At 66.2% G+C, this 57,072-nt stretch carries 49 protein-coding genes and 2 tRNA genes (2 of these 51 only partly in view); 30 read left to right on the forward strand and 21 right to left on the reverse strand.

What is annotated here, in order from left to right:
- The 5 genes in view from ureC to ureG are tightly spaced (at most 51 nt apart) and all read left to right on the forward strand, a layout consistent with a single transcriptional unit that may run on beyond the window.
- Positions 1–1,079, forward strand: partial view of an urease subunit alpha gene (gene ureC / locus EV687_RS05685; RefSeq protein WP_122226828.1) — the 3' portion only. The gene continues 637 nt to the left of window position 1, outside the view; the window shows 1,079 of its 1,716 coding nt (coding positions 638–1,716); its start codon lies off the left edge, out of view; it ends in the stop codon at positions 1,077–1,079.
- 49 nt (positions 1,080–1,128) lie between these two features.
- The gene (ureE, locus tag EV687_RS05690) at positions 1,129–1,677 is read left to right on the forward strand and encodes an urease accessory protein UreE (RefSeq protein ID WP_242612478.1); all 549 of its coding nucleotides are present in this window, start codon (positions 1,129–1,131) and stop codon (positions 1,675–1,677) included.
- Positions 1,678–1,728: 51 nt separating this feature from the next.
- Positions 1,729–2,289, forward strand: a complete 561-nt coding sequence (locus EV687_RS05695) for a HupE/UreJ family protein (RefSeq protein ID WP_122226830.1) — start codon at positions 1,729–1,731, stop codon at positions 2,287–2,289.
- Positions 2,290–2,319: 30 nt separating this feature from the next.
- Positions 2,320–2,997, forward strand: a complete 678-nt coding sequence (locus tag EV687_RS05700) for an urease accessory protein UreF (protein WP_122226831.1) — start codon at positions 2,320–2,322, stop codon at positions 2,995–2,997.
- Positions 2,998–3,048: 51 nt separating this feature from the next.
- Complete coding sequence (ureG, locus tag EV687_RS05705) at positions 3,049–3,672, forward strand: urease accessory protein UreG (RefSeq protein ID WP_122226832.1); 624 nt, start codon at positions 3,049–3,051, stop codon at positions 3,670–3,672.
- Positions 3,673–3,784: 112 nt separating this feature from the next.
- On the opposite strand, the gene EV687_RS05710 is transcribed toward ureG, so the two are convergent.
- On the reverse strand, positions 3,785–4,537 hold the full coding sequence (locus EV687_RS05710; RefSeq protein WP_122226833.1) for a Crp/Fnr family transcriptional regulator: 753 nt from the start codon (positions 4,535–4,537) through the stop codon (positions 3,785–3,787).
- A gap of 141 nt (positions 4,538–4,678) precedes the next feature.
- Between EV687_RS05710 and EV687_RS05715 the strand changes: the two genes are divergently transcribed.
- The 6 genes from EV687_RS05715 to EV687_RS05740 are packed head-to-tail and all read left to right on the forward strand — an operon-like array spanning position 4,679 to position 13,329.
- Entirely contained in the window at positions 4,679–6,880 is a 2,202-nt protein-coding gene (locus EV687_RS05715; RefSeq protein ID WP_122226834.1) for a TonB-dependent siderophore receptor, read from the forward strand.
- Positions 6,880–7,734, forward strand: coding sequence for an ABC transporter ATP-binding protein (locus EV687_RS05720; protein WP_122226835.1), 855 nt, complete (start codon positions 6,880–6,882; stop codon positions 7,732–7,734). The genes EV687_RS05715 and EV687_RS05720 overlap by 1 nt, the downstream gene beginning before the upstream one ends.
- Position 7,735: 1 nt before the next feature.
- Positions 7,736–8,698: an ABC transporter substrate-binding protein gene (locus EV687_RS05725; RefSeq protein WP_122226836.1), complete on the forward strand. Its 963-nt coding sequence runs from the start codon at positions 7,736–7,738 to the stop codon at positions 8,696–8,698.
- Positions 8,695–10,815: an iron ABC transporter permease gene (locus EV687_RS05730; RefSeq protein ID WP_122226837.1), complete on the forward strand. Its 2,121-nt coding sequence runs from the start codon at positions 8,695–8,697 to the stop codon at positions 10,813–10,815. Before EV687_RS05725 ends, EV687_RS05730 begins: the two co-directional genes overlap by 4 nt.
- Positions 10,812–12,152 carry an NtaA/DmoA family FMN-dependent monooxygenase gene (locus tag EV687_RS05735; RefSeq protein ID WP_122226838.1) on the forward strand — a complete coding sequence of 447 codons (1,341 nt, stop codon included), beginning with the start codon at positions 10,812–10,814 and terminating at the stop codon, positions 12,150–12,152. Before EV687_RS05730 ends, EV687_RS05735 begins: the two co-directional genes overlap by 4 nt.
- 10 nt (positions 12,153–12,162) lie before the next feature.
- Positions 12,163–13,329: an LLM class flavin-dependent oxidoreductase gene (locus tag EV687_RS05740; protein WP_162846561.1), complete on the forward strand. Its 1,167-nt coding sequence runs from the start codon at positions 12,163–12,165 to the stop codon at positions 13,327–13,329.
- 98 nt (positions 13,330–13,427) lie between these two features.
- Here EV687_RS05740 and EV687_RS05745 read toward each other — a convergent pair whose 3' ends face one another.
- Complete coding sequence (locus EV687_RS05745; RefSeq protein ID WP_122226840.1) at positions 13,428–13,931, reverse strand: low molecular weight protein-tyrosine-phosphatase; 504 nt, start codon at positions 13,929–13,931, stop codon at positions 13,428–13,430.
- A gap of 11 nt (positions 13,932–13,942) precedes the next feature.
- On the reverse strand, positions 13,943–14,944 hold the full coding sequence (locus tag EV687_RS05750; RefSeq protein WP_122226841.1) for a Card1-like endonuclease domain-containing protein: 1,002 nt from the start codon (positions 14,942–14,944) through the stop codon (positions 13,943–13,945).
- 403 nt (positions 14,945–15,347) lie between these two features.
- Here EV687_RS05750 and thiM point away from each other — a divergent pair, with 403 nt between their 5' ends.
- The 4 genes from thiM to EV687_RS05770 all read left to right on the forward strand — a co-directional run bounded on the left by thiM (position 15,348) and on the right by EV687_RS05770 (position 21,096).
- Positions 15,348–16,214, forward strand: coding sequence for a hydroxyethylthiazole kinase (thiM, locus tag EV687_RS05755; RefSeq protein WP_122226842.1), 867 nt, complete (start codon positions 15,348–15,350; stop codon positions 16,212–16,214).
- A gap of 160 nt (positions 16,215–16,374) precedes the next feature.
- On the forward strand, positions 16,375–17,073 hold the full coding sequence (gene thiE, locus EV687_RS05760; RefSeq protein WP_122226843.1) for a thiamine phosphate synthase: 699 nt from the start codon (positions 16,375–16,377) through the stop codon (positions 17,071–17,073).
- A gap of 44 nt (positions 17,074–17,117) precedes the next feature.
- Positions 17,118–17,954: a bifunctional hydroxymethylpyrimidine kinase/phosphomethylpyrimidine kinase gene (gene thiD / locus EV687_RS05765; RefSeq protein ID WP_122226844.1), complete on the forward strand. Its 837-nt coding sequence runs from the start codon at positions 17,118–17,120 to the stop codon at positions 17,952–17,954.
- Between the two features lie 142 nt (positions 17,955–18,096).
- Positions 18,097–21,096, forward strand: a complete 3,000-nt coding sequence (locus EV687_RS05770) for a putative bifunctional diguanylate cyclase/phosphodiesterase (protein ID WP_122226845.1) — start codon at positions 18,097–18,099, stop codon at positions 21,094–21,096.
- A 149-nt stretch (positions 21,097–21,245) separates the two neighbouring features.
- On the opposite strand, the gene EV687_RS05775 is transcribed toward EV687_RS05770, so the two are convergent.
- Both EV687_RS05775 and EV687_RS05780 read right to left on the reverse strand, forming a co-directional pair.
- The gene (locus EV687_RS05775) at positions 21,246–22,421 is read right to left on the reverse strand and encodes an acetyl-CoA C-acyltransferase (protein ID WP_122227272.1); all 1,176 of its coding nucleotides are present in this window, start codon (positions 22,419–22,421) and stop codon (positions 21,246–21,248) included.
- A gap of 70 nt (positions 22,422–22,491) precedes the next feature.
- Positions 22,492–24,591 (reverse strand): 3-hydroxyacyl-CoA dehydrogenase NAD-binding domain-containing protein, encoded by a 2,100-nt coding sequence (locus EV687_RS05780; protein WP_122226846.1) that lies wholly within the window; start codon positions 24,589–24,591, stop codon positions 22,492–22,494.
- Positions 24,592–24,777: 186 nt separating this feature from the next.
- Here EV687_RS05780 and EV687_RS05785 point away from each other — a divergent pair, with 186 nt between their 5' ends.
- Positions 24,778–25,902, forward strand: coding sequence for a zinc-binding metallopeptidase family protein (locus EV687_RS05785; protein ID WP_122226847.1), 1,125 nt, complete (start codon positions 24,778–24,780; stop codon positions 25,900–25,902).
- Positions 25,903–26,145: 243 nt separating this feature from the next.
- Here the strand turns inward: EV687_RS05785 and coaD are convergent, their stop codons facing one another.
- Both coaD and EV687_RS05795 read right to left on the reverse strand, forming a co-directional pair.
- A complete protein-coding gene (coaD, locus tag EV687_RS05790; protein WP_122226848.1) occupies positions 26,146–26,649 on the reverse strand; it encodes a pantetheine-phosphate adenylyltransferase in 504 nt (167 codons plus the stop codon).
- Between the two features lie 50 nt (positions 26,650–26,699).
- A complete protein-coding gene (locus EV687_RS05795; RefSeq protein WP_122226849.1) occupies positions 26,700–27,236 on the reverse strand; it encodes a dihydrofolate reductase in 537 nt (178 codons plus the stop codon).
- Positions 27,237–27,351: 115 nt separating this feature from the next.
- Between EV687_RS05795 and EV687_RS05800 the strand changes: the two genes are divergently transcribed.
- The 8 genes from EV687_RS05800 (at position 27,352) to EV687_RS05835 (ending at position 33,524) form a co-directional block, all read left to right on the forward strand.
- On the forward strand, positions 27,352–27,699 hold the full coding sequence (locus tag EV687_RS05800; protein WP_122226850.1) for a rhodanese-like domain-containing protein: 348 nt from the start codon (positions 27,352–27,354) through the stop codon (positions 27,697–27,699).
- Between the two features lie 530 nt (positions 27,700–28,229).
- Positions 28,230–29,492, forward strand: a complete 1,263-nt coding sequence (locus EV687_RS05805) for a class I SAM-dependent methyltransferase (protein ID WP_122226852.1) — start codon at positions 28,230–28,232, stop codon at positions 29,490–29,492.
- A 200-nt stretch (positions 29,493–29,692) separates the two neighbouring features.
- Complete coding sequence (locus EV687_RS05810; RefSeq protein ID WP_122226853.1) at positions 29,693–30,694, forward strand: LysR family transcriptional regulator; 1,002 nt, start codon at positions 29,693–29,695, stop codon at positions 30,692–30,694.
- A 58-nt stretch (positions 30,695–30,752) separates the two neighbouring features.
- Complete coding sequence (gene leuC, locus EV687_RS05815; RefSeq protein WP_122226854.1) at positions 30,753–32,204, forward strand: 3-isopropylmalate dehydratase large subunit; 1,452 nt, start codon at positions 30,753–30,755, stop codon at positions 32,202–32,204.
- A gap of 43 nt (positions 32,205–32,247) precedes the next feature.
- On the forward strand, positions 32,248–32,379 hold the full coding sequence (locus EV687_RS05820) for an entericidin A/B family lipoprotein (protein WP_122226855.1): 132 nt from the start codon (positions 32,248–32,250) through the stop codon (positions 32,377–32,379).
- A gap of 95 nt (positions 32,380–32,474) precedes the next feature.
- Positions 32,475–33,143, forward strand: coding sequence for a 3-isopropylmalate dehydratase small subunit (gene leuD, locus EV687_RS05825; RefSeq protein ID WP_122226857.1), 669 nt, complete (start codon positions 32,475–32,477; stop codon positions 33,141–33,143).
- A 146-nt stretch (positions 33,144–33,289) separates the two neighbouring features.
- Positions 33,290–33,367 (forward strand) — tRNA-Arg (locus tag EV687_RS05830).
- Positions 33,368–33,446: 79 nt separating this feature from the next.
- Positions 33,447–33,524: transfer RNA gene (locus tag EV687_RS05835), tRNA-Arg, on the forward strand.
- Between the two features lie 68 nt (positions 33,525–33,592).
- Here the strand turns inward: EV687_RS05835 and EV687_RS05840 are convergent.
- Positions 33,593–34,204 carry an NAD(P)-dependent oxidoreductase gene (locus EV687_RS05840; protein ID WP_122226859.1) on the reverse strand — a complete coding sequence of 204 codons (612 nt, stop codon included), beginning with the start codon at positions 34,202–34,204 and terminating at the stop codon, positions 33,593–33,595.
- A 212-nt stretch (positions 34,205–34,416) separates the two neighbouring features.
- Here EV687_RS05840 and EV687_RS05845 point away from each other — a divergent pair, with 212 nt between their 5' ends.
- Both EV687_RS05845 and greB read left to right on the forward strand, forming a co-directional pair.
- Complete coding sequence (locus tag EV687_RS05845; RefSeq protein WP_207226400.1) at positions 34,417–34,785, forward strand: winged helix-turn-helix transcriptional regulator; 369 nt, start codon at positions 34,417–34,419, stop codon at positions 34,783–34,785.
- A gap of 117 nt (positions 34,786–34,902) precedes the next feature.
- The gene (gene greB / locus EV687_RS05850) at positions 34,903–35,457 is read left to right on the forward strand and encodes a transcription elongation factor GreB (RefSeq protein ID WP_122226863.1); all 555 of its coding nucleotides are present in this window, start codon (positions 34,903–34,905) and stop codon (positions 35,455–35,457) included.
- Here greB and queG read toward each other — a convergent pair.
- A complete protein-coding gene (gene queG, locus EV687_RS05855; RefSeq protein WP_207226381.1) occupies positions 35,396–36,571 on the reverse strand; it encodes a tRNA epoxyqueuosine(34) reductase QueG in 1,176 nt (391 codons plus the stop codon). The genes greB and queG overlap by 62 nt on opposite strands.
- 79 nt (positions 36,572–36,650) lie before the next feature.
- On the opposite strand from queG, the gene tsaE reads away from it, so the two are divergent.
- Together tsaE and EV687_RS05865 are read left to right on the forward strand one after the other, a co-directional pair.
- Positions 36,651–37,175, forward strand: a complete 525-nt coding sequence (gene tsaE, locus EV687_RS05860) for a tRNA (adenosine(37)-N6)-threonylcarbamoyltransferase complex ATPase subunit type 1 TsaE (RefSeq protein WP_242612479.1) — start codon at positions 36,651–36,653, stop codon at positions 37,173–37,175.
- Positions 37,176–37,198: 23 nt separating this feature from the next.
- Positions 37,199–38,758, forward strand: coding sequence for an N-acetylmuramoyl-L-alanine amidase (locus EV687_RS05865; protein ID WP_122226867.1), 1,560 nt, complete (start codon positions 37,199–37,201; stop codon positions 38,756–38,758).
- 94 nt (positions 38,759–38,852) lie between these two features.
- Here the strand turns inward: EV687_RS05865 and EV687_RS05870 are convergent, their stop codons facing one another.
- From EV687_RS05870 to putA, 6 genes are all read right to left on the reverse strand, one after another.
- Positions 38,853–39,581: an ABC transporter ATP-binding protein gene (locus EV687_RS05870; RefSeq protein ID WP_162846562.1), complete on the reverse strand. Its 729-nt coding sequence runs from the start codon at positions 39,579–39,581 to the stop codon at positions 38,853–38,855.
- Complete coding sequence (locus EV687_RS05875) at positions 39,578–40,465, reverse strand: ABC transporter ATP-binding protein (protein WP_122226871.1); 888 nt, start codon at positions 40,463–40,465, stop codon at positions 39,578–39,580. The genes EV687_RS05870 and EV687_RS05875 overlap by 4 nt, the downstream gene beginning before the upstream one ends.
- Positions 40,466–40,467: 2 nt before the next feature.
- Positions 40,468–41,577, reverse strand: a complete 1,110-nt coding sequence (locus tag EV687_RS05880) for an ABC transporter permease subunit (protein ID WP_122226873.1) — start codon at positions 41,575–41,577, stop codon at positions 40,468–40,470.
- Positions 41,574–42,503: a branched-chain amino acid ABC transporter permease gene (locus EV687_RS05885; protein ID WP_122226875.1), complete on the reverse strand. Its 930-nt coding sequence runs from the start codon at positions 42,501–42,503 to the stop codon at positions 41,574–41,576. The genes EV687_RS05880 and EV687_RS05885 overlap by 4 nt, the downstream gene beginning before the upstream one ends.
- Before the next feature lie 161 nt (positions 42,504–42,664).
- On the reverse strand, positions 42,665–43,822 hold the full coding sequence (locus EV687_RS05890; RefSeq protein ID WP_423201064.1) for a branched-chain amino acid ABC transporter substrate-binding protein: 1,158 nt from the start codon (positions 43,820–43,822) through the stop codon (positions 42,665–42,667).
- 164 nt (positions 43,823–43,986) lie between these two features.
- Positions 43,987–47,886 carry a trifunctional transcriptional regulator/proline dehydrogenase/L-glutamate gamma-semialdehyde dehydrogenase gene (gene putA / locus EV687_RS05895; RefSeq protein ID WP_122226877.1) on the reverse strand — a complete coding sequence of 1,300 codons (3,900 nt, stop codon included), beginning with the start codon at positions 47,884–47,886 and terminating at the stop codon, positions 43,987–43,989.
- A 419-nt stretch (positions 47,887–48,305) separates the two neighbouring features.
- On the opposite strand from putA, the gene EV687_RS05900 reads away from it, so the two are divergent.
- The gene (locus tag EV687_RS05900; RefSeq protein WP_122227281.1) at positions 48,306–49,403 is read left to right on the forward strand and encodes a 6-phosphofructokinase; all 1,098 of its coding nucleotides are present in this window, start codon (positions 48,306–48,308) and stop codon (positions 49,401–49,403) included.
- On the forward strand, positions 49,400–49,873 hold the full coding sequence (gene ybaK, locus EV687_RS05905; RefSeq protein ID WP_122226879.1) for a Cys-tRNA(Pro) deacylase: 474 nt from the start codon (positions 49,400–49,402) through the stop codon (positions 49,871–49,873). The genes EV687_RS05900 and ybaK overlap by 4 nt, the downstream gene beginning before the upstream one ends.
- Positions 49,874–49,935: 62 nt before the next feature.
- On the opposite strand, the gene EV687_RS05910 is transcribed toward ybaK, so the two are convergent.
- The 6 genes from EV687_RS05910 to EV687_RS05935 form a co-directional block, all read right to left on the reverse strand.
- Positions 49,936–51,108, reverse strand: a complete 1,173-nt coding sequence (locus EV687_RS05910; protein ID WP_130466462.1) for a YncE family protein — start codon at positions 51,106–51,108, stop codon at positions 49,936–49,938.
- Between the two features lie 20 nt (positions 51,109–51,128).
- A complete protein-coding gene (locus EV687_RS05915) occupies positions 51,129–53,528 on the reverse strand; it encodes a TonB-dependent siderophore receptor (RefSeq protein ID WP_122226883.1) in 2,400 nt (799 codons plus the stop codon).
- A gap of 400 nt (positions 53,529–53,928) precedes the next feature.
- Positions 53,929–54,918 (reverse strand): FecR domain-containing protein, encoded by a 990-nt coding sequence (locus EV687_RS05920; RefSeq protein ID WP_122226886.1) that lies wholly within the window; start codon positions 54,916–54,918, stop codon positions 53,929–53,931.
- A 10-nt stretch (positions 54,919–54,928) separates the two neighbouring features.
- Complete coding sequence (locus EV687_RS05925) at positions 54,929–55,435, reverse strand: sigma-70 family RNA polymerase sigma factor (RefSeq protein WP_122226888.1); 507 nt, start codon at positions 55,433–55,435, stop codon at positions 54,929–54,931.
- A gap of 190 nt (positions 55,436–55,625) precedes the next feature.
- Positions 55,626–56,132, reverse strand: coding sequence for a disulfide bond formation protein B (locus EV687_RS05930; RefSeq protein ID WP_122227284.1), 507 nt, complete (start codon positions 56,130–56,132; stop codon positions 55,626–55,628).
- A gap of 5 nt (positions 56,133–56,137) precedes the next feature.
- On the reverse strand, positions 56,138–57,072 hold the 3' portion of the coding sequence (locus tag EV687_RS05935) for a sulfate/molybdate ABC transporter ATP-binding protein (RefSeq protein ID WP_122226890.1). 184 nt of this gene lie beyond the right edge of the window; the window shows 935 of its 1,119 coding nt (coding positions 185–1,119); its start codon lies beyond the right edge, outside the window; its stop codon occupies positions 56,138–56,140.

The raw sequence follows: 57,072 nt of genomic DNA on the forward strand, positions 1-57,072 counted from the left end.
TAATCGGCCTCAAGCTGCACGAGGACTGGGGCTCGACCCCGGCGGCCATCGACAACTGCCTGCGCGTCGCCGACGCCATGGACGTGCAGGTCGCCATCCACACCGACACGCTCAACGAAGGCGGCTTTCTGGAGGACACGCTGTCGGCCATCGGCGGACGCAGCATCCACACCTTCCACACCGAGGGCGCCGGTGGCGGTCACGCGCCGGACATCATCGCCGCCTGCGCGCAGCCCAACATCCTGCCGTCATCGACCAACCCGACGCTGCCCTACACCGTCAACACGGTGGACGAGCACCTGGACATGCTGATGGTCTGCCACCATCTCGACCCGGCGATCGCCGAGGACGTGGCGTTTGCCGAAAGCCGCATCCGCCGCGAGACGATTGCCGCCGAAGACATCCTGCACGACATCGGCGCCTTCAGCATGACCTCGTCGGACTCGCAGGCCATGGGCCGCGTCGGCGAGGTGGTGCTGCGCACCTGGCAGGTCGCGCACAAGATGAAGCTGCAGCGCGGTGCGCTGCCCGAGGACACCGCCAGCGGCGACGGCGGCGCCGACAACTTCCGCGTCAAGCGCTACATCGCCAAATACACCATCAACCCGGCCATCACGCACGGCGTGGCGCACGAGGTCGGCTCCATCGAGGTCGGCAAGCTGGCCGACCTGGTCCTCTGGCAGCCGGCTTTCTTCGGCGTCAAGCCGGCGCTGGTCGTCAAGGGCGGCATGATTGCCACGGCCCCCATGGGCGACCCCAATGCGTCGATCCCCACGCCGCAGCCGGTGCACTACCGGCCGATGTTCGGCGCACTCGGCGGCGCGCGCCACGCCACGCGCATGAGCTTTCTCTCGCAGGCCGCTGCCGACCTGGGCGTGCCCCAGCAGCTCGGCCTGCGCAGCCTGATCGGCGTCGCCCATGGCTGCCGCAGCGTCAAGAAGGCCGACATGGTGCACAACGGCGCCCTGCCCGACATCCAGGTCGACTCGCAAACCTACGAAGTACGCGCCAACGGCGAGTTGCTGACCTGCGAGCCCGCCACCGAACTGCCGATGGCGCAGCGCTACTTCCTGTTCTGACAATCCGATCGAGCCATTTATGAGCCAAAGTGATTCCTTAAGTGATTCCTTGCCTGTTTTCACCAAACGCCTGCGCATTGCCAAGGCTGCTGCCCACGCCTTGAAAGCCACGGCCACGGCATCGCTGCCGCTGGAGATGCGCATCAAAAGCCGTGCGCGCATTGCGCTCGATGGCGGCGGCGAAGCGGGCTTTACCCTCAATCGGGGTGAAATTCTGCGCGATGGTGATTTCATCGCCACCGATGACAGCCGCCAGATTCTGCGCATCGTTGCCGCACCGGAAGCTGTCTCCACCGTGCGCTGTGCCGATGCGCTGCTGCTGACTCGCTGCGCCTACCACCTGGGCAACCGCCACGTCCCGCTGCAAATCGGCGAGGGCTTTGTGCGCTACCAGCACGACCATGTGCTCGACGACATGGTGCGCCAGATGGGGCTGGAAGTCGTGGCCGAAGAAGCACCATTCGAACCCGAAGCCGGTGCCTACCAGTCTTCGCCCCACAGCCATGGACCTGGCCATGGGCACGGGCATTCGGACACCCACGACCACGGTCACGGCCATGAGCACGGCCATGGGCACGGCGAGTGCCATCATCATTGACATCGCAACACCCGACACCCATTGAATCCACGCCACCCGGAGTCTTTTCCCATGAAACGCCTTGCCCAACTGCTCGTCCCCGCCACGCTGGCCCTGCTTGCCGCCCCCGTATTGGCCCACAGCGGCCATGACCACCACCACGCCCTGCAGGACGGCCTGCTGCACCCCGCCACCGGGCTGGACCACCTGCTGATGCTGCTGGGCACCGGCATCCTCGCGGCCCTCAGCGGCCGGCGCCTCGCGCTGCCGCTGGCCACCCTCGCCGCCATGCTGGTCGGTGCCATCGCCGGCCGCCAACTGGGCGCCTTCATCGGCATGGAAACCCTCATTGCCGGCTCGCTCGTGGTCGCCGGCATTGCCCTGCTGCTGCCGCGCCGCCAAAGCGTGCTCGCCGCCTTGATGCCGCTGCTGGCGCTGGCGCACGGCTGGGCCCATGGCGTCGAGGCCGCGCCTGCCGGCTTCTGGCCATTCACCCTCGGTTTCGTCGCCGCCAGTGCCGCGCTGCTGGCGGCCGGCTATGGCGCCGGCCTGCTGCTGCGCCGCCACCAGCGCGTGCGCCAGTTCGCCGGCGGCGGCCTGCTCGCCTTCGCCGCGGCCGCGCTGGCCGGATGAACGCCCTTCGGTCCCTTTCGTCCCGATACGATGACAGTCCCGTCCCTGCACCAATTGCGCATGCTGCAACTGGCCAGCGCCACGCTGCCGGTGGGTGGCTTCACCTATTCGCAGGGCTTGGAGTGGGCCGTCGAAGCCGGCTGGGTCGATGATGAAGCCAGCTTCCGGCAGTGGCAGTACGAGCAGATCCACGAAACCCTCGCGCACCTGGACTGGCCGGTGCTGCAGCGCCTGTACCAGGCCTGCGCAACCGGTGCCGCCGAGGACTTTGCGCGCTGGGGCGAATTCCTGCTGGCCAATCGCGAGACGCAGGAGCTGCGCACCGAGGAACGCCAGCGTGGCGCCGCCTTGGCCCGCATGCTGGACGGCTGGCAGCTGTGCCAGGCGCCGGCCTGGCGTAGCGCCGCCGCGCTCACGCAGGCCAGCGGCATGGCCTGGCTGGGCTGGCACTGGCAGATGCCGCCGCGCGAACTGGCGCTGGCCTATGGCTTTGGCTGGCTAGAAGGCGCCGTGATGGCCGGCGTCAAGCTCGTGCCCTTCGGCCAGCAGGCCGCCCAGACCCTGCTGGCCGAGCTCAGCGCCACCCTTGCCGAGGCGCTGGAAGCCGCGCTCGCGCTGGGTGACGACGAACTCGGTGGCGGCCTGCCGCTGGTGGCCATCGCCTCGGCACGGCACGAAACCCAGTACACGCGGCTGTTCCGCTCCTGAACGCCGCCCTCCCTATCAACGGCTTCCAAGAACGCTGAAAGAAAGCACACCATGCAAAACTACCAACAACCCCTGCGCGTCGGCGTCGGCGGCCCGGTCGGCTCCGGCAAGACCGCACTGCTCGAGGCGCTGTGCAAGGCCATGCGCGACGACTACGAAATCGCCGTGGTCACCAACGACATCTACACCAAGGAAGACCAGCGCATCCTCACCGAGGCCGGCGCGCTGGCGCCCGAGCGCATCGTCGGCGTCGAGACCGGTGGCTGCCCGCACACGGCCATCCGCGAGGATGCCTCGATGAACCTGGCCGCCGTCGAAGACCTGGCGCGGAAGTTCGGCAACCTCGATGTGGTGTTCGTCGAGAGCGGCGGCGACAATCTCAGCGCCACCTTCAGTCCCGAACTGGCCGATCTGACGGTCTACGTCATCGACGTTGCCGAGGGCGAGAAAATCCCCCGCAAAGGCGGCCCCGGCATCACCAAGTCGGATTTTCTGGTCATCAACAAGATCGACCTCGCTCCCTACGTCGGCGCCAGCCTCGAAGTGATGGAAAAAGACACCCACCGCATGCGCCCCGAGCGCCCCTGGGCCTTCACCAACCTCAAGACCGGCCACGGCCTGCAGACATTGATCGATTTCATCGTGGAAAAGGGCATGCTGCGCGTTGCCGCCTGAAAGCCTGAAACCGAGCGGGGCCACAAGCGCCCCAAGGTCCCGGTGAACACACGGACACTGCCTGCATCCCGAGCCGAACAAACCCGCATCATCAGGCCTGTGCCGGCGCTCCTCATGGCCCGTCGTTTCTCGGATGCGGCGCCAGGTTGCTCAGGGCCTCTTTGTCGAGAATGCGCAGATTACCCTTGCAGTGGGTGATGTATCCCTTGCTACGCCATTTGGCCAGAATGCGGCTGAAGGTTTCCGCACGAATGCCCAGCTTGACGGCAATTTGCGTGCGCGAGAGCGGCAGGCGCAAGCGCTGTGGCGTCTGCCACTGCGCGTGCTGAAGAATGTAGTCAGCCACGCGCTCTTCGGCAGAACTGGACGTCAGCCAGTCGATCTGATTGGCTTGGTGGGCCACCAGGCGTGAGGCGTGCTCCAGCATCCGGTAGCACACCTGGCTATTGCCGGCGCACAAGCTGCGCATCGCCTCGCCTTCCACCAACACGCCCATTCCGTCGGTGGCGGCCCGCACTTCCATCAGGTGACGGCCATTGGGGGTGAACAAGGCCAACAGCGAAACCATATTGCCCTGATGGGCTTGGCTGAAAACTTTTTCCTCCCCATCGTCGGTCAGACGGACGCGGTTGACCACTCCGGAGCCGATCAGCAGGATATCGTCGACCTGCTGACCATTGGAAAAAATCGCCTGTCCTTGATGAAAATCAATGACTTGACAGTGTGCAGCCAAAGCGTCCAGCTCTTGTGCCGAAGCACCGGCCAGCCATGGATGCGTACGTAGAAGCGCCAATGCTCGCAAATGGGAATTGGAAGCAGTGACAAATGTCATTTGATATTGAGTCTTATTTTTAAAGAATGACATTCTAGCGTCGCATCAGAAAGCCAGGCACCGGTGCGAGGTAGAGCCCGGTTTTCCCTGGCAAGGCTGCCGCTGGCGGCAGCGCATGCCGACGCTCATGGCCTTCCGTTTGTTTTGCTGGACTGTTTTTCTTCTCACCACACCATGCCACCGTTGTTCCGCCACACCCTCATCGCCTTCACCACAGCCAGCATTTGGCCTGCCGTACAGGCGCAAACGTCCCTTCCCGCTGCGGCCTCCGGCCATGCGGCCATCGAGTTGCCCGAAATCGTGGTGACGGCACAGGAGCCCGGTGCCACCGACGATGTGCCGGGCTATGTGGCCAGGAAAAGCACCGCCGGCTCCAAGACCGATGCATCGCTGCTGGAGATTCCGCAAACCATCAATGTCATCACCGCGCAGGAAATCGCCGAACGCGGCAATGCCCGCCTGTCGGAGACCTTGCGCTACACGCCCGGCGTGGTGACCGAAGTGCAAACCAGCAGCAGCTACTTCGACCGGCTGCGCATCCGTGGCTTCTACAGCATCAACAACATCTACCTGAACAACATGCAGATGAGCGGCACCGGCACACTGGCGGTGGCTCAGGTCGATCCCACGCACCTCTCGCGCGTTGAAGTCATCAAGGGCCCCGCCTCGGCGCTTTACGGACAGACCGGTACCGGCGGCCTGGTGGACATGCAGCTCAAGCGCCCGCAGGCAGAGGCGCCGCACCGCATTGGCCTGGGACTGGGCAACAAGGGACAGCGGGAGCTGAACCTTGACTGGGGCGGGCAACTGGCGGGGCAGGACACACTGCTGTTCCGGGTGACCGGCGTGGCGCGGCGCTCCGAGATGGATGCCGCATCCGTGACTCCCAAGCGCTATTCGGTGGTGCCCTCCGTGCTGTGGGCACCCAATGGCGTCACGAAGGTGTATAGCTACGTCGGCCTGCAGCGGGACGAGGGTGGCAGCTCCGCATCCTACCTGCCATTGGTCGGCACCCTCAAGCCATCGCCATGGGGCTACCTCTCGCGCGACTTCCAGGCCGGGGATCCCTCGGTCAATGACTTCACGCGCCGCCAGGCATTCGCCGGCACGGAGCTCACCCACGACCTGAACGATCAACTGCAGTACCAAGGCAACTTCCGCTACGCCTGGGTCGATGCGGACGTCGATTTCCTCTCCCCCGGCGCTTTCACGGGCGCCAGTCAAACGGTTTCCAGAACGTTCTATCAGCAAGCGGCGACGTCGCGCGCGGCCAGCGCCGACAACCATCTGCGCTACCGCTTTGGCACTGGTCTCGTCCGCCATGAAGTGGTGGCGGGCCTCGATTGGCGCCGCTTCAGTTCGGACAACCAGACCTCCACCGCCGCCACCAGTCCTGTCTTCAATCTGTTCGCCCCGACCTACGGCAAGCTGACGCTGGGCACGCTGGCATTGCGCACCAACAGCAGCAGTACGCTGACACAAACCGGCATTTATGTGCAGGACCAGGCCAGCATAGGCCCGTGGCGTATCATGGCAGGCCTGCGGCGCGACTGGTCGCGCTCAAGCACCGACAACCTGGTCACCGGGGCCAGCACCACCCAGAAAGACATCGCCACCTCGGGACGCGTTGGCCTGACCTACCTGATGGATGGCGGCGTGGCCCCGTACGTGAGCTACTCGCGCTCGTTCGAGCCGGCCTCTGGCACGGACTACTTCGGCACGGCATTCAAACCCACGGTGGGCACACAATGGGAAGTGGGCGTGAAGTACGCCCCCACGCAGTGGCGCGGCTTCCTGACGGCGTCGGTGTATGACCTCAAACGCAGCAACGTCAGCACCTCGGACCTGGATCACACCTGCGATGCGGCACCCCAACTGGCCGACTGCGGCAGCTATTCGGTCCAGTCCGGGGAGGTCAGCGTCAAGGGCCTGGAGCTCGAAGGCAAGGTCGACCTGAACAGGAACTGGTCCGCCACGGCCGGGTATGCCTGGATGAAGGCGCGCTACAGCCGGGACAACGCCGGTCTGCAGGGCAAAACACCCAGCAACACCCCCAGCCAGATGGCATCGCTCTGGTTGAGCCACCGCTGGAACAGTGGCGCACTGGCCGGGCTTTCTGCCTCTGCCGGTGTGCGCCGGGTGGGCGCCATGTGGGCAGAGGACGCCAACACCAACCGCATTCCGGCCTATGCCCTGTGGGATGCCATGTTCTCCTACGACCTGGGCGCCGCCTCATCCTCCATGCGGGGCTGGAATGTGCGCCTCAACATCAGCAACCTTGCCGACAAGCAGGCCGTTGGCGGCTGCTGGAGCGCCAATTACTGCGATTATGTCCAGGGCCGCCGCGTCAGCGCGAGCGTGAACATGGAGTTCTGATGCCGGCCCACTCGCCCCTGCCCGAGCGCGGGACCGCCGCCGCCGCACTCGAAGTCCAGGACCTGCACGTCGCCTACCACCATCGCCTCGTGCTGGAGCGGCTGCATGCCCGGATTCCAGCCGGGCAGATCACGGTGCTGATCGGGCCGAATGGCTCGGGCAAATCCACGTTGCTCAAAGCGCTGGCGCGCCTGTTGCCATCGGTCAGCGGGCAGATTCTGCTCGAAGGCCAAAGACTGGATGCCTTCTCGCGCAAGGCCCTGGCGCGCCAGCTCTCGCTGCTGCCGCAGGGGGCTGTCGTGCCCGAAGGCGCCACCGTCGCGGAACTGGTCGCCCATGGCCGCTTTCCGCACCGCCGCCTGCTGCGCAAACCCAGCCCGGCAGACCAGGCTGCCATCGCGCAGGCCATTGCCGTCACCGGCCTGCAAGACTGGCGCGACACGCCCGTGGAAGAGCTCTCGGGCGGCCAGCGCCAGCGCGTCTGGGTGGCCATGACGGTGGCGCAGGACAGCCCGGTCATGCTGCTGGACGAACCCACGACCTACCTCGACATCAACTACCAGATGGAGCTGCTGGCACTGCTGCAGCAACTCAATCGCCAGTGGCAGAGAACCCTGGTGCTGGTCCTGCACGACATCAATCTGGCCGCACGCGTCGCCGACCACATGATCGCCCTCAAGGACGGCGCCATCGTCGCGCAAGGAGCGCCCGAACACGTGGTGACCGCGCCCATGCTGCGGCAGATCTTCGGCATCGAAGCCCAGCTGTTCACCGATCCCGGCACCGGCAAACCGTGGTTCATCCCCTGCGCCAGCACGCCGCAGCCCGGCACCACCGCCAGCCCACAGGCCTGACATGCTCAACACCCCCCACACCCGCCGGCGCATCCAGGCCGCGACGCTGTGCTGGCTTGGCACGCTGACGCTGCGCCTGGCCGTTGCGCAATCGCCCATCTGCCAGGACGACGCATTCGGGCGAACCTGCCTGGCCGCCCCGGCGCAGCGCGTGGCCGCGCTGGAAAACCGGCACATCGAGAACCTGCTGGCCGTCGGCCTGCAGCCCATTGCCGTCAGCGGCAAGGCCGCCTACGCCCGGGCCTACGCCGCCATCTCGCCCACGCTGGGGGCCGAGGTAGTGGATCTCGGCCTGGCCGCCAACCCGAACCTGGAGCGCATGCTGACCCTGCAGCCCGATCTGATCGTCGGCAACGCCCGCACCGTGCAGAAGTATCACGCCGTGCTGCGCACGATCGCACCGGTGCTGGCCTTCGAGGTCTACCCCGCCGAAGGCGGCTCCCAGTTCGACAACATGGTGGACATGTTCAAGGCGGATGCGCTGGCGGTGGGCCGCCTGCCACAGGCGCTGGCATTCATGGCGCGTCTGGAAGCGCAGCTGCAGGACGCACGCCAGGCACTGGCCCAGGCAGGCTGGGGCGGGCAGACCGTGGTGCTGGCCAACATCAATGCCGGCATTACCGGCGCCGATGTCATGCTGTTCAACAGCAACTCCACGCCAGCCGAGCTGCTGCGCCGCATGGGCCTGCAGTATGGCTATGACGATGCGCGCCACCGCCAGAAGGCCTTCAACGTCACCACGGTCGAAGCCCTGGTGCCGCTGCAGCATGTGCATCTGCTGTACATGCCATTCAATGCCGCGGGGGTGGACAAGCTGATGCAGTCCTCCGTGTGGCGCAGGCTCGACTTCGTCGAGCAGAGCCATGTGCATGCCCTGCCCTACCGGCAGATGTATGCAGGACCGATGACGGCGCAGGCGTTCATTGAAGACGTGCTGGCGGTATTGCTGCGGGAGCCACGATGAACATGGCACCCCACCTTGCCGGCGGCAATGGCAATGGAAACGGCCGTGGCGCCGCCGCGAGCCACGACACGGCTGCGTCGAACGCTGCAACACGGCATGAATGGCTGGTCGTGGGCGCCTGCGCGATCGCGCTGGTGCTGGTGGCGCTGCTCAACCTCATGCAGGGCGAAGCGCCCATTGCCCTGCCACGCCTGCTCTCGGCGCTGTGGCAGGGCAGCTCCGAGCCGGTAGTGCGCGAAGTGCTGCTGCAGTTCCGTCTGCCCAGAGTCGCCGCGGGCCTGCTGAGCGCCAGCGCGCTGGCCATCTGCGGCGCGCTGCTGCAGACCATGCTGCGCAACCCCATGCTGTCGCCCAGCATCCTCGGCATCAGCGCGGGCAGCCACCTCACGGTCGTGATCGCGACCTTGCTGGCACCCGCCGCACTGCACCATTGGCCGGTGCCCATCACCATGGCAGGCGGCCTGCTGGCGGTGGCCATGGTCTACGCCCTTGCGGGGGCGCACCGCGCCACGCCCTTGCGGGTTGTGCTGGCGGGCCTGATCGTCTCGATGAGCCTGGGCTCGTTCGCGGCGATGCTGCAGATCCTGTATGAAAACGAAACCCGCTATGTGCTCAGCTGGGGCGCCGGCATGCTGCGACAGAACAACTGGCAGGCCATCCAGCAAACGGCGCTGCCGATGGTTGCGGCCATGGCCGTCACCATGGCGCTGGCACGGCAGTACGACATTGCCCGCATGGGGCGGGACATGGCGCAGGCACTCGGGCAGCATGTCGTGGCGGTGACGGTGACATCGCTGATCATGGTGCTGGTGCTGACGGGATCCGCCGTCGCCATCACCGGCCCGATCGGCTTCATTGGCCTGATCGCGCCGCACCTGGCCCGCCTGCTCGGGGTGCGCCGCCATATCGCGCTGTTGCCCGCCAGCGCCATGATCGGCGCCGCGCTGCTGCTGGGCGCCGACAGCCTGACCTATCTTTTTGGCAACGTCACCGCAGCGCCACCAGTCGGTGCCGTCACGGCCATCCTCGGTGCGCCATGCCTGCTGTGGTTGATACTGAATAGCCGCGCAGGCCGCGGCATGGCTGCCGCCGGGGCCACACCATTTGGCATGCGCCGGGCCGTGCAGATCCCTTTGCCGGCGCTCTTGTCGGTCCTGGGCCTGGCCTTGCTGCTGGCCATGCTGGCGTCGCTGCGGCTCGATGGCAACGGCCAGCGCCTGGACTTTGACGCGCTGTGGCGGGCATTCGCCGGCACCGGCGACTGGCTGCAGCAGCACATCGTCTGGCAACTGCGCATGCCGCGCTTGTTGCTGGCAGCCACCGCCGGCGCCAGCCTCGCCATCGCAGGCCTGCTGATGCAGGCCGCCGTGCGCAACCCTCTGGCCGATACCTCGCTGCTGGGAATCAATGCCGGTGCCTCGGCGGGGGTGCTGACAATGCTGGTGCTGTGGCCCACGGTGCGGTCGGCCGGCCTGATCATGGGCGCCAGCCTCGCCGGGGCATGGCTGGTCACCGCCATCGTCTTCGTACTGGCGGCACGGCGCCGGTTTGCACCCACGACCCTGATCCTCATTGGTGTGGCGGTCTCGGCCATGGCCTCCGCCTGGGTGCAGACACTGGTTCTGCACAACCGGTTCACCGACTCTCCCCTGGTATGGCTGGTTGGCGGCCTGTATGCGCGCGACTGGCAATCCGTATGGCTGCTGGCACCGGCGCTGCTCGCAATCGGCCTGGCGGCGTGGCTGCTCGGCCCCGCGCTCGACACCCTGGCGCTGGGCGACCATGGCGCCCAGGGCGTCGGGCTGGCCGTGGTGCCGACGCGCTCTGCCGCCGTGGCGCTGAGCGCCATCCTCGCGGCTTTGTGCGTGGCGCAAACCGGGCCCATCGGCTACGTCGGATTGCTGGCTCCGCACATGGCGCGGCTGCTGGTGGGCCAGGCCACCCGCGCACTGGTTCCCACCGCCGCACTTCTGGGGGCCTTGCTGCTGGTGCTTGCGGACTGGCTGGCGCGCTTGATGGCGCAGCCTGCCGAGCTGCCCGCCGGTGCCATCGTCGCGCTGGTGGGAACGCCCTACCTGATCTTCCTCATCTACAAAAGCCAGAAAACCACGGTATGAAACCACCCCGCAGACTCCATTTCAACTCCTGCATTGACTGGCTGGAGCAAGCCTGGCGCGAGCCCTGCGACCAGCCTCCGCTGCTGTTCGACCTCAGCCAGCTGACCGAACGCGCACGCCTGGCAGAACGCGGCTGCATGAATGCGCTGTTCATGGCCGACTTCTACACCTACCGCGCGGGCTTCTCGCTGGAGCCGCTGACGCTGCTCAGCGCGCTGGCTTCCGTCACCCGCCATATCGGCGTGATTGGCTCGGTCTCGACCACCTACAACCAGCCCTACGATCTGGCCCGCCTGTTCGCCTCCCTCGACCACCTGAGCGCAGGCCGTGCCGGCTGGAACATGGTGACCACCGCAGTCGGCTCGGTGGCCGCCAACTACAGCGAGCACCAGCATCTCGAGCATGATCTGCGTTATGAACGCGCCCACGAGGTCATCGAGGTCGTCACCCGGCTGTGGGACAGCTGGGACGACGATGCGCTGTGCACCGCGCAGGACCGCGCGGCAACGGGTGCGGGTGGCGGGTGGCTCGATCCGGACAAGATCCACCCGATCGATTACCACGGGCATTGGTTCGATGTGCCAGGCCCGCTGAATCTGCCCCGCCCGCCCCAGGGCCACCCGGTACGCATGCAGGCAGGCTCGTCACATGCCGGGCGGGATTTCGGAGCGCGCTGGGCCGAGGTGATTTTCACGGCGCAGCCACTGCTGCCCATCGCCCGGGATTTCTACGCCGACGTCAAGCAGCGTGCCGCCCGCTTCGGCCGTGACCCTGAAGGAATTCGCATCTTGCCAGGCCTGATGCCGATCATTGCGCCCACGCGTGCGCAAGCCGAGGACATGGCCGCCGCCCGTGCCCTGCGACGCGGCCGGGGCGAGGCCCGCCTGCGCGAATTCGTGGGGGTGGACCTGAGCGTGCTGCCACCCGACGAGCCCATCCCCCTGGCACTGCTGCCCGAGGCCGGCACCACCAATGGCATGCGAGGCCGCTCCGACCTGATGCTGGACATCGTGCGGCGCTACCGCCTCACCCCCCGCCAACTGCAGGCACAGGAGGCTCACCACGGCTTCGTCGGCACCCCCGAGGAAGTCACCGACCTGATCCATGAATGGTTCGAGGCCCGCGCCTGCGACGGCTTCACCATGATGTGGCCGTCCATCGAGTCCAACCAGCTGTTCGTGGAGCAGGTCGTGCCCGCGCTGCAGCGCCGTGGCATCCACCGCAAAGCCTACGATGCCAGCACGCTGCGCGGCCACTTCGACCTGCCACGTCCCCTCCCTCGGCGCGACCATGCCAACGCCGCCGTCCTTCCCATCACTCCGTTCGCCAAAGCCTGAAAGCACACCGATGAAACAGCTGCACTTGAACCTGGTGTGGGGCGATGCCGGCATGGGGGCCTGGCAGGCCCCCACCGCTATTTCCAGCTACACCAACGGCCCGGCGGCGTGGCGCGAACTCGCGCAAACTGCCGAGCACGCATGCCTGGATGCCATTCTTTGCACCGACCGCAACCACCTGGCCGCCACACGCACAGGTTCGGCGCTGTTCGGTCTCGAACCCTTCACCACCTGCGCGGTCCTGGCCGCGCACACCAACCGCATCGGCTTGATTGCCACCGCAGCCACCCCGACCGCGCAGCCCTACAACATCGCCCGTCGCCTGGCTTCGCTGGACCACATCAGCCAGGGCCGCGCCGGCTGGGACATCCGAGCGGCACTGCCAGCGGAGACCCTCGCGCAATATGGCAAGACAGTGGATCCGCAAACCTGCTGCGATCCCGCCCGCACACTCGAATTCGTGCAAGTCACCCGCCAGTTGTGGGACAGCTGGGGTGATCACGCCTTGCAATGCGACGGCACTGGACAAGCTGCGGTGGACGGCTCCCAGAACCATGCCATCGAACACCAAGGCCGGTGGTTTTCGGTGCAGGGCCCGCTGGATGTGCCACGCCCGCCGCAAGGCCAGCCGCTGCTCAGCCATGCGGTGCGGACCGCGCAGGACGAAACCCTCGCGGCCAGCCACGCCGATCTGGTGTTCGTGCGCCCAAACGATCCCGCACAGGCCGCCGTTTTTCGCCGGAAAATGCGCGCGCGCTGCGCAGCGGCAGGACGCACACCGGATTCGATTCGGGTCATGGGCGCGTTGCGATTCGTGCTGGCCTCCAGCGACGCAGCGGCAGCGGAACGCGCCAACGCACTGGCACCCTATGCCGCAGCAGCACGGCGCCCAAGCGACGCGCCGTCTGCAGATTCTCCCCTGACGTATGTGGGCACGCCCACAGGGCTCGCCGCACGCATGCAAACATGGCTGGAAGCAGAAGCGGTCGATGGCTTCAATCTGATTTGCCCATGGCTGCCCGGCGGCCTGGAACAGTTCGCCCACGAGGTCATTCCGCTGCTCCAGCAACGCGGCATCTTCCGTACGCATTACGCCAACGCCACCCTGCGCAGCCACTTCGGCCTGCCAACCCGCAGGTACGCGGCGCTACCATCGATGGCGTCGTCGACGCCGTAGCGCATCAACACGCGCGGGAAAACCAAGATGGCTGTTTGGCCACCGCCGGGAGATGCACTGCGCGCGCAATATGCCAGCAGCTGAACACCCGCGCCGATTCATGCCTGCAGTTGCGCCAGAAGCGCATCCACCGCCTCGTCAATCAGCTCGAACGCCCGCACGAAATCGGCCGGCCCCCCGTACCACGGGTCTGGCACATCCTGGCCCCGCGGCTGGCCCGGCAGCCAATCCAGCATCAGTCCCACCTCGCCAAGCGACCGGCCCGGAAACCGGCGCCCGGCCTGCTCCCGCAGTCGCGCCATGCTGGCGCAATGCACCCGGGTCATGCCGATCAAATGGTCGAAGGCCAGAAAATCCGCCGTCTTGATCTGGCGTGCCCGATGCGCCAGCGGCGCATGGCCACGCCGCACCAGCTCCCGTGCGCTGCGTGCATCCATCGGACGCCCGGCCTCCTCATCGGAAATGCCGGCACTGTCCACCAGCAGCCACAAACCCATGGCCTGCGCCTTCTGCTGCAGCAGCGCATGGGCGGTTGGAGAGCGGCAGATGTTGCCAGTACACACAAACAGGATGCGTGAGGCAGGCTGCCGAGACTGGATCATGCCTGGCGACTTCACTGCCTTTGCGCCAGACGCTGCAGGTAAGGCACCAACGTCTGCACATTTGTGAACGTCATGCCATACATGCTGCTCAGGCCCTGCGCCTGCGCAGCATCGAGTTGCGCAGCGCAAATGATGAATTGCTCAGCCGGCTGGCCAATGCGTTTTTGCAGCCGGCTGAGCTTGTCGATTTCGTGGCGAAACTCCCCTGTCTTGCATTCGATGCTCACCAGACGCTCTCCCACCAGGGCCACCGCATCCAGTTCCTGCAGGTCTTCGTTGGGAAAGACCACTTTCACGCCCCTGGCACACGAGAAAGACTGCTGGCGGTTCTGGCCAAACACGTCCAGCAGAGCATCGATGGCAAACCATTCCAGCCAGGCGCCCATGAAAAACTGGCGTGCCGGCTGCGCCGGCTGCAGGCCCAGCCGAAGGATCTTTTCATTCTTCTGATAGAAATACTTGGCAAACAGGGCCCCGCCATACCAATTGCGGCACAAGCGGGTGATGGTGGCAGCATCCTTTTGCGCCAATCGCGCCAGTTCGATGTTCAGGCCGGAATGGCTCTTGCGATAACTCCAACCAATGCGCCCGAGAACATCGGCAAGGAGCTCATAGTGCTCGCCAATCTGACGGGCTGCCTCGTCGAAATAGCCATCCATGTTGACGTTGTCGTAGGCGAATTTCGCCAGGATGTTCCGGGCATGAAACCACGACTGCAACGGCGCATGCTGCTCTTGCGTAGGTAGAAAGGCATTGTCCAACGCAACCGGTGCATCCCCTTTCGCGGAAGCAGCTGCCGCCGACACCTCGACTTCGCCTTCCTCCTCCTGCGCCACTTTCAGGGCCTTGATCTCCCGCAGCGCCAACGCATAGCGCTGCAGCAGCTTCTCAACAAAAAACACGGTGCCATACACCGTCACAGGCTTGGCGCAACGGCCGCAGAAGGCCTGCTGTCCTTCAACGGGGAGAACCTCGGCAATGAAGCCGCAACTATTGCAACGATAAATGGACATGGCCTATCCGTCATGGAAGCGCGGCGACCTGGCCAGCCCCTCCGCTTCATTCAATCACGATCAATGGCAGCAAGAAACGCGGGCGCAACAAGCGGCATGCGCCGCACTGCCCATCATCCCCCCCGAGAACTTGTATCCGATTGTAGTGTCTCACCATCGATCCTCTTCACCACAGGTGCAATCATTTCGTGCGAACTCCTGCCGGCAGTCAAGACACGGCTCGGCAAGCGGGCACGAAGCGGCCACAGCATGACCACTCAACCTCCCACATGATAGGATGGCGCCGCGTGGCACGGGGTGCACCGGCCTCTGCGCTGCCTGCAATGGCGGCACGGTCATGGCCTGCGCTGAGAACACACCCGTTGAACCTGATCTAATTCGCACTGGCGTAGGGATTGTCACAATGAGCGACACCATATCCTCCATTCCAACTGGCGTGGATTCATCGAATCCACCGGACTTTCCCGCCTTCACCGCCCGGACGCTGGCGCAATTGCGCCGCCAGACGCCGCTGGTGCAGGCCATCACCAACAGCGTCGTCACCAATTTCACCGCCAACGCCTTGCTGGCGCTGGGAACGGCGCCCGCCATGGTCGACATTCCCGCAGAGGCCGGGGTGTTCGCTCGGCTGGCCTCGGGCCTGCTGATCAATCTGGGCACCCCCACGCCATCTCAGGTCGAGGCCGCGCTCGAAGCCGCGGCAGCAGCCCATGAGACAGGCACGCCCTGGGTGCTCGACCCGGTGGCCGTGGGCGTGCTGCCCGTGCGCACCGCACTGGCACGGCAACTGCTGGCTTTCGAGCCCGCCGTGGTGCGTGGCAATGCCTCCGAAATCATCGCCGTGGCAGGCGGCGGAGGTGGCGGCCGCGGTGTCGATGCGACCGACAGCGTAGCCCAGGCCGAACAGACGGCGATTGCGCTGGCGCTGCGCACCGGCGGGGTGGTGGCCGTCTCCGGTCCGGTGGACTTCATCACCGATGGCCACACCCAGGTGCGCGTGGCCAATGGCACGCCACTGCTGACCCAGGTCACCGGTGGCGGCTGCGCGCTCGGGGGGGTGATGGCAGCCTGCGCCGCACTGGCGGCCACGCCCGCCGAACGGCTGGCCACCACGGTGGCGGCCGTGGCCATCTATACCATCGCAGCCGAGCGCGCCGCAGCCCAAGCCCGAGGGCCGGGCAGCTTTGCCGTGCGCTTCATCGACGAACTGGCCTCCCTGTCCGCGCATGAGGTGCTGACGCAGGCTCGCATCGAGGTGGCCGCCACCTGATGACCGTGCGGGGACGGCAACCAGCGCGGCATCGCTTGTTGGCTTGTTCCACACCGGCCGGCCTGCCCATTCTGGTTCGCGGTTCGCCAGTTCCTCCATCCATCCATCTGCCATCGCGCCGGCCGCTTGCCGCTTGCCGGTGGCATTCCGGGCCCAGTCCATGAACAAGCGCACATTCGATCTTTCCATCTATCTGGTCACCGATTCCGGCCAGTGCGAAAAGGCTGGCCGCAGCCTCGCACAAACCGTCCAGCAGGCCATAGCCGGTGGCGCAACCATCGTGCAGGTCCGCGAAAAGGACGCCTCGGCGCGCGATTTCCTCGCTGCCGTGCAAGCCGCTGCCGCCGTGGTGCCGCCCCATGTGACGCTGCTGGTCAATGACCGGGTGGACGTGTACCTGGCTGCCCGCGCCGCCGGGGCCAAGGTCGATGGCGTGCACATTGGTCAGTCCGAGCTGCCGGCGCAGCTGGTGCGCCAGCTGGTGGGGCCGGCCGCCATCATCGGCCAGAGCGCCGGCACGCCAGCCACGCTGGAGGCGGCCGGGCACTCCGGCGTGATCGACTACGTCGGCATTGGCCCGCTGCATGCGACCACCAGCAAAAAAAATGCGCCAGCGCCCATCGGCCTGGCTGCGCTGGCGCGGCTGCGCCGGCACACCCGCCTGCCGGCCGTGGCCATTGGCGGCGTCACGGCGGCCGATCTGGCCGGTCTGCGCGCTGCGGGCTTCGATGGCGCAGCCGTGGTCAGTGCCATCTGCGCCGCCGCAGATGCCAAGGCAGCAGCCCGGACGCTGGCCGAGGCCTGGCGTGCAGGCATCCCGGACGCCCCTGGCACGTCCTTGGATACGCCCGCCCATTGAGCCGAACCGCAATCCCCGTTCCGTTACTTGATGAGGCCCCTCCCATGACACAGCCTGCAGCCATCCCCCGCGTGCTGAGCATCGCCGGCACCGACCCCACCGGCGGCGCCGGCATCCATGCCGACCTCAAGAGCATTGGCGCCAATGGGGGCTACAGCATGGCCGTGGTCACCGCGCTGGTGGCGCAGAACACCCAGGGGGTGCGCGCCATCCATATTCCGCCGTTGCCATTCCTGCGTGAACAGCTCGATGCCGTCAGCGATGACGTGCAGATCGATGCCGTCAAGATCGGCATGCTGGGCAACACCGGCATCATCGAAGTGGTTTCCGACTGGCTGGCCGCACACCGCCCGCCCGTGGTGGTGCTGGATCCGGTGATGGTTGCCACCAGCGGCGACCGCCTGCTCGATGCCGCAGCCGAATCGGCCTTGCGCGCGCTGCTGCACACCGCCGACCTGATCACGCCCAACATGCCCGAGCTGGCGGTGCTGGCCAATGCCGCGGAAGCGGACAACTGGGCGGCGGTCCTGCAGCAGGCTCGGCAGGTGGCCGCACAGTACCAGGTGCATGTGCTGGCCAAGGGCGGCCACCTGCAGGGCGCGCATGCGCCCGATGCGCTGGTCACCCCGGCTGGTACCGTCACCGAATTTCCCGGCGAGCGCATCCACACCCGCAACACGCACGGCACCGGTTGCTCCTATTCCGCCGCGCTGGCCACGCTGCGCCCGCAACGCGCCGGCTGGGAGGACACCGTGCGCGAGGCCAAGAACTGGCTGACCGACAGCATCCGTCACGCTGATGCGCTGCACGTCGGCCATGGCAACGGCCCGATCAGCCATTTCGCCACGCTGTGGCGGATGCGCGACCAGCAGCACCGCTGACCCCACTATTGGGCTGTCTTAGACGATTGCCGACGGGCCTGGACGGCCATTGGCGCCCTGCTTTTCATACGATAATCAACCGGGCAAGCCCGCGCCGCCTGACAGCTCCCTGCGCAGCGGCCATTCCGAACGCCTCGCCCGCATGCCTCACTCCTCCCTCCCAGCCCTTCATGTGCGCCGCGGCTATTGGCTGGTGGCGGGCGTGCTGCTACTGGTGATATTGAGCGGCCTCTGGAACCTGCAGGTGCAGCGCCAGCGGGCTGCGGCACAGGCCTCGCAGCGCCAACTCGAGAGCCAGGCCTGGCAATTCACCACTGCGATGCAAAGCAGCGCGCAATCCTATGCGCGCTTTCTGCTGAACTTGCAGGCCAGCCTGCAGCCGGATGCGCAGGCGGACAACCAGTCGCTGATCGAGCAATGGTTCGATGCCATCCAGACCCCCGAGTTCGCGGGAGCCCACATCGTGCGCATGCTCTCGCCGGATGCCTCCAGCACGCAAGGGGGCGAAATCCTGGCACGGCTGGCGCAACCACGCAAAACAGCCGTGGTCGAGGCCGTCTTCAACCACGACAGCGGCCTGACGCTGGTGGCATTGCCCGCCAGCACGCCGCAGCCCAAGCCTTCGTCCCGGAACCATCGCCCGCCAGCGACCCAAGGGCCGCTGATTGCGATGAATCTCGATTTCGACGACTGGGTTCGCGAGCTCCAGCGCATGGCCCCGATTCCCGGTCTGCAGGTCACCGCCCGTCCTGCCGCCGAGGCCATCCATGCCGCCACGCCACCGGCGCTCAGCCACGCCGGCGGCCACCTGCAGATGGTACTGCCGCTGCTGGGCCAGGCAGTGGTGCTCGACTTCCGTCCCCAAGCCATGGCATGGCCCGGCGATGCCGGCGCCGAGCTGCGTGAAAGCCTCGCCCCGATAGGTCCGCAGTTGCTCGCCGCCCTGGGCCTGCTGTTGCTGCTGGGGCTGCTCATTCACGAACGCAGATATGAATGGCTCCAGCTCGGCAAGATGCAGCACTACCGCATGCACGCCTACCAGGGCTGGCTGCGCTACCGGGCCTTCATCAACCAGCCCTTGCTGCCCATGGCCGAGACCGAACCCGGCGCCGGGCGTTTCATGCACAGCACACAGCGCTTCTCGCAATTGCTGGGTTACAGCCAGGAGGCGCTGCGGGCGCTGACGCTCAAGGACGTCATCCACACCGACGACCTGCCGGCGGTGCTGCACACGCCACCGGGCAGCCCGGATGGGACGCAGTTCAACCTTTTGCGCACGCAGAACGTGCGCCTGCTGCACAGCCTGGGGCATTACGTCTGGGTCGATCTGCTGCGCATCGAGAACTGGCCGTCGAATGCTGGCGACAGCCAGGCTTACGAGCCCGGCGAGCTGCTGATCGCCGTCGACCTCAGCCCCGCCAAGAAGCTCGAGGCCGAGCTCAAGCGCCGCATCGAGAAAAACCAGCTCGTCTTCCAGCAGTTGCCGGTGGGCCTGTGCATTCTCGACAACCAATGGCGCATCAGCTTCATGAACCCACAGTTCGTGGCCTTTTCGAAGCTCGGGCCGCAGGGCCTGGGCTCGTTCGACGAGTGGTGGGAAAAGGCCATCTGCAACCCGCGCTACCGGGACAACATGCACCGGCGCTGGCACGAGCTCTCGGCAAGCGCGCTGACCAGCAACGGCCTGATCGCGCCGATGGAGATCAGCCTGCAGAGCGAACCCGGCACGCTGGTGCGCACCGTCGAATTGGCCGGCATCATGCTCGACGATCAGGTCGTGCTGACGCTGGTCGACCTCACGCCCCACAAGCAGGCCGAGGAAGAAATCCGCATGCTGGCCTTCTACGATGGCCTCACCGGCCTGCCCAACCGCCGCCTGCTGCTCGACCGCCTGCAGCAGGCCTTGCTGACCAGCAGCCAGCACCAGTGGCATGGCGCCCTGCTGCTGCTCGACCTGGACAAGTTCAAGACCCTCAACGAGGCGCACGGCCACAGCAGCGGCGACGCCATCCTGCGCGAGGTCGCCAACCGCCTGCACGCACTGATTCCGCGCGACCAGACCACTGCCCGCACGGGGGCCGACGAATTCATCATCCTGCTCAGCGCCCTGGCGTCCACCGAAGACGAGGCGGTGCGCCTGTGCAAGGATCTGGGGCACCGCATCATCGCCAGCCTGCAGGAGCCGCAGGTCATCGACGGGCACACGCTGCATATCGATGCCTGCATCGGTATCACCGTGTTCCATAGCCTGCAGGTCGGCTCCGAGGAGCTGATGCGCCGCGCCGACATGGCCCTGCACCAGGCCAAGCAGACCGGCCCCGGCAAGCTGCGCTTCTTCGATCCGGCCATGCAGGCGAACGCCAGCGCCCGCGCCGCGCTGGAAGAGGACATCCGCGCCGGCATGGCGCTGGACCAGTTCATGCTGTTCTTCCAGCCGCAGGTCTGCGATGGCCGCATCACCGGCGCCGAAGTGCTGCTGCGCTGGCGCCATGGCGACGATGGCTTCGTCTCGCCCGATCAGTTCATCTCCACCGCCGAGCAGAGCAACCTGATCCTGCCGCTGGGCAACTGGGTGCTGCACCAGGCCTGCAAGCAACTGGCCATATGGGCACAGCACGAAGACACCGCCACGCTGAGCCTTTCGGTCAACGTCAGCCCGCGCCAGTTCAAGCAGGACAATTTCGTGCAGCAGGTCCTCACGGCGCTGGCCAGCACCGGCGCGCCGGCGCAGCGCCTGAAGCTGGAGCTGACCGAGAGTGTCCTGCTCGAAAACGTCGACCAGGCCATCATGCGCATGTCGCAGCTCAAGGAATATGGTGTCGGCTTCTCGCTGGACGACTTCGGCACCGGCTATTCGTCGCTGAGCTACCTGCAACGCCTGCCGCTGTGCCAGCTCAAGATCGACCGCAGCTTCGTGCGCGACCTCAGCAGCAACCCCAATGACGCCAGCATCGTGCGCACCATCGTCGGCCTGGGCCTCTCGCTCGGCCTGGAAGTGGTGGCCGAGGGCGTCGAGACCGCCCTGCAGGTGGACTACCTGCGCCAATGCGGCTGCCACATCTGGCAGGGCTACTTCATCGGCAAGCCGCAGCCGCTCGGCGAGTTCGAGCAAATGCTCCGCAACAAGCACCGCGCCATGTGACGAAGGCCCGGGTCGCTCACCGGGTGCCCGGCGCTGTCACCTTCACACGCAAAAAGAGACCTCCATGCGGAGGCCTCTTTTTGTATCGGCGATATGAATGAATCAGCGGTATGACGGGCAGCAGTCCCTGCCTGCCAGTCATCACACCGTCACAGTACCTCGAACACGCCCGCGGCGCCCATGCCGCCGCCAATGCACATGGTCACCAGCACCCGCTTGGCGCCGCGGCGCTTGCCCTCGATCAGCGCGTGACCGGTCAGGCGCTGACCCGAGACGCCATAGGGATGGCCCACCGCAATGGCTCCGCCATTGACGTTGAGCTTCTCGGGCGGAATGCCCAGGCGGTCGCGGCAGTAGATCACCTGCACGGCAAAGGCCTCGTTGAGTTCCCAGAGGTCGATGTCATCCACGCTCAGCCCGAGCTTCTTGAGCACCTTCGGCACCGCGAACACCGGGCCGATGCCCATCTCGTCAGGCTCGCAGCCGGCCACCGCAAAGCCGAGGAAGCGGCCGAGCGGCTGCAGGTTGTGGCGCTGCGCATAGTCCTCGGCCACCAGCACGCAGGCACCAGCGCCGTCGGAGAACTGACTGGCATTGCCGGCCGCCACCGTGCCGCCAGGCAGTGCCGGCTTGATGTTGCGGATGGCATCGACAGTGGTGCCGGGGCGGATGCCCTCGTCCTGCGAGACGGTGACCTTCTTGGTGCGCATGCCAGTGGTGGTGTCGGCCACGCCGGCGATCACCGAAATCGGCGCGATCTCTTCATTGAAGAGGCCGGCTTCCAGCGCAGCAGCGGCCTTTTGCTGGCTGCCTGCACCGTACTCGTCCATTTGCTCGCGGCTGATGTGGTAGCGCTTGGCCACCTGCTCGGCCGTCTGCAGCATGGACCAGTAGATTTCCGGCTTGATCTTCAGCAGTTCCGGGTCGGTGAGCATGTGCTGGTTCATCACCGGCGCCACGCAGGAGATGCTCTCGACGCCGCCGGCCACGTACACATCGCCCTCGCCGGCGATGATGCGCTGCGCGGCCATCGCAATGGTCTGCAGGCCCGAAGAACAGAAGCGGTTGACCGTGGCGCCCGAGACGGTGATGGGCAGGCCCGCCAGCAGCGCGATCTGGCGCGCGATGTTGGCGCCGGTGGCCCCTTCGGGCGTGGCACAGCCCATCAGCACGTCCTCGATGTCGGCGGCCTCGATGCCGGCACGTTCGACGGCGTGCCGCACGGCATGCGCGCCCAGCGTGGCGCCATGGGTGAGGTTGAATGAACCCTTGAAGCTCTTGGCCAGCGGGGTGCGCGCGGTGGAAACAATCACTGCAGATGTCATGGAATATCCTTTTTCCGGCTTGCGGGCATGGTCTGCCATGCCCTGCGCCCAGTGCTTGAATGGGGTTGAATTACTTGAACTGCTTGCCTTCGGCCACCAGACGGGCCAGCAGCGGCGCGGGTTGCCAGAAATCGACGTCGTCGTGCGGGTTGCGGGCGAAGCGCTTCATGGCCTCGACCACGTTGAACAGGCCGAACTCGTTGGCATAGTTCATCGGGCCACCGCGCCAGAACGGAAAGCCATAGCCATAGAGGTAGACGATGTCCACATCGCTGGCGCGCTGCGCAAAGCCTTCCTCCAGGATGTGCGCGGCCTCGTTGACCAGCGAGAACACCAGACGCTGGACGATCTCGTCGTCGCTGATCTTGCGCGGCGTGATGCCCTCGTCCTTGCGGTACTGCTCGATCATCTCCAGCACTTCCTGATTGACGATCGGATCGCGCTTGCCCGGCGCATAGTCGTACCAGCCGGCGCCGGTCTTCTGGCCAAAGCGCCCTTTCTCGCAGAGCAGGTCGGCGGTCCTGCTGTAGCGCAGCCCGGGCTTCTCGACGGCGCGGCGCTTGCGGATCGCCCAGCCGATGTCGTTGCCCGCCAGGTCGCCCATGCGGAACGGCCCCATCGCAAAGCCGAATTTCTCAATGGCCTTGTCCACCTGTTGCGGCGTGGCGCCTTCATCGATCAGGAAGCCGGCCTGGCGGCTGTACTGCTCGATCATGCGGTTGCCGATGAAGCCGTCGGTCACGCCGGCCACCACCGCCACCTTCTTGATCTTCTTGGCCAGGGCCATCACCGTGGCCAGCACGTCATTGGCGGTTTTCTCACCGCGCACCACTTCCAGCAGCTTCATCACATTGGCGGGGCTGAAGAAGTGCAGGCCCACCACGTCCTGCGGACGTTGGGTGAATGAGGCGATCTTGTTGAGATCCAGCGTGGACGTGTTGGAAGCCAGGATGGCGCCGGGCTTGATGACTTCATCGAGCTTCTTGAACACCTGCTCCTTGACGCCGATCTCCTCGAACACGGCTTCGATCACCAGATCGACGTCCTTCAGATCGGCATAGTCCAGCGTGGTGGACAGCAGCGCGATGGTCTTCTCGTATTTGTCCTGCTTCAGCTTGCCCTTCTTGATGCGGTCTTCATAGTTCTTGCGGATGACGCCGACGCCACGATCCAGGGCCTCCTGCCTGGTCTCCAGAATCGTCACCGGAATGCCGGCGTTGAGGAAGTTCATCGCAATGCCGCCACCCATGGTGCCAGCGCCGATCACGCCGACCCGCCCGATCTTGCGCTGCGGCGTATCGGCCGGCACGTCGTCGATCTTGGATGCGGCGCGCTCGGCAAAGAAGAGGTGGCGCAGCGCCCGCGACTCGGGCGTCCACATCAGGTTCAGGAACAGCTCGCGCTCCTTGGCCAGGCCTTCGTCGAAGCGCAGCCTGGTGGCCGCCTCGACGGCTTCGAGGCATTTGAGTGGGGCCGGCAAGTGCTTGACCATCGCCCCCACCGTGTTGCGGGCAAACTGGAAGAAGGCCTCGCCCTGCGGGTGCCTGGCCGGCAGATCGCGCACCTTGGGCAGCGGCCGCACATCGTCCACCGAGCGGGCGAAGGCCACGGCGGCCTCGACCACCCGGCCCGGCTCGTCGACCACTTCGTCAAAAAGCTTCTGTCCGGGCAGACTCGCCAGCACTTCTGCGGGTACCGTCTCACCGCTGACGATCATGTTCAGGGCCGCCTCCACGCCAATCACACGCGGCAGGCGCTGCGTGCCACCGGCACCAGGCAGCAGGCCGAGCTTGACCTCCGGCAGCGCCACCTTGGTGCCGGCAGCCACCACGCGGTAGTGGCAGGCCAGCGCCAGTTCCAGACCGCCGCCCATGACAATGCTGTGGATCGCGGCCACCACCGGCTTGTCGGCGTTCTCGATCACGGAGATCACACCATGCAAGTTGGGCTCGCGAAAGGCGCTGTCCTTGCCGAACTCGTTGATGTCGGCACCGCCGCTGAATGCCTTGCCCGCGCCGGTGATGACGATGGCCTTGACCGACGCGTCAGCGGTGGCCTGGTCGATGCCATCGGCAATGGCCTTGCGGGTCGAATACCCCAGGCCATTGACCGGCGGATTGTTCAGCGTGATGATGGCCACCTCATCATGCACCTTGTATTCAGCCGTCATGAAGTCTCCTTGAATGGTTGAAGATCAAAATAGAACGATCGTGCTATTTTCCGACAGAATTCTAATGTGTAAAGGCTTTGATCCGCAGTCCCGCTAGGGACAAACCCCTGCGGGCACGCCGCTTGCGTGCCCGCAGGGACATCCAAGGCAGCACCGATCCAAGGCATTCACTCCCCCTACGCATCCATGAAAACCTTCCAATGCACCCACTGCGCCAGCCTGGTCTTCTTTGACAACAGCGTCTGCATGCAATGCGGCCACGCGCTCGGCTTCGATCCCAACACCCTGGGTATGCTGGCCATCGCTCCCGCCCAGGACAGCGGCGCGCCGGCCAGCGATGCCGGTACGCCACCGCTGTGGCAACTGGTACCCCAACCCGGCGAGATCATCCCGGCCACACGCTACCGCCAATGCCGCAACCAGATCGACCACCAGGCCTGCAACTTCCTGCTCGATGCCGGTGACCCCGAGGCCTATTGCGTCTCCTGCCGGCAGACGCGCACCATTCCCAACCTCTCCGTCCCGGGCAACCTGCAGCACTGGACCACCATCGAGAATGCCAAGCGGCGCCTTTACTACACCTTGGCCAAACTGGGGCTGGAGGGCCGCCCGGTCACGCCGGTCTACGAATTCCTGGAGGACGTGCCGGGCGAGGACCCGGTGATGACCGGCCATGCCAATGGCCTCATCACCATCAACATCGCCGAGGCCGACGACGCCGAACGCACGCGCCGGCGCATTGCCCTGCATGAGCCCTACCGCACGTTGCTGGGCCATTTGCGCCACGAAGTCGGCCACTTCTATTGGGACCAGTTCTTCCAGAACAATGAAGCGGAACTCGCCGCGTTCCGCCAGATGTTCGGCGACGAACGCGAAGACTATGGCCAGGCGCTGGAGCGCCACTACCAGAACCCCAAGCCCGACTGGCAGACCGCCTATGTGAGCAGCTACGCCACCTCGCACCCCTGGGAGGACTGGGCCGAAACCTGGGCGCACTACCTCCACCTGATCGACCTGCAGGAAACCGCTGCCGGCTACCGGATGGGCTTCGTACTCCATGGCGCGCAGGGCCAGACGCAGGAGCAGGCCATCGACCCATTCGATTTCATCGCGCAGGGCCCACAGGCCGGCATGCCGCAGGACATCACGCTGCTGCTCAACCAGAGCATGGGCGTGTCACTGGTGCTCAATAGCCTCAATCGCAGCCTGGGCCAGAACGACGCCTACCCGTTTGCGTTGTCCACCCCCGTGCTGCAAAAGCTGGAATTCGTGCACAACGTGGTGCGACGCTACGTCCACGGTGCCCACTAAGAACCTGTCCAAAGTCTTTGCATGAGAGCCGTTGTGGTTGAAAGGTTGTGGCTGCAAGGCGCAAAACGCAGCCGGGCTGGTGGCCCGGCGAGGCTTTGCAACGCCGCAGACGCAGCATTTCAGCCGCAACCCACAGGGCATGGCGTTGCCATGCGGATCCATGCAGAGACTTTGAACAGGTTCTAAGAACCTGTTCACGATCGTTTCGTGGGCCACGTTGCCCCGGCAGCGCCGGGCATCGGCCTACCCGGCCGCATGCCGCTCCCGCACCCGCGCCAACAGGCGCTCATGCACCACTGGCGCGACGAACTGCGCCACGGCCCCGCCGAGCGAGGCGATCTCGCGCACATAGGTGCTGCTGATGAACTGGTAGCGGGCGTCGGGCGTCATGAAGACCGTCTCGACATCCGGCATCAGGCTGCGGTTCATGCCGGCGAGCTGCACTTCGTAATCGAAGTCGCTGGTGCCACGCACGCCGCGTACCATCACCTGCGCACCGTGTGCCACGACGAAGTCCCGCATCAGCGCCGAGAAGCTGTGCACGGTGACGTTGGGCACATCGGAGAACACCTGGCGCACCATCTCCATGCGCTCGTCCAGCGTGAACAGAGTCTTCTTGTGGTGGCCCGCCGCCACAGCCACGACGAGTTGCCCGAAAAGACCAGCGGCACGACGGATCATGTCCTCATGACCCAGGGTGATGGGATCGAAGGTGCCTGGAAAGACCGCAAGAACGGAACGGGACATCGACGAGCCTCCTGAGAACGGCTTATGAATCAGTGAGTGTGACCGGGGCCTCAGCGGCGCCGGTAGTGCACAAAGGCAAACGGCACCGCCGCCACGCCATCGGCCAGCGGCGCGGCATGCGCCTCGCGCGCGACTTCGACAAAAGCCGTGCGGTCCCAGTCCGGAAAGCGCGTGTCACCCTCGACCTCCGCGCCGATCTCGGTGAGGAACAGATCCGTCGCCAGCGGCAAGGCGGCGCGGTAGACCTGGCTGCCGCCGATCACGAAAACCATGTCGGCCGCCATCGCCCCGTTCTCCGCAAACGGCAGACACAGCGCCTCGTCAAGGCCGCGCACCAGATGCACCCCTTCGGGCAGCGCCAGTGCCTGCGAGCTGATGACCACGTGCTCACGGCGCGGCAACGGCCTGGGAAAGGACTCCCAGGTACGGCGCCCCATGATGATGCGGTGTCCGCTGGTGCGGGCCTTGAAGTACTGCAGATCCTGCGGCAGGTGCCAGGGCAGACCGCCGTCGCGGCCAATCGTGCCATTGGCGGCAACCGCGGCAATCAGCGCCAGGCGTGGAAGGGAAGGGTTTTCTGAATTCATGGACAATGGCATCGGCAACGCAGCGCACCAACCGCGAGCATAGCGCAAACACACCCATTGCCGCGCCGTCGCCTTCGCCTGAAAAACCGCAGATCCGCAGACCACATAGCCGCTCATGATCGAACAAATCGACCCGCAGAACTTTCGCCAGTGGATTCAGCAACAGCAGGCGGACGGTCAATCACCCCTGCTGATCGACGTGCGTGAACCCTGGGAGTGGGCCGTCGTCAGCCTGCCCGAGCAGACCGGCTGCGAACTGCAGCGGTTGTCCATGGGGCAAATTCCCGGCGAGCTCAACCTGCTCGATCCCGACCGCCCCACTGCCCTGCTGTGCCACCACGGCGTGCGCAGCCAGAACGTGGCCAACTTCCTGCACGCCAATGGCTTCACGGTGCTGGCCAATATCCGTGGCGGCATCGATGCCTGGGCCAGCCAGGTGGATCCCTCGCTACCGCACTATTGAAAGTGCCTGGAGCGCGGGGGATCACAGCAGGCCGCCCTCACTGCCTGCACACCGGCCAAACGCATTCCTGAACAGGTTCGGAACCTGTCTACGATTTTTTCATGGGCCACGTTGCCCCGGCAGGCGATGCGATGCAAGGCGCACACCGCAGTCGGGCCGGTGGCCCGGCGAGGATTTGCCACACCGCAGCGCGCGCCTGCCGGGACAACCCGAAGGGCAGGAGGTCAAAAACGCACCGGGCGGCGTTGCCCGCCTTGCCCAGACGGCCAGTCTGGGCTGCGACGGGCGTCTTGCCCACTGCATTTTTGACTTCCTGCGTGACCCATGAAAAGATCGCAGACAGGTTCTTATAATGCCTCTGGATGCACTTGCGCATTGTGCAAGTGCATTCCAGACGGACCACCCCGTTCTTGCTCTTGCCCAGGATTGTTGCCAGCATGGTCTGAACACCCGCTTCTGGATGCGCAAACCATGCATTACGGCAGCAGACCTGCCGACTGCACGGAAACCTGTTCTCGAGGAGTTGCGCCATGCTGGACCAAGCCATCGAAGCCAAGCTGCGGAAACTGCCGGTCAGCGTCGCCATCACCCTGCCGGGTGGTCGACGCATCGGCCCCGAGCCAGCCCAGGTGAGCTTGCGCATTCACGAGCAACACACCCTTGCGCAGCTGGCTATCGGCCAGGTTGGCGCCGTAGGCGAGGCCATCGTGCAGGGCCAGGCAGACCTCGATGGTTCGATGCGCGACGTGATGGCCGCCGTCACCGGTCTGCTGCCGCAAGTGCCGGTGCAATCGCACAGCGCCTTCTGGACGCGTGGCTGGCGTCTGATCCTCTCGGCCATGCGGCACACGCGCAGCCGCGATGCCGAGCAGGTCCAGTTCCATTACGACGTTGGCGACGAGTTCTACGCACTCTGGCTCGATCCGCGCCGGGTCTACTCCTGCGCATATTTCCGTACGCCCGAAGCTTCGCTGGGCCAGGCGCAGGAAGACAAGCTCGACCTGATCTGCCGCAAGCTGATGCTCCGGCCGGGCGAGCGCTTTCTCGACATCGGTGCCGGCTGGGGCGGCCTGCTGCTGTGGGCCGCGGAGCATTACGGCGTCGATGCCACCGGCATCACCCTCTCGCACAACCAGCACCAGTACGTCAACCAGCTGATCGAGCAAAAAGGCCTGACCGGGCGCGTGCGCATGCAACTGTGCGACTACCGCGACCTTGGCACCGACCAACCGTTCGACAAGATCGCCTCGGTGGGCATGTTCGAGCATGTTGGCCGCGCCAACATGGGCACATATTTCGGCCACCTTTACCAGTTGCTCCAGCCCGGTGGCCTGCTGCTCAACCACGGCATCACCGCCGGCGGCCTCAACAACACCCAACTGGGCGCCGGCCTGGGCGATTTCATCGACAAGTTCATCTTTCCCGGCGGTGAGTTGATCCACATCAGCAGCGCCATCCGCTCGCTCTGCGACGCAGGCCTCGAAATGCTCGATACCGAAAACCTGCGCCCGCACTATGCCCGCACACTCTGGGACTGGTCCGACAGCCTCGAGAGCCAGCTCGATGCCGCCAAGGCCGTGCTGGTGACGCAAAGCGGCAACGAGAATCGGGCCGAAACCATTCTGCGCGCCTATCGGCTCTACCTCTCGGGCTGCGCGCTGGCTTTCGAGCAGCGCTGGGTGGCGCTGCACCAGATCCTCGCCAGCCGCCCCGACAATGACATGAACAGCGGCAGCATGCGTGGGGCACAAACGGTCTATCCATTCCAGCGCGACTACATGTACGCGCGGTGAGCACGGCATACGAGGGCATACCGTATGCGCCGTGTGCCACCTGCGCAACACATGCACTGCCGATCTCCACTTCCGTTTCCATTTCCGTTTCCCAAACGATGGGCAAGCCATCGCATTTCAAGATGGATAGGCACGGTCATTGCGGTTAATCTACGCATTCATTCGCACGACGCGATGGCGATGCACCACAAGACCCCACCATGCACGACTCCGCCCCGTTTTCCCGGCACCTGAGCCTGACGACGCTGCAGCTTTTCGTGGCTGTCTGCGAGACCGGCAGCATCGGTCAGGCCGCCGAGCGCGAATTCATCGCCGCCTCGGCAGTGAGCAAGCGCCTCTCGGATCTGGAGACGGATGTCGGCGTGCCCCTGCTGGAGCGCCACAGCCGTGGCGTCAAGCCCACGGCCGCCGGAGAGAACCTGCTGCAACACGCGCGCGGCATCCTGTTCGACGTGCAGCGTCTGCAGACCGACCTGCTGGAATACGCCGAAGGCGTGCGCGGCCACGTTCGCATCTTCGCCAACCTCTCGGCGATCGTGCAGTTCCTGCCGGAGGATCTGGGCAGCTTCGCCAGCGCCCAGCCCGGCATCAAGATTGATCTGCAGGAGCGCATGAGCAGCGAGACGCTGGCCGCCATCCAGGAAGGCGCCGTCGAACTGGGCATCTGCTACACCCCCGGTGCCACGCCCACCATGCTGCAGGCCAAGCCCTACCACCAGGACCGGCTCGTGCTGGTGATGCCGCATGAGCACGCGCTGGCCCGCCAGGCGCACCCCGAAGGCATCCACTTTGCCCAGGCACTCGATTGCGACTTCGTCGGCCTGCACAGCGCCAGCAGCATCGGCCTGCTGATGCGCCAGGCCGCCGCGGCCGCCGGCCGCAGCCTGCGCCAGCGCATCCAGGTCACCGGGCTGGACACCATGTGCCGCATGATCGACAACGGCCTGGGCATCGGCATCATGCCCGATCGCGCCTTTGCACTGATGCACCCGCTGGGCCGGCTGCAGGCATTGCCGCTGGCCGATGCCTGGGCCTGGCGCCAGTCGTGGATCGTGGCCCGCGATTTCGACGCCCTGCCCGGCTCGGCCCGGCTGCTGGTCGAGCACCTGGAAGCGCGCGCCAGGGCCCAGGCCGTGCAGACGCGCCTGCAGGCACTGGCGGCCAGCCCGGCAGCACCGCCCCCCGCTCCATGGCCGGCCTAGAATGCCTGCCAGTTCCGCCCCCGATCGACGACCACAAAACCACAGAGCCACAAACCCCATGAGCAAGACCCTCTACGACAAGATCTTCGACGAGCACGTCATCCACACCGAGGAAGACGGCACCGCCATCCTCTATATCGATCGCCACCTGGTGCACGAGGTCACCAGCCCGCAGGCTTTCGAAGGCCTGCGCGAAGCGGGCCGCAAGGTCTGGCGCATCAGCTCCATCGTCGCCACCGCCGACCACAACACCCCCACCACCGGCTGGGAGCGCGGCTATGACGGCATCGCCGATCCGATCAGCAAGGAGCAGATCGTCACGCTCAACCACAACATCAACGAGTTCGGCGCCGCGGCCTTCTTCCCGTTCATGAGCCGCCGTCAGGGCATCGTGCACGTCATCGGACCGGAGAATGGCGCGACGCTGCCGGGCATGACGGTGGTCTGCGGCGACAGCCACACGTCCACGCACGGCGCCTTCGGTGCGCTCGCGCACGGTATCGGCACCAGCGAAGTCGAGCACGTCATGGCCACCCAGACGCTGCTGGCCAAGAAGGCCAAGAACATGCTGATCAAGGTCGAGGGCCAGGTGGCGCCCGGCATCACCGCCAAGGACATCGTGCTGGCCATCATCGGCCGGATCGGTACCGCTGGCGGCACCGGCTACACCATCGAGTTCGCCGGCTCGGCCATCCGCGCGCTGAGCGTGGAAGGCCGCATGACAGCCTGCAACATGGCCATCGAGGCCGGTGCGCGCGCCGGCCTGGTGGCCGTCGACGACAAAACCATCGAGTACCTCAAGGGGCGCCCGCTGGCACCCGGCTTCGACGCCAAGACCGGCCAGTTCGTCGGCGGCCCCGAGTGGGACCAGGCCGCGGCCTACTGGCGCACCCTGCACTCCGACCCCGACGCGGTGTTCGACAAGGTCGTCGAGCTCGACGCCGCGCAGATCGTGCCACAGGTCACCTGGGGCACCTCACCGGAGATGGTGCTGGGCGTCGATTCCCGCGTGCCCGATCCGGACAAGGAAAAGGATGCCGTCAAGCGCAACGCGATGGAACGTGCGCTGACCTACATGAACCTGGAGCCAGGCAAACCGCTCTCGGACATCGTGATCGACAAGGTCTTCATCGGCAGTTGCACCAACAGCCGCATCGAGGACATGCGCGAGGCCGCCGCAGTGGTCAGGAGGCTCGGCCAGAAGGTTGCCAAGAACGTCAAGCTGGCCATGGTCGTGCCCGGCTCCGGGCTGGTCCGCGAGCAGGCCGAGCGCGAGGGCCTGGACAAGATATTCACCGCCGCCGGTTTCGAGTGGCGCGAGCCCGGCTGCTCGATGTGCCTGGCCATGAACGCCGACCGGCTCGACCCCGGCGAGCGCTGCGCCTCCACCAGCAACCGCAACTTCGAAGGCCGCCAGGGCGCCGGCGGGCGTACCCATCTGGTCAGCCCGGCGATGGCTGCTGCCGCCGCCATCCACGGTCACTTCGTCGACATTCGCCGTTTCGCCTGAAACCCGAGCCCCTGAAACCCGGAAATTGGAAGGGAACGCCCCCATGCGCAAGACCGTTCTTCACCTGCTGGCAGGCCTGACGGCCCTGCTCGCGCTCACCGCCTGCAACACCGTGCAAGGTGTGGGCCAGGACATCCAGGCCGGGGGCCGGGCCATCGAGCGCGCCGCCCGCTGAGCGCCGTCGCTGGCTCCGCATCCGGTCTCAACCGCTGCGGCACGGCCCCAGACGCCGCCGCACCCCCATCCAGAAACCAACGAAACAACGACCCCATGGACAAATTCACCATCCACAAAGGCCTGGTGGCCCCGCTCGACCGCGAGAACGTCGATACCGATGCCATCATTCCCAAGCAGTTCCTCAAGTCCATCAAGAAGACCGGCTTTGGCGTCAACCTGTTCGACGAATGGCGCTACCTCGATCATGGCGAACCTGGCCAGGACCCGGCCAGCCGCAAACCCAACCCCGAATTCGTGCTCAACCAGCCCCGCTACCGGGGCGCCTCGATCCTGCTGACGCGCCAGAACTTCGGCTGCGGCTCCTCGCGCGAGCATGCGCCCTGGGCACTGGTGCAGTACGGCTTTCGCGCCATCATCGCGCCCAGCTATGCCGACATCTTCTTCAACAACAGTTTCAAGAACGGCCTGGTGCCCATCGTCCAGCCCGAGGCGGTGGTCAGCCAGCTGTTTGACGAGGTCAACGCCTTCCCCGGCTACGAACTGACGATCGACCTGGAGCGGCAGGTCATCGTGCGGCCACGGGGCGAGGAACTGCCGTTCGACATCGTGCCATTCCGAAAGTACTGCCTGCTCAACGGCTTTGACGACATCGGCCTGACCCTGCGCCATGCCGACAAGATCCGCGCCTTCGAGGCCGAGCGGCTGGCGAGCAAGCCCTGGCTGGCCCATACCATGGGCGTGGACAAAGTGCCGCAGGCCTGAGAGCCTGTTCACGATCTTTTCGTGGGCAACCCGACCTGGCACATGGACGCGCAGACAGACAACAGGCCGCAGCCTGCGCGCCCGTCACAAAATCTCGCTGGTTTTGACAAGACGCGTAAAAGCCTGTGCTAGAATTCGATGCTTCAGCGGCTGTAGCTCAGTTGGATTAGAGTACTTGGCTACGAACCAAGGGGTCGTGGGTTCGAATCCTGCCAGCCGCACCATTTTCGAAAAGTCTGCTTTTTTGCACATCGCTTCCAAGCAGGCTTTTTTGATTGTTAATTGCTTGTTTTTCACCGTTTTGCGGCTGTAGCTCAGTTGGATTAGAGTACTTGGCTACGAACCAAGGGGTCGTGGGTTCGAATCCTGCCAGCCGCACCATCAGGGAAAGCCCGCTTGCCATGCAAGCGGGCTTTTTTCATGGTCTGCACCGGGGCGGCGCAGGCGGCTCAGTACCCGACCGTGAAACGCTGGCGCACATGGCGCGGATGCTCGACTTCGTCGACCAGTGCCACTGCGTAATCCTCGAAGGAAATGCGGCTGCCCTGCTCGCCCACCAGCAGCGCATCGCCGCCCAAACGGAACTTGCCGGTGCGCTCGCCCGGCACGAATTCGGCCGAGGGCGAAAGAAAGGTCCAGTCCAGTTCCTTTTCCCCGCGCAGCGCATCCAGGAATGCCGCACCACCCGTGGCTTCCGCACGATACGCGGCAGGGAAGTCCGGCTGATCGATCAGGCGCTGGCCCGGCGCAACCTCCAGGCTGCCGGCACCACCCACCACCAGATAACGCTTAACACCCGCTGCCCGCACGGCATCGATCAGGGTCCTGGGATCGGTATCGGCAAAGCGCACCGCACTGATCACGACGTCATGGCCCTTGAGCAGTTCGGCAAGCCCCTGCGGATCGCCCACATCGCCCTTCTCGGCGGTCACGCTGGGCAGTTGCGCAATCTTTTCAGGGTGGCGAGCGATGGCGGTGACACTGTGGCCGCGCTCGGCCAGTTCCTTGAGGATGCGCGAGCCAACCGCGCCGGAAGCGCCGATCAATGCGATACGAGACATATGGATTTCCCTTTCTCTCCGGTTCGGAGACATGGTCACAAAAATGGACTTTTGAGGATCGTGATGCTACAGTGCCCCGCGTTCGACCACAAGAGGTCACGGCAATGCGACCTGGTCACCCCGCGGTGACCATTGCGGCCTCCCACCCTCCACCCTGCGCAGCCCCCGACACCATGACCGCACCACAGATGCCCCCGGAACCGCCGCCAGCCATGCCGGGCGATGCCGGTACCAGCCCCTTCGACCACCCCTGCCCGATCCGCGACGTGCTCAACCGCATCGGCGACCAGTGGAGCCTCTTGATCCTGCAGGCGCTGACGCAGGGCACGCTGCGCTTCAATGCCCTCCACCGCGAACTCGGCGACATCTCGCGACAGATGCTCTCGCGCACGCTCAAGAAACTCGAGGCCGACGGCTTCGTGCAGCGCACGCTTTATCCAGAAGTGCCGCCGCGCGTGGAATACACGCTGACGGCGCTGGGCCACTCGTTTCTCCCGCCACTGCAGGCGCTGGTCGAATGGGCCGACGCCCACCACCTAGAAATCTGCCAGTCCCGCCGCCGCATGGCCACACCGGCCTGAACACCATCCAGGAAGAACACCCAGAACCTGTCAAAGCATGGCAGAATTGCCCACTAAGGCATTATTTTTGAATGCCTTTTCAGATTCAAATCCTGTACCCCCCGGCTGCCACGCACCATGAACAAAGCCTTCGTCAAGGAAGATGCCGAACAGGACGATGATGGCCCGGACACGGCCACGTCGCTGCCACGGGGCGTCAAGAACTACATATCGCCAGCCGGCTATGCCGGGCTGCAGGCCGAGTTGCGCCAGTTGCTGGAGGAGGAGCGTCCCCGCATCGTCGAGACCGTGCACTGGGCCGCCAAGAATGGCGACCGCTCGGAAAACGGCGACTACCTCTACGGCAAAAAGCGCCTGCGCGAGATCGACCGGCGCGTGCGCTTTCTCACCAAGCGGCTGGAGATCGCCGAGGTCGTCGACGCCTCCATCCACCATGGCAAGGACCAGGTCTTCTTCGGCGCCACCGTCACCTATGAAACCGACAGCGGCGATGCGCACACCATCACCATCGTCGGCGTGGACGAAGCCGACAGCCTGAACCATCGAATCAGCTGGATCGCCCCGGTGGCGCGGGCGCTGCTCAAGGCCCGCGTGGATGACGAGGTGGTGCTCAGGACGCCGGCGGGGCTGCAGCACCTGCTGGTGAGCGAGGTGCGCTACCCGGCGCCGTGAAAGCCAGCCCATGAGCCACCTGCGAGGCCAGCGCCCAATCAACATGCTCGCGCACCAGCTCGGGCGTGTGTGGCGCGGCGCGCCAGCGCTCGAGCATGGCACGCACTTGCGCAGCCAGTGCCGCGGACAGGTGCCCGCCATGCAAGGCATTGCCGCTGGCCACGGCCAGGTTGCGCTGCCAGCGCAGATAGCCGATGCGGCGCATCGGGCTGCCCTCGGTGCGCTGCAGGAAATCGGCCTCGCTCCAGCCCAGCAGTTCCAGCAGTGCCGGAGACTGCAGCGCGGGCCGTGCGGCAAAGTCGGCCACCGTGCTCGGCTGCGCGAACTTGTTCCAGGGGCAGACCAGCTGGCAATCGTCACAGCCGTAGATGCGGTTGCCCATCAATGGCCGCAGCGCCAGCGGGATGCTGCCCGGATGCTCGATGGTCAGATACGAGATGCACAGCCGCGCATCGACGCGCCCGGACGCCACGATGGCGCCCGTCGGGCAGGCTGCGATGCAGGCGCGGCAGCCACCGCAGTGGCTGCTGGTGGGCTCGGTGGGCGGCAGCGCCATGTCGAGGAAGATCTCGCCGAGAAAGAACATCGAGCCGCCTTCGCGCGAGAGCAGCAGGGTGTGCTTGCCGCGCCAGCCCAGGCCGCTGCGCCTGGCCAGTTCCGCTTCGAGCACCGGCGCGGAATCGGTGAACACGCGATGGCCCAGCGGCCCCACGGCCGCCTGGATGCGCTCAGCCAGTCGCTGCAGGCGCGTGCGCAGCACCTTGTGGTAGTCCCGTCCACGGGCATACATCGACACCACGGCCCGCTCGGGCACCCCGAGCTGCGCCAGCTCGGTGCCCTGCCAATCCGTTGGCGTGCCCGGCGGCAGGTAGTCCATGCGCGCGGTGACGATGCTCAGCGTGCCGGGCACCAGTTCGGCGGGCCGGGCGCGCTTGAGGCCATGGCGCTGCATGTATTCCATCTCGCCATGGAAACCTTTTTCCAGCCAGGCCATCAATCCGGCTTCGGCATCGGACAAGTCGATGCCGGCCACGCCGATCTGAGAGAATCCCAGCTCCCGCGCCCATTGCCCGATTTGCGTCACCAATGCCGTTTCTGTCGTTTCTGCAGCCATGTCTGGCCGCATTGTAGGTGGCTCACCATGCCCCCTGCGTCCGCCTGCCCACCCACCGCTCCCGCTTCCCATGCACCTCATGCCCTTGCCGACCGGCCCTGCCGATGATGGCGGCCCCTGGCTGCCGCTGGCCGATGAGGCCGACACCGAACGCCTGGCCCAGGCCTTTTCCGCCCAGGCCGGGACCGGTTTGCTCGACCATGCCGTACTGTTCCTGCAGGGCACGCTGGGCGCCGGCAAGACCACCTTCGTGCGGCACCTTCTGCGCGCCCTGGGTGTTGCCGGCCGCATCAAGAGCCCGACCTACGCCTTGCTGGAGAGCTACGCGCTCGATCGGGCACCGCACACCGTCTACCACTTCGATCTGTACCGCCTGGAGGCTCCGCAGGAATGGCTCGACGCCGGCCTGCAGGACACCGTCTGCGGCCCGGGCCTGAAGTTGATCGAATGGCCCCAACAGGCCGGCAACCTGCTGGGACAGCCCGATCTGGAACTGCAGCTCCAGACCCTGCCCGGCCACGAACAGGCCCGGCAGGCACGACTGCAGGCGCACACGGCCACCGGCCGGGCGCTGTTTGAAAACGCAATGAAATTCCGCCCATGACGACATCCCGAAAGCCGGATTGCATGCCCGCGGCCCAGCGCCCAGGGAACACCAGCCTCACCTGCGCCGAGCCGACCCCGTCCGGCGGCGCCCTCGGCCGCCGCCAGTGGCTGCAGGCCGGCACGCTGCTGTGCCTGCTGGGCGTGCAGCACATCGTGCGCGCACAGCCCGACCAGCGCCACCAGCCGCAAAGCGCCAGCAAGGGCGGCAAGAACGGCATCGTGGCCGTGCGCATCTGGCCCGCACCGGACTACTCGCGCGTGACCATCGAATCCGACGAGGAGCTGGAGTACACGCAGGATTTCGTCCAGAACCCGCCAAGGCTGTTCGTCGACATCAAGAATCTGCGCCTGGGCAACGAGCTGCGCAACGTGGTGACCAAGGTGCAGCCGGACGATCCGAACATCGAGGCCATCCGCATCGCGCAAAATTCGCCCACTGTCGTGCGCATGGTGCTCGACCTCAAGCAGATGGTGCGCCCGGAGGTCTTCACCCTCAAGCCGGTGGCGCCCTACCGCTACCGGCTGGTGTTCGACCTGTACCCGGCGCTGCCGGTCGATCCGATGGCCCAGCTCATCGCCGAACGCCTGCAGCGCGTCGAACAGGCCCCGCCCGAGGTGCCTGCGGCACCGGTACCGCCGCCAGCCTCGGCTGCACCCGTCCCGGCGGCGCCAGCACTTCCGCCCCCACCGGCGGCAGCGTCACCGGACCCGCTGGATCACTGGATCTCGCAGAATGGTAGCCGGCCGGTGCCAGCGCCGCCGCCTCCCGCGCCCCGGCCAGCACCGGCGCCTGCGCCGATACCGACGCCAGCCCCTGCCCCGGCGCCTTCCGCGCCGGTGGCCACCGCGCGCCAGACCGACCGCATCATCATCGTCGCACTCGATCCCGGCCACGGCGGCGAGGACCCGGGCGCCATCGGCCCGGCCGGCACCCATGAGAAGAACGTGGTGCTGGCTATTGCGCTGGCACTGCGCGAGCGCATCAACCGTTCGCGCGTCAACGGTGTGCCGATGCAGGCCTTTCTGACCCGCGACCGCGACTTCTTCGTGCCGCTCGACATCCGTGTGCAGAAATCGCGCCGCGTCGAGGCTGACATTTTCATCAGCATCCATGCCGATGCCGCCCTCAACCGCAGCGCGCGCGGCGCCAGCGTCTATGCGCTGAGCCAGCGCGGCGCCTCCAGCACGCTGGCGCGCTGGCTGGCCGACAAGGAAAACCGCGCCGACCTGGTGGGCGGCATGAACGTCAAGAGCAACGACCGTCATGTGCACGAGGCACTGGTGGACATGAGCACCACCGCCCAGGTGCGCGACAGCTTGCAGCTGGCGCAGTTCATCATTGACGAGATGGCCAAGATCACGCGCATGCACAAGCGCGCCGTGGAGCAGGCCAACTTCGCGGTGCTGCGGTCACCGGACACGCCGCGCGTGCTGGTGGAGACAGCTTTCCTGAGCAACCCGGAGGAGGAACGCCTGCTGCGCTCGCAGGCGCACCAGCAACGCGTCGCCGATGCGATCCTGGCGGGCATCATCAAGTACTTCCAGGCGCACCCGCCGCAGCCGCGCGTGCGGCGGCTGTGAGCGCCGGTTCACGATCATCTCCCGGACGGGTCCTGAAGGCCGCCATGGCAAGGCGCGCGCCGCAACCGCTGGCGGCGCCCGGCCCTTTTTCCGCTCACTCGCCCAGGTAGGCGGCGCGCACCTTCGGATCGTGCAGCAGCTGCTGCGAGGGCCCTTCGAGGATCAGCTCGCCCGACTCCATCACATAGCCGCGCTGGCTCAGCTCCAGCGCCAGGCGCGCGTTCTGCTCGATCAGCAGGATGGTCACGCCCTCGCGGGCAATCTCCCGCACCACCTCGAAGATGCGCTCGACCATGATGGGCGCCAGCCCCATGGTCGGTTCGTCGAGCAGCAGCAGCTTCGGGCGCGAGAGCACGGCGCGGCCCATGGCCAGCATCTGCTGCTCGCCGCCAGAGAGGGTGCCGGCAGTCTGGCGGCGGCGCTCGGCCAGACGCGGGAACTGGACATAGACCCGTTCGAGATCCTGCGCGATGGCCGCCCGGTCATGCCGGCTGTATGCGCCCATCTGCAGGTTCTCCTCGATGCTCAGTTGCGGGAAGATGCCACGCCCCTCAGGCACCATCACCAGGCCCTGCCGCACCAGGCTGTGCACGGGCTGGCCCGCCAGGTTCGCCCCCAGGTAGCGGATCTGGCCGCCGGCCAGCGGCACCAGGCCACAGATGGCACGCAGCGTGGTGCTCTTGCCGGCACCGTTGGCACCGATCAGCGCCACCAGCTCACCCTGGTCGACGTGCAGGTTCAGATGCCGCACGGCACGGATGCCGCCATAGGAGACATCGAGGTCGCTCAGCTCCAGCATTCGGGTTGTCTTCGTCTCGCTCATGCCTTGCCGTCCTCCGGTGTTGGTGGCTGCTGCGCTGCCTCCTGCAGCGCCAAATCCTCGGCCGCGCCCTTGCCCAGATAGGCCTCGATGACGCGCGGGTCGCGCTGCACCTGCTGCGGCTCGCCATAGGCGAGCACCTGGCCGTATTCGAGCACCAGCACGCGGTCGCACATGTTCATCACCAGCTTCATGTCGTGCTCGATCAGCAGCACGGTGATGCCATCGGCCCGGATCTTCTCGATCAGCGCGCGCAGCACCACGGTCTCCGACGGGTTCATGCCGGCGGCCGGCTCGTCGAGCGCCAGCAGCAGCGGCCCGGTAGCCAGCGCCCGGGCGATCTCCAGCCGCCGCTGGTCGCCATAGGGCAGCGAGGCGGCCACTTCATTGGCGCGGTGCGCAATGCCGACGTAGTCGAGCAGTTGCAGCGCACGCGCCTGGATGCGCGCCTCCTCCTCGCGCGTGGCGCGGTTGCGCAGCACCGCGCCGAGAACCCCTGCATGGGTGCGCAGGTGCTGCCCGATCATCACGTTCTCCAGCGCGCTGAGGCTGGCGAACAGCCGGATGTTCTGGAAGGTGCGCGCCAATCCGTGCTGGGCGATCTGGTGCGGCTTCAGGCGCGTGAGCTCCTCGCCCCGGAACAGGCAACTGCCGGCATCGGGCACATACAGCGCCGTCATCACGTTGAAGAGCGTCGTCTTGCCCGCGCCGTTGGGGCCGATCAGGCCGAAGATCTCGCCCTGGCCGATCGTGAAGCTCACGTCCTTGAGCGCCTGCAGGCCACCAAAGCGCTTGGAGAGGCCCTTGGCCACCAGCAGCGGCTCGCCGGCAATGGCGGCTGTGGGTGCCGTGGCGGGGGCAGCGGAAGTGTTGCGGTTCTCGCTCATGGTCACGCGCCCTCCTTGCTGGCGTGCAGTTCGCGCTTGCGCACCGCCGAAGGCCACAAGCCCTCGGGCCGGAAGATCATCACCAGCACCAGCGCAAAGCCGAAGAGCAGCATGCGGATGGCGTCCGGGTCGACCAGCACCTCGCCGAACACGCTCTGCTGCAGCGGCACCACCACCGCGCGCAGGAACTCGGGGAACACCGCCAGCAGCAATGCGCCGATGATCACGCCGGGCACATGGCCCATGCCGCCGAGCACCACCATGCAGAGAATCGAAATCGATTCGCCCAGGCCAAAGCTCTCGGGGCTGATGAAGCCCTGCATCGACGCGAACAGGCTGCCGGCCACGCCGCCGAAGCTCGCGCCCATCGCAAAGGCCAGCAGCTTCATGTTGCGGGTGTTGATCCCCATGGCCTTGGCGGCCACCTCGTCCTCGCGCACCGCCTCCCAGGCACGACCGATGCGCGAATTCTGCAGGCGCACGCAGATGAAGACGATCAGCAGCACCAGTGCCATCAGCAGGTAGTAGTACTTCTCGGGGCCGGTGATGCGAAAGCCCAGGATGGTCTCGGCCCGTCCGAAGGCGAAGTCCCCCACCCGGAAGGTGTCGATACGGTTGATGCCCTGCGGCCCGTTGGTGATGTTGACCGGCGCATCCAGGTTGTTCATGAAGATGCGGATGATCTCGCCAAAGCCCAGCGTGACGATGGCCAGGTAGTCGCCGCGCAGCCGCAGCACCGGAAAGCCCAGCATCATCCCTGCCAGCGCCGCGAGCAAGATGCCCAGTGGCAACACCACCCAGAAGGGCAGATGCAGGCCGAAATGGGGCGAGGCCAGCATGGCCCAGACATAGGCGCCCACCGCGTAGAAGGCGATGTAGCCCAGATCCAGCAGGCCGGCGAAGCCCACCACGATGTTCAAGCCCAGCGCCAGCATCACATAGAGCAGCGCGAAGTTGAAGATGCGGATCCAGCCCTGCCCGCCCAACTGGCCGATGACGAAGGGCAGCACCAGCAGCACCGCACCGATCAGGAACGAAGCCGCCCAGACCTTGGCCGGGATGGCCTGCCGCACCGCGCCGCTGGCCTGCAATGGTTTCGGATGTTGGCTCATGCGCGGTCTCCCGAACGCTCACCCAGCAGGCCGGATGGGCGGAAAATCAATACCACGATCAGCACGATGAAGCTGAACACGTCCTGGTAGTGGCTGCCGAACACGCCACCGGTGAGGTCGCCGACGTAACCCGCGCCCAGCGCCTCGATCAGGCCCAGCAGCAAACCGCCCAGCATGGCGCCGCCAAGGTTGCCGATGCCGCCGAGCACCGCCGCCGTGAAGGCCTTGAGGCCCAGCATGAAGCCCATGGTGTATTGCGCCACGCCGTAGTAGGAGGCGATCATGACGCCGGCGACCGCCGCCAGTGCCGAGCCGATCAGGAAGGCCGCCGAGATCACGGTATTGATGTTCACCCCCATCAATCCGGCCACCTCGCGGTTCTGGGCGGTGGCGCGCATGGCCGTGCCCAGACGTGTGCGGTGCACCACCAGCAGCAGGCAGGCCATGATGGCCGCCGCGCTCAGCACGATGACGACCTGCAACGAACTGATGCGCGCGCCGCCCACGTTGTAGAGCACCGGCTCGATGACGTGCGGGAAGTTCAGGTAGTTGCGGCCCCAGAACATCATGGCCAGGTTCTGCAGGATGATGGAGACGCCGATGGCGGTGATCAGCGCCGCCAGGCGGGGCGCGCGGCGCAGCGGACGGTAGGCGAAGCGCTCGGCCGTCCAGCCGATGCCCATGCAGACGGGGATGGCCGCCGCCAGCGCCAGCGCGATGGCCAGGCCTGCGGGCATGGCCGCGCCACCGCCCACCAGCGCCAGCACCACGCTGGTGGCGACCATGGCGCCGACCATCACCACATCGCCATGCGCGAAGTTGATGAGGCCGATGATGCCGTACACCATGGTGTAGCCCAGGGCCACCAGCGCATAGACGCTGCCCACCGTGAGGCCGTTGATGATTTGTTGCAGGAAGATGTCCATGGCATTGCGAGTGTGGGGCGGCGCAACGGGGCGCCGCCGGTCGGTCGGGCACCGCCGCCATGGGGACGGTGCAGCAAGGGTCCAGTGCCGCCGCGCATCGGCGCGTCAGGTGGCACGGGCGCCGGGGCCCGGCCCGGCGGCCTGATTGGGCCTGATCGGCCTTACTGGGCCGAATCGACGATGGTCTTGACCTGCTCCCACTGGCCGTTCTTGACCTCGTAGATGGTCACCGCCACTTCGTTGAGGTCGCCCTTGTCGTCATAGGCTATGTTCTCGCTGGTGGCGCCGCTGCGCGTGAGGCCGGCAAGCTTGGCCAGGTACTTCTCGGGCTTGGACGAGCCCGCTTCCTGCATCGCGGCAATCATGTTCCATGCGCCGTCATACGCATAGGGGGCGTAGACACCAGGCTTGCTCTTGAAGCGCGCCTCGTAGGCGGCGGCGAACTTCTCGCCCTGCGCCATGGTCTCCAGCGGCACACCGGCCAGAGAGGCGTAGGTGCCGTTGGCGGCATCGCCAGCCAGGCGCAGGAAGGTGTCGCTGCGGGTCATCTCGCCCGAGACCAGTGGCACTTCGAGGCCCAGCGTGCGCATCTGGCGGCGCATCGGCCCGGACTGCGCATCCAGCCCGCCGAAGAACACCGCATCGGCGCCCTTTGACTTGATGCTGGTGAGAATGGCGGTGAAATCGTTGGCCTTGTCGGTGGTGTATTCACGCGCGACGATGCTGCCGCCGGCCTTCTGCACGGCCTTGGCAACCTGGTCGGTAAGGCCCTGGCCATAGGCGGTGCGGTCGTCGATCAGCGCGACCTTCTTGGCGCCCAGGTCCTGGACGATGAAGAGCCCGACGGCCGCGCCCTGCTGGGTGTCGCTGGTCATCATGCGAAAGGTGGTGTCATAGCCCTGCAGCGTGTACTCGGGCGAGGTGGCCATGGCGATCTGCGGCAGGCCGGCGTCGTTGTAAACGCGCGAAGCCGGGATGGTGGTGCCGGAATTGAAGTGACCGAGCACGCCGTTGACGTCCTCATCGACGATTTGCTGCGCCACCTGCACGGCGGTGCGCGGATCGGCCTGGTCGTCCTTGGAGACCAGCACGAAGCGGGCCTTGTCGCCATCGAGGGTAAGGCCCTGGGCATTGGCTTCCTCGATGGCCAGCGTCAGGCCGTTGCGCATGTCTTCACCGTAGTGCGACTGCGGACCGGTCAAGGGCGCGGCAAAACCGAAGCGCACCACGGTTTCGGCGTGCGCGGCGCCCATGCTGCCGAATGCGCACGCCAGTGCCGCGGCGGTGGCCAACCGTTGGAATGTCTTTGCTGTTGTCATGGTCTGTCGCTCCTTGCTTGCGGGAATGGAAAGGGTTTGCGCGGCATGTGCCGGCAATGGCTTTGAAAGTGGCCGGAATTGTCCTGCAAAATGCGGCGCAGCCCCGGAACACGGTGGAAATGGAAACGCCCTGATGGCGCCAGCGAACAGTTCGTCAGAATGCATCAGCCCACCATCATGAGGCTGGCATTGCCGCCTGCTGCGGCGGTGTTGACGCTGGTGGCGACCTCGCGCAGCAGGCGCTCATGGCGGTAGGGACGGCCCTGGCGGATTTCCTCGTGCGTGAGGCCCTGCACGCCCAGCAGCGCGCCTTCGCGGCGGGCCGCCAGTTGCTGCTGCAGCGCCAGCAGGGCGTCGGCATCACCTTCGAACAGCACCGCCTGCACGTCGTCCTGCATGGTCTCGTCTACCCCACCAGCAGCAGCGGCCGGCGCGTTCGTCAGCAGGCCATCGACCGGCCGCCAGTCCAGGCGTTCAGGCAGTGCGGCGTCCTGCACGGCTGCCTCCTGCGCCAAACGCCGGTTTTCCGGCGTATCGGCCAGCACCATGCGATTGCCGCCGAGCGCACAGGTCTGCCACTGCCGCAGCAGGCCTTCCACGCTTTGCGGCAGGCACCAGATGCGGCCGCGCGGCAGCAGCGCGTAGCTGTTGAGCTCGCCGGTCGGGCCATCGAGCACCAGGCTGGCACCAGCGGCCACCCGCAACACGCCATCCGCATCTGCGCGGCTGGGAGCCGGCAGTTGCGCGAGCGCCGGCGCGTCGGCCAGCAGCCGGTGCAGGTACAGCGGCCCGCCCGCCTTGGGGCCGGTGCCCGAGAGGCCCTCACCACCAAAGGGCTGCACGCCGACGACGGCACCGACGATGTTGCGATTGACGTAATGGTTGCCGGCCTGAATGCGGCCCGTGAGATGCGCCACGGTTTCATCGAGGCGCGTATGCACGCCAAAGGTCAACCCATAGCCCAGCGCATTGATCGCATCGACCAGTGCGTCGATGCCGCTGCGCCGGTAGCGCAGCACGTGCAGCACCGGGCCGAACACTTCGCGCGTGACGTCCTCGACGCGCGCCACCTCGATCAGCGTGGGCGCCACGAAGATGCCCTGGCGGCAGGCCGGCTCCAGCGTCAGGCGCTGCACGCGATGGCCGGCTGCGCGCATCTGTTCCACGTAGGCCTCGATGCCGGCCTGCGCCTGCGCATCGATGACCGGGCCGACATCGGTGGCGAGCTGGTCGGGGTTGCCCACGCGCAACTGCCGCATCGCACCTTCGAGCATGCCCAGCAGACGGTCGGCGCAATCATCCTGCACGCACAGCAGGCGCAACGCCGAGCAGCGCTGGCCGGCCGAGTCGAAGGCGGAACTGAGCACATCGGCCACCACCTGTTCAGCCAGCGCCGAGGAGTCGACGATCATCGCGTTGATGCCGCCCGTCTCGGCGATCAGCGGAATCGGCTTGCCGGCATCGTCCAGGCGCGCCGCCAGCGTGCGGTTGATCAGCCGCGCCACTTCGGTCGAGCCGGTGAACACCACGCCCTTGACCGCCGGGTCGGCCACCAGCGCCGCGCCCACGGTCTCGCCGGCACCAGGCAGCAGCTGCAGCACGCCGGCCGGAATGCCTGCCTGGTGCAGCAGCGCCACGGCCTGCGCGGCGATCAGGTTGGTCTGTTCGGCCGGCTTGGCAATCACCGCATTGCCGGCCGCCAGCGCCGCCGCGACCTGACCGGTGAAGATGGCCAGCGGGAAATTCCACGGACTGATGCAGGCCACCAGGCCGAGCGGGCGGTGGCTGTCATTGGCCAGCGTGGCGCGCGCCTGCTGCGCGTAGTAGCGCAGGAAGTCGATGGCCTCGCGCACTTCGGCAATCGCGTTGGCATAGGTCTTGCCCGCCTCGCGCACCAGCAGGCCCATGAGCGGCTGCATCTGGTCCTGCAGCAGTTGCGCCGCACGCAGCAACGCCTCGGCACGCTCGGCCACTGGCGTGGCCTGCCAGATCGGCGCGGCGCGCCCGGCCTCGGCGATGGCCTGGCGCAACTGGCCCTCATCGGCCAGGCAGACCTGGCCGATGACGTCGTAGCGGTCGGCCGGGTTGCGCACCTCCTGCCATGTGAGCGGCGCGGCGGACGATGCCTGGCCCGGCACGGTCGGCTGCGCCGTCCAGCGCACATCCACGCTGCCCAGCAGCGCCGCCGACAGCGAGGCCAGGCGCTGCTCGTTGCTCAGGTCCAGCCCGGCCGAATTGAGTCGCCCCTGCGCTTCATACAGGGCGCGCGGCAATGGAATGCGGTCGTGCGGGCGACCCAGCGGCTGCAGCGCCAGCGCCACCTCCACCGGGTCGGCCACCAGCCGTTCGATGGGCATCGAGGCATCGCCGATCTGGTGCACGAAGGAGGTATTGGCGCCGTTCTCCAGCAGGCGCCGCACCAGGTAGGCCAGCAAGGTCTCGTGGCTGCCCACCGGTGCGTAGATGCGGCACGGACGCCCCAGCCGGCCCTCGGCCACCGGGCCGACCACCGCGTCGTAAAGCGGCTCCCCCATGCCGTGCAGGCACTGGAATTCATACTGGCCGGCGTAGTAGTTCTGCCCGGCCATCTGGTAGATGCTCGCGAGCGTCTGCGCATTGTGGGTGGCGAACTGCGGGAACACCGCATCGGGCACCGCCAGCAGCTTGCGCGCGCAGGCCAGGTAGGACACGTCGGTGTGCACCTTGCGGGTATGGACCGGATAGCCTTCCAGACCGTCGATCTGCGCACGCTTGATCTCGCTGTCCCAGTAGGCGCCCTTGACCAGCCGCACCATCAGGCGGTGGCGGCTGCGACGCGCGAGATCGATGATCCAGTCCAGCACGAAGGGCGCGCGCTTCTGGTAGGCCTGCACCACGAAGCCGATGCCGTTCCAACCCGCCAGCGCCGGCTCCAGGCACAGGTGTTCGAGCAGGTCCAGCGACAGCTCCAGCCGGTCAGCCTCCTCGGCATCGATGTTCAGGCCGATGTCGTATTGCCGCGCCAGCTGCGCCAACGCCAGCAGGCGCGGATACAACTCGGCCATCACGCGCTCGCGCTGGGCACGCGCATAGCGCGCATGCAGTGCCGAGAGCTTGATCGAGATGCCCGGCCCTTCGTAGATGCCGCGCCCCTGCGACGCCTTGCCGATGGCATGGATGGCCTGCTCGTAGGCCTGCATGTAGCGCAGCGCATCTTCCTCGGTGGTGGCGGCCTCGCCGAGCATGTCGTAGGAATAGCGAAAGCCCTTTTCCTCGAGCTTGCGGCTGTTGGCCAGCGCCGCCGCAATGGTCTGGCCGGTGACGAACTGCTCGCCCATCATGCGCATGGCCGTGTTCACGCCCTGGCGGATCAGCGGTTCACCGCCGCGCGCGATCAGCCGCGTGAGCGCCGCGCCCAGCGTCTTCTCGCTGTGCACCGCCACCAGCTTGCCGGTGAGCATCAGGCCCCAGGTGGCGGCGTTGACGAACATCGAAGGCGAATCCGCATGGGCGCGCCAGTCGCCCCTGCTGACCTTGTCGCGGATCAGCGCGTCGCGCGTGGCGCGGTCGGGAATGCGCAGCAGCGCCTCGGCCAGGCACATCAGGGCCACCCCTTCCTGGCTGGAGAGCGAGTATTCCTGCACCAGCGCCTCGACGCCACCGCTCTTCTTCTGCCGCCGCTCGCGCAGCGCCTCGACCAGCCGGCTCGCCAACACCTTGACGGCCTCGGGCTGCGGATTGCGCGCCAGGCCCACCAGCATCGGCAGGCATTCGGTCTCGGGCCGCCGATAGGCCGCAGTGATGGCCGCACGCAGTACCGACTGGGGCTGCACTTCCTGCGCAAAGGCATAGAACGGGGCACTGCTTTCCACCAGCGCCGCGCCGCCGCCATCCTCCGTCGCGGCCAACGCGCCGCCCCAATGGCCCAGGTCGGCCGGCAGCAGGCCCTTCTCGATGCTCTCGATATAGCCCAGCACCGCCTGCTTGTGCAGCCAGTGGGGCGAGCAGCCCAGTTGCTGCGCGGCGTCGCGCAAACGGTCCCGAATCTGCTCGTCCACCTTGATGCCAATTGTCGTCGTTGCCATTTTCAAAGCCCGTCCGGGATTGATCCGCCGACATGCCCCACAGCGGTGCATGTCTCGGTTGCACGGATTCTAAAAAGGTGCAACCTCCATGGATATCGCTGTTTACCCCCATATGGATTGAAGGTTAACCATGTTGCGACCGAATGGATACAGCACAAATCATGCCAGTTAACCAGCACCGATCGGCTGCCATCCGTCCGGGGCATGGGCATCAACGCCTTGCCGACAGCGCCAAGGCCCTGATCAAGGGGTTCACCAGGGGGTTCGGGTTCACCCGGCACTGGAAGACCCGCCGGGCCAGCAGCTGCCAGCCATTTGCATTATTCTTGCCGTTTGCTTCTTCAAACCTGTTTACGGTTCACGCCAGCTCCACCAGCACCATGTCGCCATCCACCGTGTCCTCCCCCGGCCCTGCATCCATCCACGTCGGCGTCCTCACCGGTGGCGGCGACTGCCCGGGCCTCAACGCGGTGATCCGGGCCGTCACACAATCCCTGATCCGGGACGCAGGTGCACGGGTCACCGGCATCGAGCGAGGCTTTCTCGGGTTGATCGAGCGGCGCGTGCAGCCGCTCGACAGCCACGCCGTCAGCGGTATCCTGCACCAGGGCGGCACCATCCTCGGCGCCCACAACGCGGCCGATCCGTTCCACTGGCCGGGCAACGAGCGCGGTGGCGACGTCTCCGCCGACGTGCTGGCCTACGCCCGCGAGCTGGGGCTGGATGCCCTGGTCGTCATCGGCGGCGACGGCACCATGCGCATTGCGCACCGCTTCCAGCAGCTGGGCCTGCCGGTGGTCGGCGTGCCCAAGACCATCGACAATGATCTGCTGCACACCGAGCGCAGCTTCGGCTTCGACAGCGCCGTGGCCGTGGTCGCCGAAGCATTGCAGCGCCTGGAGACCACCGCACGCAGCCACCGCCGCGTGATGGTCCTCGAGACCATGGGCCGCTACGCAGGCTGGATTGCGCTCGAAGGCGGCCTCGCCGGCGGTGCCGACGCCATCCTACTGCCCGAGCTGCCCTATGACCTGCAAGCCATCGCCACCCTGTGCCACGAGCGTGAAGCGGAGGCGGGCTTCACGCTCATCTGCATCGCCGAAGGCGCGCACCCTGCCGGCGGAGCAATGACCGTGCAGGCGCATCTGGCCCACAGCCCGGACCCGGTGCGCCTGGGCGGCGTGGGCGAGGCGCTGCGCGCGCAGCTGCAGCCGCTGCTCGCCAGCGAAGTGCGCAGCACCCAGCTGGGCCATGTGCAGCGCGGCGGCCAGCCCACGGCTTTCGATCGCGTGCTCTCCACACGCTTTGGCTGCCACGCCGCCGAGATGGTGGCGCGGCGCGAATTCGGCCGCATGGTCGTGCTGCGCGGCGATGCCTGCACCAGCGTGCCGCTCTCGGAAGTCGCTGGCGGCAGCCGCCGCGTGCCGCCCGACCACCCCTTGCTGCGCGCGGCCGCCAGCCTCGGCATTTCGCTGGGCCGGCCTTGCGGCGCAGCCCCATCATCTGCAACACCATGACCCCTGCCATCAACCTGCTGAAAAAAAACGGCATTGCCCACCAGGTCCACAGTTACCAACATGACAGCAACGCCAGTTCCTACGGACTCGAAGCCGTGGAGAAACTCGGTCTCGACCCAGCGCGCGTCTTCAAGACCCTGCTGGCGCAGACCGAGCACGGCGAACTGCTGGTGGCGGTCGTGCCCGTCAGCGGCACGCTCGACCTGAAGGCGCTGGCGCAGGCGGCCGGCGGCAAGAAGTGCGACATGGCAGACCCGCAGGCCGCACAGCGCGCCACCGGCTACCTGGTCGGCGGCATCAGCCCGCTGGGCCAGAAGAAGGCGCACCGCAGCTTCATCGACGCCTCGGCACAGGCCTTCCCCACCATCCATGTCAGCGCCGGACGGCGCGGGCTGGAAATCGAGCTGGCGCCGCAGGATCTGGCGGCGCTCTGCGATGCGGCGTTCGCCGACATCGGCAGGAGCGCCTGAGCAATGCCTGATGCGGGAAGGCCCGCCAAGAAGGCGGCGGAATCTTCTCTCAGAACCTGTTCTCAATGCCCGCCGCCGGCCAGGTCGATGCGCACAACGCTGTCCCTGGCATCCTTGCGGAAGGCCGGGTGCTGTTCGTCGTATGGCGCCTTCACAGTCACATACAGCGTCTGTCCATCGGGCGAGAGCGCCAGGCTGTTGGGATGCACTGGCAGGTCGATGCTGCGCTTGACCGTGTAGTTCGCCGCATCGATGATGGAGACGAAGCCGCTGCCGGGCTCGTGATTGCCGCGATGCGTGGTGACCAGCTCGCCCCGCGCCGGGTTGTAGAGGATGTCCAGCGCGCCAGACGTGAACGGTATGCGCTTGACGACCTGCCCGGACGGCAGATCGAGAACGTAGACTTGGTTCTTCTGTCCGCCAGCGGCGAACAGGCGCCGGCCCGGCGCATCGAGCGCGATGTTGATGAAGAAATTAGCCGGCTCGTCGGCCCGCGCCGCCGGTGTCTCGCCGGTGGAGAGACGCTGCACGATGGTGCCCGCATCCGGGTCGATCACCAGCACCTCGTTGACGCCACCCTGGCCGACATAGAGGCGGTTGGTTGCCGCGTCGTACGCCGCGCCCGCCGTCCAGATGCCGTCGCTGATGATGGTATGCGTCACGGCATTGGTGGCGCCATCGACGATCCACACCAGCCCCGGCTTGCCGGGGCTGGTGACGAACACCCGGTTGTGCTGCTCGTCGACGACGACCTTGCGGGTATTGGCCAGCGACGCCTTGCCATCGGTGCCCTTGAGTGGCCGGGCCAGCTGGATCATGCCGGTGACGAACCCGCTCGTGGCATCCACCACCGTCAGCGCGCCATCCTTGGTATTGCCCACATACAGCATGCCCGTGACGCGGTTGAATCCCAGGCCGTATGCGCGGCGCGGTATCTGGATGGTTTGCAGCACCTGCAGACTGCGTGCATCGAGGCGATGCACGAAACCAGCGCTTTGCGCATCGGCGATGTCAATGGTGGCGACGAAAACGGCATCGGCCTGCGGTACGTGGACGATTTCGTAGATGAGATCGAAGGCATCCTGCCTGAGCTGGGGGGCAGTGGCCAGGGCCGCCTGGGCGGACCCCGCAGCGGGCGGCGTCTGCAGCGCAGGCGCCGTCTGGCAGCCGGCCACCAGCAAGCCTCCTGCCAACGGAACGGCAACGCGACGGGAAAGGGAAAAGATACCAATCATGCGAGACTCCTCAAGCGGTTTCAGAAGCTGTACCTGGCCGAGACCATGAAGTTGCGCGGCGCGCCATAGGTGCCGTGGGATCCGGTGCTGCTGAAGTAATGCTTGTCCAGCGCATTGTTCAGGTTGAGCGAAACGGACAGACTGCGATCGAGCTGGTAGCGCACCATCAGGCTGACCAGCGCAAAGCTGCCTTGCCTGTGGTTGAAGTCGCTGCCGCTTGTCAAGGCGTTCTGCCATTGCAGTCCGCCGCCCAGCGTGAACCGATCCCATGCGCCGGGCAGTCGGTAGCTGGTGAACAGCTTCAACGTCTGACGCGGGACATAGGTCAGCACGCGTTCGCCGTCGTTGTCTTCAATGGTTGAATAGGCGTAGCCTGCTGCAAGTTGCCAGTCTGGCGCCAGTTCGCCGTTGAGTTCCAACTCGATCCCCTTGGCGCGGGTTTTGCCCAGCAAGTCGTAGGTGTACGTGTCGCTGTTCCAGACGGCCAGGTTGTCCACCTCGTTGCGGAATACCGAGAGGCTGGCGGTCAGGCGGCCGCCATGAAAACCGGCCTTGACGCCCGCCTCGTAGCCAACCCCTTCCTCCGGTTGCAACTGCGCCAAGGGGTAGTACTCGCTGAGCCAGGACTCCTGCGGGCGAAAGATCTTGGTGTAGCTCCCATAGACCGACCAGGTGTCGTTCAGCGCATGCACGATGCCAGCATAGGGCACGAAGGTGCTCTTGCGCTCGCGGGTGGCGTAATCGCCCCACAGCGTGCTGGCTTCATCGTAATCGCGCGTCCAGCGGGTCGCCCGCCCGCCCAGCAGCAGGCTGGTGGCATCGGTGAGCGTGAAGCGGGCGTTGACGAAGGCGCCGTAGTTGCGCTCTTGCCCATGGGAGTAGCTGGTCTGCGCGAACGTTGGCGCCGGGGCATTCGCCCAATCTTGCAAGGTGGTTGCGGTAGGGTAGTCCGCATCCAGTGTGTAGCCCGGACCTTGCGACTTGAGTTGCGACAGCGTGAGGCCGGCAATCAATTCGTGGTCACGGCCCAGCAACGGAAACACGCCGGAGACATAGGCATCGAGGTTGTCCTGCTTGTGCCGGTGCTTCCAGCGGTTCGGACGTATGGTTACGCCAGCGCCGGTTTCCGCATCGACTGCGCCGAGGAAGCTTGCGAGCAGGCCGTCGTAGTCATAGCGCGTATGGCTGTACTCCACCTTGCCGACCCATGCACTGGCGAAGCGGTGTTCCAGCGAGGTGAACAGGCCATCCATGTCGTGCTTGTAGTAGCGCCACTCCTGACTGATGTTGTCCGAGCGCGAACGTGGGATGCGTTCACCATTGCTGAAGTAGAGTGGCCGGCTGACGATGGCCGAGTCGGTATGCTGGCGCAGATGGTTGAAGCCGACGGTGAGCAGCGTGTGCGTGCCGAGGTCGAACTCGCCGATGCCGTATAGCGCTTGCTTCTTCTGTTCGAAACGATCCACCCAGGCACGCTCGCGCTTGTAGTCGCCGACCAGGCGCAGGCGTGCCGTGCCGCTTTCGTTCACGGCGCCGGACAAGTCGGCTCCCGCGCCATAGCGGTTCCAGTTGCCGCCCTGTAGCGTCAGCGTGCGCTGCGTCTCGGCGGTCGGCCGCTTGCGGATCAGGTTGACCGTGGCCGCTGGCGTGCCCAGGCCGTTCATGACTCCAGTGGCGCCGCGCACCACCTCCACGCGATCGTAGGCAGCCGTATTGGCCAGGAAGGGGCTCATGCTGGTGGAAGTTGGCACACCGTCGATCTGGAAGTTGCCCAGGCTGGAGCCGCGCGCATAGATGTTCGGGCCATCCTGCCCGATCGTGCCTTGCTGGACGAAGATGCCGGGCGTGGCATTCAGTGCGTCGACCAGCGTCTCGAGCTGCTGGTCGTCCAGCCGTTGACGCGTCAGCACGGTGACGGCCTGCGGCGTCTCCTGCGGCGTCAGGTTCAGCCGGGTGGAGCTGCTGGTGGAGAACGTGGTGTAGAGGCCGCTTCCTTCCGTGGTCGAACCGGGCGCCTTGCCGGAAACCAGCACCTCCGGCAAGGCCTCGTGCATGTCTGCATCGGACCCGGTTCCGGCGTCGATCGTCTGCACACGCTGCAGGTGGTAGCCGCCGGTGGCGCGTGCCTGCGCATGCCAGCCGGTGTCCGCGAGCAGCTCGTCAAAACCCTGCGAGACGGTATAACTGCCCTGCAGTCCCGGACTGCCGAACTCCGCCAGCGCGGTCGGGTCGAACACCAGTTGCACACCGGAGATGGCCGCAAACCGCGCGATGACATCGCTCAACGCCCCCGCGTCAATGGCATAGCTGCGCGCCACCGGCTGCGGACCATCGACAGCCTGGCTGGCAAACGCCGGGATCAAGGCGCCGCCGCCCAGCATCAGCGCCGCCACGGCTGCCCGCACGGCGATGGCATGCATACCTGGCCTGGGCCGAGTGGACGCGATGGCGGATGACCTGGCCAGGAAGCCGGGACGGGATCGGTATTGGGAGCACATGGGAGCACATTCCTTTCGGCCGCATGGATGATGAAAACACCGCCTCAAAAGCGCGGTCTTCATGCATTGCCGGATGAAAGGGAAAAAGTGATCACCCCGAATTGAAACGGGATGCAACACACCCCTGACCTGCATCTCGTGTCGCCCGGCGCGGCGCCCGGTGGCCCGGACGGCCAAGAGGCCACCGGAAGCAGGAGCACGGTCATCCCATCCGCCACGAATGGCCTCAGAACCTGTTCGCAGTCTTTTCGTGGCGCACGCGGACGGTCAAGAAAGCAGTGGGCAAGATGCCCGTCGCAGCCCGGACTGGCCGTCTCGGGCCTCACCTCGGCAGGACCGTGACCCAGTGGTTCGTCCTGCGCACCACACGGATCGGCAAACTGTCCGCCAGCAAGGCCAGGCCGGCGTCGGTGTCGTCCAGCGAAATGGAGCCGGAGACACGCAAATGGGCCACGGCCGGATCACAGATCAACAAGCCGGGGCGGTAACGCGCCAGCTCGGTGATGACGGCATCGAGCCGCTGGTCCCTGGCCAGCAGCATGCCGTTCTGCCAAAGCAGGCTGCCGGCATCCGCGGGCTCAGGCGCCGCGACCGCGTGGCGGTCGAACCGGGCCTGCTCGCCCGCTTTCAGAATCAGCGGCGCGCCACGCCACGGCTGCACGCGCACGGCATGCTCGAACACCGCGACGCGGGTACTGTCTTGATCAAGCTTGCGCACGCCAAAGCGTGTACCCAGGGCCTCCACGATGCCATGGGCGGTCTCGACGACAAATGGCCGCTTCCCGGTCTCTGGCGCGACCGTATCGGCATGGGTGGTGACAAGGATTTCACCTTCGACCAGGAGCAGCCGCCGCTCGCTGCCGCTGAAGACGATGTTGACGGCACTGCCGGTGTTGAGCGTGAGCCCGGAGCCATCGGGCAGCGTTTCGGTGCGGCGCTCGCCAGTGGCGGTGGCTACATCGGCCGTCCACTGCCGCCAGGGCAGTTGCCGCCAAGCCAGCCAACCGGAGGGACCGGCGATCAGCAGCATGCCCAGCCTGCGCAGATTGCGGCGTCGGGATGCGCCCCGGCCATCCTGCGCCAGGGTCTTGAGGGCCTGTTGTGCAGGCTCACCGGCGCCGCCCTGAAGCGGTGCCAAAGCCTGCATGACTTGCTGGACCTTTTGCCACGCGGCGGCATGTGCGCTGCTTTGCGCATGCCACTGCTGGAAGGCTTGCCGCTCGGTCTCGCCGGATTGTTCATACTGCAGGCGCACCAGCCACTCAGCGGCCTCGCTCAGCAGGTTCCGGTCACCCTCCGGGGGCAGGCGCATTCGGCGCGGATCAGCGGACATGCCCGTCCAGGACCTGCATGCAAATGAGCAAGGCCTTGTGAATGTGTCGCCGCACGGTGATCGCGGCGATACCGGTCTGCGCGGCGATCTGCTGCAGGGTCAGTCCATCGAGCTGTGCCAGCAGAAAGACCTGGCGCGTGCGCTGGGGCATGGCGGCCAGAAGCGCGTCGACCTGCATCAGCGCCTGAATGATGCCAAGGCGCTCCTCCGGTGAAGGGGTCAGCGCCGCGGGCATGTGCGCCAGCGCATTCAGGTACGCGCGCTGGATTTCCTCATGGCGCCAATGGTCGATCACCAAACCCTTGGCAATCCGGACAAGCAAGGCCCTCGGTTCGTGCCCGGAGTAGTCGCGCCGCGACACCAGCACGCGCAAAAAGGTGTCATGCGCCACATCCTCGGCATCGCAGTGGTTGTTCAGGCGACGCAACAGCCACGCCTTGAGCCAGCGATGGTGCTCGCCGTACAGGCTGGCGACATGGACTGGTGCGGCAGGCATGGCTACGGCTCGGCAATTTTAAAAATGATTCGCATTATATGAATGAAATGCGTCATCATCGGGCGCCTGGTGGTACCGCCATGACGGCCTGTCATGGCAGGCCATTGGATGCGCTGTGCGTGCAGGGGCGGTCATGTCCGCCGCGCCGTCCAGCAGCGGCCCGGCGCGCCGCCCATTCAGCGCACGGCAATCACGTCGCGCTTCGCAGCCTGCGCACGGCCACAATCAGCAAGGCTGCGGCAAATCCCGCAAAGGCCATGAACGACCAGTTGGCGATCGAGAGGCCGAGGAAGGTCCAGTCGATGGCAGAACAATCGCCCGAACCGCGGAACAGCATCGGAATGGCCCGGCTGATGGGGTAGTTCTCGACGATGCCGTAGAAGTCGCGCCCGCAACTCATGATCTCGGGCGGGTTCCACTGCAGCCAGCTCTGGCGCGCCGCGACGAAGGCGCCGAAGCCGCTGCCCAGCAGCGCCAGCGCGCCCCACAGGCCCTGCCACCAGCGCCGCTGCCACAGGCTGCCAATGGCGGCGAACACGCCGACGCCGATCAGCGCATAGCGCTGCACGATGCACATCGGGCAGGGTTCGAGCCCGATGCTGTGCTGCAGGTAGAGCGCAAAGGCCAGCAGGGCGGCACAGGTGATGGCGATGATGGCCAGCAGGCGCCGGGATGATGCAAAGAAAAAGTCGATCAGAGGCTTCAAGCGGAGGTTCCTTCCACGAACACGCGGGCGCGTCGTGGAGTCACCACCAGGGTATCACCCTCACGCAGGCCCAGTTCGGCATACCGTTCAGCCGAGATCTGTGCCTCGATGATCGGGTCTGCCGCGGACGTATTGTCCGCCTCTTTGGAGCCATTCTCGGCAATAAGTTCCAGCCGCGCGAGCGGGCCGACGACGATGGCCCGGTCCAGCCGCGCCACGATGCCGCGCGGCTGGCCTTCGGCGTTGAGTTCGGCGCCGGGCGAATACCGCTCGACATCGAGCTCATGCGGGCGCACGTAGGCAAAGGCATCACCGTTCTGCGAAGCATCGCCGGTCTTGAGCTGGATGCCCTCGATGCTGACGTCGCCGTTCTGGGCACGGCCATGGAACAGGTTGACATCACCCAGGAAACCGTAGACGAACGGGCTGGCCGGATTGTCCCAGACTTCCTGCGGCGAGCCGACCTGCTCGATCTGGCCGCGGTTCATCACCACCACGCGGTCGGCCACTTCCAGCGCTTCTTCCTGGTCGTGCGTGACGAAGATGCTGGTCACGTGCAGTTCCTCGTGCAGACGGCGCAGCCAGCGGCGCAGTTCCTTGCGCACCTTGGCGTCGAGCGCGCCAAAAGGCTCGTCGAGCAGCAGCACCTGCGGCTCCACGGCCAGCGCGCGTGCGAGCGCAATGCGCTGGCGCTGGCCGCCCGAGAGCTGCGACGGGAAGCGATCGGCCAGCCAGTCGAGCTGCACCAGCTTGAGCAGGCTCATGACCTTCTCGCGGATCTGCGCCTTGCTCGGACGCTGGCTGCGCGGGCGCACGTTCAGGCCGAAGGCGACGTTGTCGAACACCGTCATGTGGCGAAACAGCGCGTAATGCTGGAACACGAAACCAACCTGGCGCTCGCGCACATGCACGTTGGTGGTGTCGCGTCCGG

It is taken from the genome of Corticibacter populi (assembly GCF_004217315.1).
GTDB classification, from domain to species: domain Bacteria; phylum Pseudomonadota; class Gammaproteobacteria; order Burkholderiales; family Burkholderiaceae_C; genus Lampropedia; species Lampropedia populi.

What these genes read in the sequence shown, in the direction of transcription:
- thiE (WP_122226843.1), top strand. Translation starts at nt 16,375, where the DNA reads ATGAACAAGCGCACATTCGATCTTTCCATCTATCTGGTCACCGATTCC.
- EV687_RS05870 (WP_162846562.1), bottom strand. Translation starts at nt 39,581, where the DNA reads ATGAGCGAGACGAAGACAACCCGAATGCTGGAGCTGAGCGACCTCGAT.
- EV687_RS05745 (WP_122226840.1), bottom strand. Translation starts at nt 13,931, where the DNA reads ATGATCCAGTCTCGGCAGCCTGCCTCACGCATCCTGTTTGTGTGTACT.
- thiD (WP_122226844.1), top strand. Translation starts at nt 17,118, where the DNA reads ATGACACAGCCTGCAGCCATCCCCCGCGTGCTGAGCATCGCCGGCACC.
- EV687_RS05730 (WP_122226837.1), top strand. Translation starts at nt 8,695, where the DNA reads ATGAACATGGCACCCCACCTTGCCGGCGGCAATGGCAATGGAAACGGC.
- ureG (WP_122226832.1), top strand. Translation starts at nt 3,049, where the DNA reads ATGCAAAACTACCAACAACCCCTGCGCGTCGGCGTCGGCGGCCCGGTC.
- EV687_RS05865 (WP_122226867.1), top strand. Translation starts at nt 37,199, where the DNA reads ATGCCCGCGGCCCAGCGCCCAGGGAACACCAGCCTCACCTGCGCCGAG.
- thiM (WP_122226842.1), top strand. Translation starts at nt 15,348, where the DNA reads ATGAGCGACACCATATCCTCCATTCCAACTGGCGTGGATTCATCGAAT.
- EV687_RS05915 (WP_122226883.1), bottom strand. Translation starts at nt 53,528, where the DNA reads ATGCATGCCATCGCCGTGCGGGCAGCCGTGGCGGCGCTGATGCTGGGC.
- leuC (WP_122226854.1), top strand. Translation starts at nt 30,753, where the DNA reads ATGAGCAAGACCCTCTACGACAAGATCTTCGACGAGCACGTCATCCAC.
- EV687_RS05925 (WP_122226888.1), bottom strand. Translation starts at nt 55,435, where the DNA reads ATGCCTGCCGCACCAGTCCATGTCGCCAGCCTGTACGGCGAGCACCAT.
- EV687_RS05770 (WP_122226845.1), top strand. Translation starts at nt 18,097, where the DNA reads ATGCCTCACTCCTCCCTCCCAGCCCTTCATGTGCGCCGCGGCTATTGG.
- queG (WP_207226381.1), bottom strand. Translation starts at nt 36,571, where the DNA reads ATGGCTGCAGAAACGACAGAAACGGCATTGGTGACGCAAATCGGGCAA.
- EV687_RS05715 (WP_122226834.1), top strand. Translation starts at nt 4,679, where the DNA reads ATGCCACCGTTGTTCCGCCACACCCTCATCGCCTTCACCACAGCCAGC.
- EV687_RS05840 (WP_122226859.1), bottom strand. Translation starts at nt 34,204, where the DNA reads ATGTCTCGTATCGCATTGATCGGCGCTTCCGGCGCGGTTGGCTCGCGC.
- putA (WP_122226877.1), bottom strand. Translation starts at nt 47,886, where the DNA reads ATGGCAACGACGACAATTGGCATCAAGGTGGACGAGCAGATTCGGGAC.
- leuD (WP_122226857.1), top strand. Translation starts at nt 32,475, where the DNA reads ATGGACAAATTCACCATCCACAAAGGCCTGGTGGCCCCGCTCGACCGC.
- EV687_RS05880 (WP_122226873.1), bottom strand. Translation starts at nt 41,577, where the DNA reads ATGAGCCAACATCCGAAACCATTGCAGGCCAGCGGCGCGGTGCGGCAG.
- EV687_RS05920 (WP_122226886.1), bottom strand. Translation starts at nt 54,918, where the DNA reads ATGCGCCTGCCCCCGGAGGGTGACCGGAACCTGCTGAGCGAGGCCGCT.
- EV687_RS05720 (WP_122226835.1), top strand. Translation starts at nt 6,880, where the DNA reads ATGCCGGCCCACTCGCCCCTGCCCGAGCGCGGGACCGCCGCCGCCGCA.
- greB (WP_122226863.1), top strand. Translation starts at nt 34,903, where the DNA reads ATGAACAAAGCCTTCGTCAAGGAAGATGCCGAACAGGACGATGATGGC.
- EV687_RS05775 (WP_122227272.1), bottom strand. Translation starts at nt 22,421, where the DNA reads ATGACATCTGCAGTGATTGTTTCCACCGCGCGCACCCCGCTGGCCAAG.
- EV687_RS05785 (WP_122226847.1), top strand. Translation starts at nt 24,778, where the DNA reads ATGAAAACCTTCCAATGCACCCACTGCGCCAGCCTGGTCTTCTTTGAC.
- EV687_RS05735 (WP_122226838.1), top strand. Translation starts at nt 10,812, where the DNA reads ATGAAACCACCCCGCAGACTCCATTTCAACTCCTGCATTGACTGGCTG.
- EV687_RS05820 (WP_122226855.1), top strand. Translation starts at nt 32,248, where the DNA reads ATGCGCAAGACCGTTCTTCACCTGCTGGCAGGCCTGACGGCCCTGCTC.
- EV687_RS05795 (WP_122226849.1), bottom strand. Translation starts at nt 27,236, where the DNA reads ATGAATTCAGAAAACCCTTCCCTTCCACGCCTGGCGCTGATTGCCGCG.
- EV687_RS05725 (WP_122226836.1), top strand. Translation starts at nt 7,736, where the DNA reads ATGCTCAACACCCCCCACACCCGCCGGCGCATCCAGGCCGCGACGCTG.
- EV687_RS05710 (WP_122226833.1), bottom strand. Translation starts at nt 4,537, where the DNA reads ATGTCATTCTTTAAAAATAAGACTCAATATCAAATGACATTTGTCACT.
- EV687_RS05810 (WP_122226853.1), top strand. Translation starts at nt 29,693, where the DNA reads ATGCACGACTCCGCCCCGTTTTCCCGGCACCTGAGCCTGACGACGCTG.
- tsaE (WP_242612479.1), top strand. Translation starts at nt 36,651, where the DNA reads ATGCCCTTGCCGACCGGCCCTGCCGATGATGGCGGCCCCTGGCTGCCG.
- EV687_RS05845 (WP_207226400.1), top strand. Translation starts at nt 34,417, where the DNA reads ATGCCGGGCGATGCCGGTACCAGCCCCTTCGACCACCCCTGCCCGATC.
- EV687_RS05805 (WP_122226852.1), top strand. Translation starts at nt 28,230, where the DNA reads ATGCTGGACCAAGCCATCGAAGCCAAGCTGCGGAAACTGCCGGTCAGC.
- EV687_RS05910 (WP_130466462.1), bottom strand. Translation starts at nt 51,108, where the DNA reads ATGATTGGTATCTTTTCCCTTTCCCGTCGCGTTGCCGTTCCGTTGGCA.
- coaD (WP_122226848.1), bottom strand. Translation starts at nt 26,649, where the DNA reads ATGTCCCGTTCCGTTCTTGCGGTCTTTCCAGGCACCTTCGATCCCATC.
- EV687_RS05875 (WP_122226871.1), bottom strand. Translation starts at nt 40,465, where the DNA reads ATGAGCGAGAACCGCAACACTTCCGCTGCCCCCGCCACGGCACCCACA.
- EV687_RS05750 (WP_122226841.1), bottom strand. Translation starts at nt 14,944, where the DNA reads ATGTCCATTTATCGTTGCAATAGTTGCGGCTTCATTGCCGAGGTTCTC.
- ybaK (WP_122226879.1), top strand. Translation starts at nt 49,400, where the DNA reads ATGACCCCTGCCATCAACCTGCTGAAAAAAAACGGCATTGCCCACCAG.
- EV687_RS05800 (WP_122226850.1), top strand. Translation starts at nt 27,352, where the DNA reads ATGATCGAACAAATCGACCCGCAGAACTTTCGCCAGTGGATTCAGCAA.
- EV687_RS05700 (WP_122226831.1), top strand. Translation starts at nt 2,320, where the DNA reads ATGACAGTCCCGTCCCTGCACCAATTGCGCATGCTGCAACTGGCCAGC.
- EV687_RS05695 (WP_122226830.1), top strand. Translation starts at nt 1,729, where the DNA reads ATGAAACGCCTTGCCCAACTGCTCGTCCCCGCCACGCTGGCCCTGCTT.
- EV687_RS05780 (WP_122226846.1), bottom strand. Translation starts at nt 24,591, where the DNA reads ATGACGGCTGAATACAAGGTGCATGATGAGGTGGCCATCATCACGCTG.
- EV687_RS05890 (WP_423201064.1), bottom strand. Translation starts at nt 43,822, where the DNA reads ATGACAACAGCAAAGACATTCCAACGGTTGGCCACCGCCGCGGCACTG.
- EV687_RS05885 (WP_122226875.1), bottom strand. Translation starts at nt 42,503, where the DNA reads ATGGACATCTTCCTGCAACAAATCATCAACGGCCTCACGGTGGGCAGC.
- EV687_RS05740 (WP_162846561.1), top strand. Translation starts at nt 12,163, where the DNA reads ATGAAACAGCTGCACTTGAACCTGGTGTGGGGCGATGCCGGCATGGGG.